The following is a 43,381-nucleotide window of genomic DNA, read 5'->3' as shown; positions in this document are numbered from 1 at the left end:
CTTTAACTGATCGGCATTAGCCAATATTAGGCGGTTTTTTTGTATCTGACTTTTGTGCCTAAGAGGTGCTGCCTCAGGTTACGGAGTTGCTCTAAAGGCTTTAGAAATCAAATGTTGAGAATGAAAAAGCTAGGATATGGTCGGCAATGTATTTGTGTGTGGCGGTGGTTGGGTGCGTCACGCCCCAGAATACATAACTGTCTGAACCATAGGTCGCACAATCATTAGTTAAGCTGTGGCTTCTTAAATAGTCCGCGGCTGAGCTTCGATTGATATTAAGACAAGCATCACTCGCGTTTCGAAAGCCATGTTGTTCTGGGTTATCGGTAATGCTGGCGAACAACGCACTTGCATCGAACAACACCACGTTTTTCCCTATACCTTGGTAATACTCGGCTTGAGCTTTGATGAACTGGTTGAATTCTAAGATCTTGCCACGAACTTTTATTATCTCTTGTTCGGTAGAGTATTTGAATTGAGGGGCTTTGGTTGCATCGGGTAAGGTGAACAGCAGGATATTGTTCGCACCAGATTCTGTTAAGCGGATCAGCGCGCTGCTAAAGTCAGCCTTTACATCGGCGACTTCTCGGTTGTAATTCATGAAGTCATTGAGGCCAAACTCTAAAGTAAACAGTGAGTTTTCCGGACGATAGTTTTTGGCGACTTTCATGTAGGTCAGATAAGAGGTGACTTGATCATAAACACCAGTCAATGCCACGTATTGGTTGGTACCTGCGGCGCCACCCACAGCCCAGTTATACAGAGGGACATCTTTCGCTTTTGCTAAATACTCCGTCCAGACTAAACCATTCGAAAAGTGCCCTAAAAACCACGAATCTGCGTTCGGAAAAAACCATTGTGAGCCATTAAATAGATTACCAGTGTCGGACAGGCTATCACCAAAGGTGACAATACGATTGATGCTATTGGCCTGGAACGCGTTATCGTTGGTCCAGATGGAGTGGTTGTAAGAGAAGCGATTATCTGCGGCAAAGTAGGTGATGTCAGCGGCGTCATGTTGGATGTCGAGCGTCTGTTCGCAACGCTGTTTGATTTCAGATTGAGGCGCATCACTGTAGAACATGTTTTTGAAAGAAACAGAAGACCACCAATATCCGTTGATCGTGTAGTAATCACCACTCTCTTTCTTTGCCCACTTCCAGTCGGTGGCTGGGGAATCATGAGAGGCATCGGTTCGATACCAACATCTAACATATGAATAGGTCTCTGAGCCTTGTGCACTGAGTACTTGTGCAGATGTAATCGATTCAGGTGTTGGTATTGAGTCTTCAGCGGCATAAGCGCCAAAAGGCAGGGCTAACGTGAGTATTAAAGCCGTATTTTTCATCACTGTATTCTCTTTTATATTTAGATGAGCCAAACAGAAACGCTGTTGCTTGTTGCTTGTTTCTTGATAAGTGGATAAGTGGATAAGTAAATAACTGGTACGACCTATATCTAAAATCAATAATTAGCGTCAATATATTCATGGTTGTGGTGTGTCGTTAATGGAATAAACCTCAAGTTATCAACGAGTTTTTGGTTGAAAAATACCTGTTTCCAAACGGTTATTTGTCGAATAATTTTGGTTTATTGAGAATGTTGAATTGATATTTGAGTCGGGATATTGAAAGAACAATCTCATCAACCTTAGTTAAATGTTAATTTAATCAATTGCTTATGTTTTGTTCTCCTGATTCTGTTTGCTTGATGTTCATCGCACCTGTTTAATTCAAGTTCGCCATCACAAATATGAAGTCGTTACTTTCTGTTTTATAAAATCATCATCTACGGTTCTTTTACTCATCAGAGGTCTAATCTGTTTAAGGAAAGAGCATTGAAAAAGATATTAATTTGGACGATAGCCTGCCTATCCAGTTTTGGCGTATATGCCGGAACGAGCGCATCAGCATTAGAAGCCAGCGGATACACTGAAACGAAATACCCCATTATGTTGGTACATGGTCTGTTTGGTTTCGATACATTAGCGGGCGTTGACTATTTCTATGGCGTACCGGAATCTCTGACAAAAGATGGCGCGAACGTATATGTCGCTCAGGTCTCTGCAACCAACAGTTCAGAGGTCCGTGGTGAACAGTTACTCAGCCAAGTTGAAACGCTGTTAGCTGCAACAGGAGCAAGTAAGGTGAATCTGGTTGGTCATAGCCACGGTGGGCCTACGGCTCGTTATGTTGCGTCAGTTCGACCTGATCTTGTTGCTTCAGTGACCAGTATTGGCGGTGTGCATAAAGGTTCTAAGGTCGCTGATCTCGTTCGAGGGAACGTATCTGAAGGCTCTGTTACAGAAGGTATCGCGGTTAAATTAGCAGGTGGATTAACGACACTGATTAACCTTTTATCTGGTGGAACGGATCTCGACCAAGACGGCCTCGCTTCTCTTGAAGCATTGACCACAGAAGGCTCGCTAGCCTTCAACCAGTTTTACCCTGAGGGCGTTCCGACGTCTGAGTGTGGCGATGGTGAGTGGCAAGCAAGTAACGGCGTTTATTACTATTCATGGACAGGGTCTTCCACTTTTACCAACCTTCTTGATCCTACCGACGGAGCGATGACAATCCTAGGCTTAGCCTTCAACGAACCTAATGATGGCTTAGTAGGAGCATGCAGCGCGCATTTGGGCAAAGTGATTGGTGATGATTACAAAATGAACCACCTAGATGAGATTAATGGGTTATTGGGAATTCACCACTTGTTTGAGACAGATCCTGTAACTCTATATCGTCAGCATGCCAATCGATTGAAGTTGGCTGGCTTGTAGTCTGCAAAGCCGTTTAATAAGAAAACAAGGGAAGTATGATGAAAAAGACCGCCATTTTGTCGATAACCACGATAGCCCTGATGAGCACAGCGGCGGTCTTTTTATATCTAAATAATCAAGATACACATACTGACGACGAACAACGCGTCTCCTCATTGAAAGTCACCTCTCAGCAAGATACCGACATCGATAACGCATCAGCAAAAGACATGATGGAATATTTCGTGTCAGGTAATACAGAATTAACCCTTGAAGATATTCGAGACAACGTGGCGAAACACCACGAACAATCATCAACAACCGTGGTTGATGAAGCACTGTTTGCCAAATATCTTGAGTATAAGTCGGCACTGACATCGTTGGACGTGCAGTTCGATACCACATCCATTTCCGCTGATGATCTACGTGCACTCAATCAAGCGCTCCTTGACCTCCAAGCTCAGTTTTTCAGTGAGAGCGAGATAAGTATTCTGTTTACGCACGACAACAGAATGAGAGAAATCGCCTTAGAAAAGTTACTTCTGAAACAGGAGGGATTAGAGGATGAAGAATACCAACAAAGACTCGAATCCTATCTATCTGAGCAACCTGATTATGTTCAGTCGAGTCACCAGAATCAGGTGTTACTCCAACAGCTCTCTAGCTCTGAAGGTCTCGATGAACAGGGTAAATACTTAAAGAGAAGCGAACTTGTCGGTGAAGAAGCAACCCAGAGACTTGAAGCACTTGATAAACAAAGAGCGGCCTTTGAAGACTCGTTAGAGGTCTACTTCGCAGAACGAAATGATGTCTTGAAAGATTCATTCCTATCAAAAACCGAACAACAAGAGACAATTGCGCAACTTAGGACTGAACATTTCCTACCAGAACAGCTTAGAAGGGTAGAAGCGATTGAAAGAATTCGAGCTAATGAAACTAAACAGTAAAGTCATTTAGTTTCATTAAGTAAACGATTGCTTATTCTGTAATATGGTAAATCATTGCTTATAATCAAAACTATCAACTGGTTTTCTTCTTCTGAATAAACATAAATATTCCATAGTAATACAAGACCAATTCATAATTAATTGACGTATCTATCGTGATTAATATCACATATTTGTGTAAATGATAATTGATCTCATTATCGTTTAGGTGCAGTATACGCAAAATTTATTAAATTAGCGTATGGATTTGTTGGGTTTATGAAAGTGTTTGTGTTGTTAGCTTTTACTCTTTTACTGACGGGGACGGTTAGTGCTTCCGATCAGTTCTCTTGGCTTAGAGATGATTCCCGTAGCGCGAACAACGTACTCAACTATCTTAATCAACAAAATAATAAAACTCGGCAGTATCAAGAACGTATTCGGTTATTGAGTGAATCCTTGCAAGAGAATTGGCAGGGCAACCGCCCAGAGAGAGCTGACAAACCATGGCTTGAAATCGGTGGGTATGAGTATGCGATCCTCAATCACAATGGTGAAAGAGTTTTATTGTCCCGATTGGTTGGGAATGAAGAATCAACGCAGCTACATAACCTTGACGATCGATCTACCGATCTTGATTACTATCAGTTAGCTGGCTGGGCATTAAACTCAACAAGAACACAGCTTGCGATCGCCGAAGATGTCACAGGATCAGAACAGTTCCGAGTCAGTGTTGTTGATCTTAAAACTCGTCAAGTTACCCCAATCGCGCGGAATGTAGACAGTACGCTTACGTGGTCGAAAGACGATCAATCTCTGTATTTGGTTCAACTTGAGCAACAAACTTCGAGACCTTATGCGCTAACGCAATACTTCTTAGACCAGTCAGAACCAAATCAATTAATTGAAGAACCAGATTCTGCGTGGTTACTGTCGTTCTACCTTTCAAGTGATAAGCAATTTGCTGTTGTTCAGGCAAACAGTGAGGATTCAAGTGAGCAACGTCTCTTAAATCTTGATACCGGCGAAATCTCTAAACCTCTTTTACCTCGCAGAACTGGCGTGGAGTACTACGTTGATGTTGTTGGCTCTCGTTTATTCTCGAACAGTAACCATGCTCGTAAGGGATTTGCTTTTTACTCGGTAGCGCTTAATCAAGCATCAAAAATAGATAATTGGAATGCTGTTTTTGAACCGAGTGATGAATCTAGAATCAGTAACTTTCATCTGTTTGAGTCGGGGCCTGTGATCATCACCCAGACTGGTGCGTCTCAATTTTTACAATTCTTCGATAACGACGGACGTCATCGTTCAAGACAGCTGATAGCAGAACCTGGTCAAGTTGCTTGGGTAAGCCAAGTAGGTGACTACCAAAGTAACAAACTGCACATTCGAAGCATGTCTTTAACTCAGCCAGCGAAGTGGGAGCGGCTGAATACTGACACTCTAAAACGAGAGCTCTTCTCTCAAGATCACTACCCTGAATATCAAAAATCTAACTATTATTCCGAGCAAGTCATCGTCAACTCTGGCGGGGTAACGATCCCAGTAACTTTGGCGTATCGCAAGGATAAGCTCACGAAGGATACACCTCTGTTTTTGTACGGGTACGGGGCCTACGGAATGACGATGAAGCCTTACTTTATGCCCCAAATCATTAGCCTACTTGATGAGGGCGTGATTTATGCAATTGCACATGTTCGCGGTGGCGGCTTTTATGGTGACGCTTGGTACCAAGCAGGAAAAGGGGTCAAAAAAGAGAATGCTATCTCGGATTTCATTGCTGTAGCTCGATATTTGACGACATACGATCAAGGTAGACGCCCAATTTACGCTATGGGTGGAAGCGCTGGTGGCACTCTTGTTGCCGCAGCATTAAATCAGGCTCCTGACTTGTTTAATGGTGCAGTCCTTAAAGTCCCCTTTGTCGATGTCGTGAACAGCATGTCTGATTCTGTAATACCTCTAACGGCTCAGCAGTATGGTGAGTGGGGCAATCCAAATATTGCCGATGAATTGAAGGTAATGCAGCAATACGACCCTTATCTGAATCTTAGCGAACAAAACTACCCACCAATATTGATTCAGGTTGGCCTCAATGACCGCCGAGTTCCCTATTGGGAAGGAGCTAAGTATTACGCAAAACTTAGCGAACTAACGACCGGGAGCGGGCCTTATTTATTGTCGACAAACTTTACTCAAGGGCACTCGGCAGACAGGCGACGATCGCAATCGCAACAAGCGTTTGAGTACGCATTTCTTTTATCACTTATCCCAAAAGACATTAAAGCGGAGCAGTAAATGAAGCTTTCCCCCTTATCAGCGGCAGTCCTGAGTGTACTTGCTGCCAACCTCGTGCACGCCGAATCTGAGGTTTATCACTTTGAAGAAGTGATCGTAACAGCGAATAAAATAGAACAGCGACTATCCGAAGTCGCTGGGTCAGTGGCTGTGATCACTGGTGAAGAACTAGAGAAAAAGGGTGCAACAGAGCTTTATGATGCAATAAAGAGCGAGCCGGGAGTTAGTGTTTCTGGGGGAGCGGGGCGACCTCAAAACATCACTATCCGCGGAATGACAGGTAACCGTATCTTGATAGTGAAAGACGGAATCAAGTCTGCTGATGGCTTTGGTGCCAATGACATCAATGACAAGATTGGACGTAACTCGTTTGATATGTCTAACCTAGAAAGTATTGAGGTTATAAAAGGGGCTAGTTCGTCTGTATTTGGCTCAGGTGCTATTGGTGGTGTGGTGGTGGTTCGGACTAAAAAGCCGGGGGACTATCTCGAGGAAAAAGATTTCTATAGTGATGTCTCTGCAACCTATACCGGTATCAGTAATAAATACAAAGGCGCAACAAACCTCGCCTTCCGTTCGGGAAAATTCGAAAGCTTGGTTAATCTTTCTTATTGGGAAGGTGAAGAAACTCGAAATTTTGATGAAGACTTATATAACCGAGACATAGATGGTGTCGGTGGTGGTTACACCTTGAACTACTGGTCAAGTGATGCCTTGATGCTCAAAGGGAATGTTGAGTACTACAAAGAGAATCTAAGTCGAAAAGAAGGTACCTCTAAGATCCAAAAAGACGGTAAGTGGGACACTGAAGATTTTGACCAACAGTCTTATACGGAGACGTTTTCTGCGTATGCGGGTTTTGAGTATCTGCCCTTAAATTCTTGGTTTGAGGAATTAGATGCCAAGATATATTGGCGTGATATGACTAATGAGGATACCACGAATCGTTTGATGTCTCGAACCAACAACAACGTTTCCGAGCTTCGTAGAACGATTGATGTTCGTGGTTTCACGGATCAACTTCTTGGTACTAACGCCGATTTTATTAGCGCATTCCAACATCAAAACATGAGCCATACCTTGTCTTATGGCATGAGCATGGAAACCAACCTCCATGAGCGTCCAAGTCAATCTTCTGTTTTAGACTGGAACGGAGTGTCACTTAACGCGGATGTCCCTTTTGCTCCAGCTCGCTCGTACAACTTTGCTGCATTTGTTCGTGATGCGATTGAAATTGATCAGTGGACGGTGACGGGAGGTGCCCGTTTTGATTTACACCAGTTGAAGCCTGAGTCACAGAGAACGATCAATGGCTACGAAGTGAAGGAACAAAGCTCTAGCGAGTTCTCACCTAGCTTATCGGTGAGTTATCAGTTAACAGAATCACTCAACACATACCTTTCTTACAACCACGGCTTTAGAGCTCCGGGTTATGACAAAATTTATGGTTATCAAAACCATGACTTTGTCCCAATTACCCCATTTGTCATTGTGCCTAATATGGACCTAGAGGCCGAAACCAGTGATTCGTTTGAGCTAGGTAGTAAGTTTGATAATGGCCAAACTCAGTTATATGCCGCCGTTTTCTATCAGAAGTTCGATAATTTTATCGACGTTAAACAGATCACGTTTGTACCTGACTCAAATACAGGCAACTACTACAAGCAGTATCAAAACGTAAATGGAGTCGAGACGTACGGCATTGAAGCGTCAATTGCGCATCGTTTGAGTGACTTTTGGAGTGTGAGTACCAAAGTCGGTTTTGTTGATGGTGAAGATGAGGATGGAGAAAAAGTTCGCACATTAACCCCTTGGGAAGGCAATGCCGAGGTGACTTATGACGACAACATGTTCTCCGCTTACGCGATGGTTAATTGGGCTCAAGCTATGGATAGCGTACCTCAGTGTGAAGATGATTTAGGTATCGTTACTGACTGTGCGACCACCTCTGGCTGGGCAAGTGTCGACTTGGGAGTCAGTTACTCTTGGAACTTTGGTTTGGATGTTAGCGCCAATGTGATGAATCTATTCGACAAAGAATATATCCGATACCAAGACGTTGCGGGTATTGTGGACAGCAATAAAATTTACTCCACAGAACCTGGCCGCTACTTCACCGTTAACGCCAAGTATGCGTTTTAAGGAGGGTATATGAAAAAGAGTCTTCTATACCTCGCTTTGTTCTTGGTTTCAGCAGCCAGCAGCGCTGCCGAGTGGGATTACCCAATTGATAATACTGTTGTGACAACGCAACAGGAAGCCAAAGCCTATTTAGAACAAGCTTACCCTGAGGTTGGTACGTTTAGGTTTCGTTATCAAACTCAGTCTAAGTTGGGGCACCACTACAACTTCGATGTATTGATCGAAGGCGAGTACCAACAACAGAAGTCTGTGGTGTTATCAACCAACATAGACGAGCAGGTTTCGCGAGTCTTCAGGAGTCTGGAAAATACCGTATTACTCAATGGAATTCCGACAACGGCAGCTGAGCTTGAAGTTCCTCGTTTGCTAGAAGCTGAGCGAGCGCCAAGCTTAAGCAGCGGGCAAGTGGTTTCGACGCATGTAAATGTATTCAGTCCAGATTTGAGAACTATGGACAAAGCTGCACCACCAGAATCTTTACTTACCGATGTTAGCCAATACCCGAGTCTTCCACATTATGTACAAACTGATGTGGAGGTTTTGAACCACAGCGATGGTATCTACCTTACCAATGATCGTGTCTCTCAGGTTGATGCAGTTGCCTTATATTCGATTGATACTGACTCGGGTGCTGTAACGAATCGTGATGCTTCAAATTTCCTCGCAGCTGAAGGTGTCGCTAAGTTTACTGACCTAGCTGAACTACAAAATGTAGATTGGCAAGATACACGATTCCCGCAATTAATGGTTTTCGCTCACCTTGATCAATCTTTGCGTTATATCAGCAACTTGGGCTTCGATCTGTTTGAAGAGCCACTTGAGTTCGATGGCAGAGGTTTATCCGCAGATAACTCGACCTATTACTATGGCCCCAAAGCCGCTTTGTTTGGTATCGGTGGAGGATCTCCAGATGCATTAGATGGTGACGTAATTCTGCATGAGCTAGGGCATGGGATTCATTATCATATAGTAAAAGATTGGGCTTATGGTCATACCGGCGCAATCGGTGAAGGTTTTGGTGATTACTGGGCGGGTAGTTTTAGCTTTCGTACTCAATATGAAAATGCTCAAACTCGTGGACAAGAGTTCGAGATCGATACCGTCTTTAACTGGGATGGTTACTTCGGGGTCAGGAATACCACTCGTAGCCTATGGAACCAAAGAGCACGTTACTTTAGACAAGCGGAATATCGCCCTCATGAAAGCGTTGCGGGTGAGCTAGGTGATGAGCTTTGGTCAACGCCTTTATTCCAGGCTCTGAAAGCATCGGTTGAACAATATGGTGAGCACGCCTTTAAAGAGTTCGATTCAATCGTACTCGAATCTATGTACGGGGTTGGTCGCGGGTTGAAAATGCACGACCTAGCTGAGAGCACGCTGTTTGTGGCTCAAAAACTGTATCCAAATCGCGATTATGCCGAAATATTGAAGCAAAAATTTGATGTGCATGGGCTGGTAATAGAGCCGTTTAAGGTTGAAGTTGCTAGCCGCTATGTTGATCCAGAAAAAGCGCTAGCGATCGAGTTGTACCCCACGCTCAGACAGGCACAGGTCGACGGTCAGGTTAAAATATCGACATTAACACAGCCATTCGTTAGCGATCCGGTTAACCAACTGTTGATAGAGGCAAAACTTCCTACTGGTGAGGTTTGTGGTTCGTCAGTCACCATGAATACGAGCGTCGATTATCAATACAGCGACGCTTTGAAATCACAAAACTGGCAGCATGATTTGTCACTTGTTTATGGGCTACCTGTCCTCGAATCCGATATCAAAGAAGTGAACAGCTTCCTTCCTGACAGCAGATTGAGTTCAACAAATCAGCCGATCGTTGGGTTTAAAACATTTAATTTCACCCTAAATGGAGCGGTTCAAACAGCAGACGAAAATTTCGGAGTGTACCTAGAGATCGATCACCCTCGATTGAGTGATCTAGTGGTCACCTTGATTTCACCTAGAGGGACACGGATAGATTTACTGAACCATAAATCGACGCGATTTTCTGGCTTTGATGGTTACTTCACACTCAAGCATGACTCGGTTCTAGATTCGTATAAGGGGGAACCTATTAACGGATCTTGGCGCTTAGAAATTGCCGATTATGTGAATGGTGAAACTGGGCACTTAAAACGTTGGGGCCTTGGCACTATTTCAACATACGAATGTGGTGAAACAACCACTTCACCTCAAGAGCCAGCCGTTGCCAGTGGTTCCTCTGGTGGCTCAGCTTCACCCATATCAATTCTATTCATGTCCTTGCTCTCGTTCGGCAGGTCATTTGGTACGCGTAACTTGTCTCTAACGGCAAGGCTCTTTAAAAACAAAACAAGAAGATAACTCTATGAAACCTCAATTGACAATTTTGGCCATCTCTTTGGCTCTTGCTGGCTGCGGTGGTTCGGGCGGTTCCGATACCTCTGCTTCTGCAGCACCAACCTATACCGTGTCAGGTACAGTGACAGCACAGAATGTAGATTTGCAAAGTAAGGTCTGTGCAGACATAAATCAAAACTACATGTGTGATAGTGGAGAGCCAAGTTCGACGGCTAACGCGAATGGCGAATTTAGTATCACCAGCACTAAGAAGTCGATTTTATCGGTTCCTTTGTTAGCTCAGGTGGATACGGGGATTACAGCCAATAGCACGAGCAGCTCTGCATCTTCTTACGCTTATATTGCCGCTCCCGGTCTTCAAAAAAATACGGGAAACGAGATTAATGGTATCAGTTCACTATTGGCGGGTTATGTCGCAGACGGGTTAACGGTAGCTGAGGCAAACAACAAATTAAAAGCGCAGTTGGCGAAAAGTGGTATTACGATCTCTGGCGATATTCAAGACGATTTATCTGCGTCTGAACTCGCGAGTCTGGAACAAAATGTCGTATCAACAATTAAGGCGTTTAAGCACTCTAATCGTGCGTTCATGCTGGCTCAATTGAGTGCGAAATTTGATAAGAGTGCGGCCGATTATGTGGGTGGAGTACTAGATAATGACCAAGTTACTGCTTTTGCAAATTTCCTCGAAGGAGAGCTAAAAGCTGCGACAGCATTGAATGATACGGGTGTTTTACGCTATTTCTCAGATATTGATGACACACAAAATGTCGTTGAACCACAGAGTTCATTCCCAGGTCAAGATGCAGAATACGGCTTTGATAAAACAGAGCTGAATGCCAATACCGGTAATGGTTTCCAGTTCGCAAAGTTAGATTCAAATGGCCAGGTGCTTGCTGATGATGCAGCGGAGTGGTCTTGTGTTTTGGATCAACGCAGTGGCTTGATTTGGGAATCGAAAACGGATGATGAAAGCTCTATTCAACATAAAGATCGCATATTAGCGCTTGAGCTACCTGGACGAGTAACGCCTTACGATCAAGATGTTGATTTAGCGACGTGTAAAACGAAAGGTGATGCGGTATGTACCACTCAAGATTACGTTGAACATATCAATGCAATGAACTTATGCGGCAAGTCAGATTGGCGCTTGCCAACGTTCAATGAATTCTACAACGTGCTCGACTTCGGTGAGACCGAAACCAACTCGGATGGTGAAGTTTATGGTTTAACTTACAAGTACTTCCCACATCAAACCCTTGGTATTGACTATACGACTTACACTGGCTCGGTATGGACACAATCCATTACTTATAGTCAATATACAAACACTGCTGTTGAAGGTGGCTTCTATTATAACGAGATTGGAACCCAGGGCTCAGATAGAGGGGTTGTTGGTTCTATAGAGATCTATTCAGGTGATGTCGATTCTTCAGATAATTATGACTCGTACCAATTCCCAGTTCGCTTAGTTTCACTACAAGGTAAATAGATATGAAAAATTTACTCTCCATCACTTTAATGGCTCTGTTTTCTGCGGGTGCAATGGCACAAGAGTGCAGTTTAGATATGGAAAAATCGGCTCCGAGCACACGTTATGTTGCGAATGATAATGGGACGTTTAGTGATGAACTGACAGGGTTAACTTGGATGCGTTGCCAACTGGGTAAAACTTGGGATACGAAGACATTAGCTTGTAGTGGGCCTGCTGAAACGTATCACTGGCAGAGTGCTCTCTCTATGGTTGAATCAATCAATGATCAAAGTGGCAGTCATGCGTTGCATCAGTTCGGTGGTAAAAAAGAGTGGCGCATGCCAAACATCAAAGAGTTAGTGTCACTAAAAGAAGTGGCTTGCCACTCTCCAGCAATGAGTCACAAGGTGTTTGGTGATACATTTAACGTTGAAGCTGGAAACTTAGCCGTTTATATATGGAGTTCAACTCCTGCGAGTGATGGTCAGAGCGTAATGACGTTTGATTCGATTAATGGTGAGGTTTACCAGTACAACGCCGCACAATATAAATTTAGCGTCTTATTAGTTGCAGAATGATTTAGTTCTTAATGCGTAAATAGAAAGGCCGTGGTTTTCCACGGCCTTTTAGGTTTTGGTATATAGGTCTTAACTTAAGTCTTAGACCTAGACCTTAGACCTTGAAGCCTACACCTTAAACCCTATACCTTAAAGTAATCCAACTGCTGCTTCTGTTGTTCTGCTAGGTTAGAAAGCTCGTGGCTTGCTGCAGCGGCTTGAGTAATGCCGGTTACGTTTTGGCTTACTAAGCTGTAGATGTTTGAGATATTACGGTTGATGTCTGAGGTTACTTGGCTTTGCTCTTCAGCGGCAGAGGCAACCTGAGTGTTAATCTCAGTCATGTCCGTTACCGAGTTAGCAATGCCTGAAAGCGCCGCGCTTACTTCACCTGCAAGAGTTTGGTTGTGTTCCAGCATAGCCAGTGAGCTGCTCATGCTTTCATTCGCGTTACCGGATTGAACCTGCAAACCTTCAATGATGGTTTGGATCTCTTTGGTTGAATCTTGTGTACGTGCCGCTAGCATTCGAACTTCATCAGCAACCACTGCGAAACCACGACCGCTTTCACCCGCGCGAGCGGCTTCAATTGCTGCGTTAAGCGCCAACAGGTTAGTTTGTTCAGAGATACTTTGAATCACCTCAATCACTTTACCAATCTGTTCAGAGTGCTCTTTTAGCGTGCCCACAACATTTGCAGCTTCGCTTAGCTGAATCGCCATCTGTTCGTTAGCTTTGTTGCTTTCATTAAACAAGCTCATGCTGTGTGTCGCCATTTCGTCAGCTTGTTTAGACGCTGAATCGGCTTGTACTGCGTTCTCGTTAACGTGTGCTGCAGTACTTTCAAGTTGGTTTACAGCAGAAGCGACTTGTTCCACTTCTTGCTTCTCTTGGTCTGAGTTAACGCTGGACTGTGTCATTACAGCCGCTAGCTCTGTCGACGCAGAAGCCACTTCGATACTGATTCGAGACAGCGAGCTTACCGTGTCACGCAGCTGTTCAACAGACTGGTTTACGTCTTGCGCTAGGCGTGAGATTTCGTTGTCGCCATACTCTTCTGCTTTAACTAACAAGTTACCTTTTGCTACTTCCCGCATCGTTTCTTGAATGTTGCTGATCGGCTTAACAATGATACCAGCCAGCGTCCAACTGATAATTAGAGCTACAGACAGGATCACCAACAGTGCAATGGTCGCAGTAGTCAGCGTGCTAGCGTGTTGCTGGCCGTTGATGTCGACCTCTTGAGTGGCAAGCAAGTTCAGCTTTTTAGACAGAGTATTGATTGCTTGCACCATGTCATTACCCGCGTGACGGTATTGATCGATGGCTACTTGGTAGCGAGCCTCAAAATCAGAAGATAGCGCAGTATCGCCATGCTTTGCTTTTAGTAGAGGAAGCATAGTGGTTCGAGAAAAGTCGACATAGTGATTCATCGCTTTACTCATTGCGGCTACTTCATCTTGCATGCCTGGCACAGTGTCTAATGAATTCAGTAAGCGAGTATTTTGGTCACGCTTTTCATTGAGCGTTACAACCAGTGTCTTCACATCATCAGCATTGAATAGGCTGTAGATCGCTTTGATGCGCATGCCATAGCTGTTGTCGACGATTTCGCTGAGTTCTTCTTTATGTAGGATGAGTTGATCGGTTGCTGTTGATACATCTTTAAAAGCGTTTTCCAGTTTGTCACCACCGATGATGACACCCGTCAAAAGTAATACGACAGAAAAGAGTACTGGAATGAGAATTTGTATTTTTATCGATAAGCCACTGAGAAGTTGGCGCATGTATTGTCCCTCTTTGAATAAGTAAATGAGCAGAAGCAATTGTTATTATTGTAATTAGCAGGTGATTCTAACTTCTGAGAATGACAATTCAATCAGTAATAGATTCGATTTTGATATATGCGATAGGTATTTGATAAATATTGAATATTTATTGTACAAGCAAGGCTTTACCCCTAAATGAAGTGGGGTATTTAATACAGGTAAGAGGCTGGTAGTCAGTAATGACAAGGGGTGGTGAGATATTAAGCGTTTTGGTTTGAAGACGTTGCAATTAATATTTTTCGCCTATGAATTCACTCGTTCTATTAGCTGAATGCTATTTAGTAAGGGAAAACCAAGAAAATAAATTGCAGTTGTCATATAGGCTTCAATTTAGTGAAACACAACTGTCACATTCGGATTCTAAAGTAGGCCTCGTTCAAGCAAAACATTACGGCAATAACGCCACTAAAGGAAATTTGTGATGAAAAAGACAGTTATCGGTGCAATCGCACTACTAGGCGCTCTAACAGTGAATACAGCTTCAGCTAAAGAAACTATCTCTGTAGTTGGCTCTAACAGTGCTTCTCCACTGGTTGAAGTTTTTGCAGAAACCTACATGAATAAAGGCGAACCAGTGTTCATCGAAATTCAAGCACCAGGTTCTTCTGCAGGCATCAAAGCAGCAAAAAATGGAAGTGCTGACCTTGGTATCTCTTCTCGTGACCTAAAAGAAGAAGAGAAAACAGCTGACCTGAAAGAGCTAGTTATCGCTCGTGACGGTATCGCAGTTGTTGTTAACCCGAACAACGAAGTATCTGCTCTTACTGCTGAGCAAATCACTTCAATCTACAAAGGCGACATCACTAACTGGAAAGATGTTGGCGGTGCTGACAAGCCAATCGTAGCAATCACTCGTGATACTGCATCAGGTACACGTGGTGCATTCGAAGACATCATGAAGCTTAAGAAGAAGATTGGCGATAAGAAAGTATCGGCTATCTCTCAACGTGCACAAGTTGCAAACGGTAACGGCGCACTTAAAGTTTCTGTAGCAAGCAACCCATACGCTATCGGCTTTATCTCTCTAGGTACAGTTGACGAATCTGTTCAAGCTCTAACTATCGACGGCGCTGCTGCGACTGTAGACAACGTTAAGAACGGTTCTTACAAAGTTGCTCGTCCATTCCTAGTTCTTTACAAAGCAGGCGCTCCAACAGCTGAAACTCAACAATTCCTAGATTGGATGGTTGCAGATGAAGCTCAAGCTATCGCTGGTAAGAAAGGCTACATCACAGTTAACTAATCTTAACTGACTCAATCTTAATTATTGCTCAGCCTGCTTTAGGCTGAGCCTTTTCTTTCAACTTTGTTTATTTCGAGCTCTTATTGAGCCACAAAGTTTGAGATTTTATATATGACCATCGCAAATAGTGAAAAGCTTATGAATACTGAAGCGACTCAAATCAACAAGCCAAGTCTACGTGCTAAGAAGCGCATCGACTGGAGAGAAAGAATCTTCCACGGCTTGTTCTTATCGAGTGCTGTAATCGGCATCGTATCACTAGCCGTTATCGCTTACTTTATCGTTGCAGAGAGTATCCCTGCATTCCAAGAGGCCGGTGTTTCTGGCATCGTTCTGGGTGTTGACTGGTTACCTCCAGCTCTATTCGGTGTTGCAACCATGATTGTTGCATCGATTGTTTCGACACTTGGAGCTGTAGTTGTTGGTGTGCCAGTTGGTGTATTAACCGCTATTTTTATTGCTGAGATTGCTCCAAAGCGTCTTGCAGATATTATTCGACCAGCAGTTGAGCTTCTAGCGGGTATCCCGTCGGTAGTTTACGGCTTCTTCGGTCTAGTAATTATCGTTCCAATGATTCAAAACGTTTTCCAAGTACCAGCGGGTAACACTATCCTGGCGGGTATCATTGTTCTGGGTATCATGATTCTTCCTACCGTTATCACGGTTTCTGAAACTTCGATTCGTGCGGTACCTCGTACATACAAAGAAGGTTCACTTGCACTGGGTGCTTCGAAAATCTACACGATTTTTAAGCTACTCGTTCCTGCTGCACGTTCAGGCATTATGACTGGTGTGATTTTGGGTATCGGCCGCGCACTTGGCGAAACGATGGCAATCATCATGGTTATGGGTAACGCGCCAGCAATGCCAGAAGGCATTTTGGACTCTGCTCGTACGCTAACAGCAAACATTGCAATTGAAATGTCTTACGCAAGTGGCGTTCACGCTAACGCACTGTACGCAACAGGTGTTGTACTTCTAGTGTTCATCATGATGTTAAATGGTGCTCTACTTTATCTTAACCGTGAAAAAGCGAAGTAGGCGAGGATAAGTAATATGGATCGCGTAAAACTAAAACAAGCACGTCAAACCAAAGATAACATCCTAAAAGGTTTTATCTGGGCAGCTGCAGCTGTAACCGTTGGTTTCTTATTCTGGATTATTTGGTACATCCTATCGAACGGTCTGCAATACGTAGATTGGAACTTCATCACTGACGATTACACTCGTACTGGTGAAGAACGTGGTATTTTCCCAATGATCATTGCCACGATCTACATGGTAATCGCATCGATTGCGGTAGCCGCGCCACTGGGCATCATGACGGCGATATACTTAACTGAATATGCGAAAGTAGGTAGCCGATTGGTGAAAGTGATTCGATTCTGTACTGAGTCGTTAGCTGGTATCCCATCGATCATCTTTGGTCTGTTCGGTATGACCTTCTTTGTTTCGATTCTTGGTCTTGGCTTCTCGATTCTGTCGGGTGCACTAACGCTAAGTATCCTGATTCTTCCTGTAATCATTCGTACTACAGAAGAAGCATTGATGGCAGTGCCACAAACTTACCGCGAAGGCTCATACGGCCTTGGCGCTTCAAAAATCTACACTATCTGGCGTTTGATCTTACCAAGCGCAATGCCAGGTATCTTAACTTCGGTCATTCTTAGTATTGGTCGTGTAATTGGCGAATCAGCACCTGTATTTTTAACAGCAGGTATGGTGGCACGTGTTCCTGAGTCGGTATTCGATTCTGGCCGTACACTAACGGTTCACCTATATAAGCTGACAACAGAGCTATTTACTATCGATGAGTGGAACCAAGCCTACGGCACGGCGACAGTCCTAATCGTACTGGTTCTCTTGATCAACATGGTTACAAAACTGATTGCGAGACGCTTCAACACGGCAACTTACTAAGCTCATTAGCTGGCTCATAAATAAAGCGAGCCCCCGTGATAAAGAAAGCATCAAGTTAGACACGAATTTAAGAATTTAGAGATTACGAACATGAATAAATTTGATATTGAGAACCTAGATCTGTTTTACGGCGACAACCAAGCGCTTAAATCTATCAACCTGCCAATTCCAACTCGCCAGGTTACTGCTCTGATTGGCCCGTCTGGCTGTGGTAAATCAACACTATTGCGTTGTTTGAACCGCATGAATGACCTAATTGAAGGCGTTACGATTAAGGGTAAGCTGGATATGGATGGCACTGACATCTACGGTAATATCGATGTCGCTGACCTACGTATCCGCGTAGGCATGGTATTCCAAAAGCCAAACCCGTTCCCAATGAGCATCTACGAGAACGTGGCATACGGCCTACGTGCTCAAGGTATCAAAGACAAAAAACACATCGATGAAGTGGTTGAGCGCTCGCTACGCAGTGCTGCACTGTGGGATGAAGTAAAAGACCGTCTTAAAGCGCATGCATTTGGTCTGTCTGGTGGTCAACAACAGCGTCTATGTATAGCACGTACCATTGCAATGGAACCAGATGTAATCCTGATGGATGAACCAACATCGGCTCTAGACCCAATCGCGACACACAAGATTGAAGAATTGATGGAAGATCTGAAGAAAGACTTCACTATCGTTATCGTAACGCACTCAATGCAGCAAGCGCGTCGTATCTCAGACCGCACGGCTTTCTTCCTAATGGGAGAGCTTGTAGAGCATAACGAAACCAGCGTTATCTTCAGTGAACCAAAAGATGATCGTACTAAAGGTTACGTAAACGGTGACTTCGGTTAATCGACGATTTACGTGTGGTATTTAAGCGATTAGATACCTTTACACACTAACTGAAACGCAGGTTAGATAATCGAATAGAACAACAGAATTATCACTATAACTATAAGCGATGGAAGTTTTGCCCCACTATAGGTGGGGCTTTTTTATGTGTCTAAAAAATCCCCAATGTCGATGTGATTTTGGGCAGAGAATCCCATTTTTGTCGTCCTTCTCATGCTTGTGATAATGTTAAAGGTGAAACTGCGACCCGCTTAACATCTCATTTTTACTTACATTGATTGCATATCAAGCCTTCTGTATTTTTGCTTTATTCTTAATTGCCAATGGAAGGAAGCTGTGCCTGTTAAAGCCTTTGCAAAACAAATATCTGCGACACGCGACCATCGTCTGTTGGCTGAGTCTCTTTTTGACTATCTGGTTAAGGTACTTACTCCAAAAGGGATAGGAATATTTGCTGAACCGACGCCGGAGAGCGACGCATTACCGCTTTTTTCTTATGGCGACCTAACCTCATTGGCGAGCTACCCCTCTACATTTTGGCCGTGGGTCTCACAGTTTGATACCGCAGACGGGGTTTTGCCAATGGCTATCAACACCTGCAAGTGGGAACACATGAAAGTGCTTGGTGGGGAGTCGTTTATCATGATGCTCGACAACGCACCTGCCTCCAGAACTTATTTAATTGTTCAAAATTGCAATGCTGAGAAGGTTAATCAAACCTTTGACCAAGATCTTGATGTGTTACAGCTCGCGGCTGCCCGTTGGCAATGTATTCGTGCCGAAAAGAACGCGGCGCTAGAAATCAAACACAGAGACACACGTGAAGCTCAATACTTAGATGAGATAAAGTTACGTGAGCTGTTTGTAGAGAACATGAAGCTGGTTCATCAGGTCGCGCTTGAGCTTTCTAACCCTGAGTCACTCGATGCTTTGTATAAAGCATCGGTTGAGGCTGTGCGAGACAGGTTAGGGTTTGATCGTGCGATCTTCATGTTGCTTGATATGAAAAAGCGTTGTTTCAGCGGAACTTATGGCACTGACGAAGCGGGTAAAACCAACAGTGAACACCACACTCAATACGATTTGCACCAACTTGAAGCGGAATACATTGAAGCGCTGTCTGATAACCATACTAATCTAGTCATCATCGATAATGCGCCCCTGTATACAGAAGGTAAGGTGGTCGGGCAGGGGTGGAATGGCATGCTTATCTTGCGTGAAGGCGACAAACCTGTCGGCTGGATCGCCATGGATAACTACATTCATCGCTCACCGATTACTAACTATCAAAAGCAGATGCTTGAGTCTTTTGGCTCTTTGCTTTCTCAAATCTATATTCGCAAGCGCCAAGAGCAGAACATACGTATGTTGCACTCGAGTATGGTTGAGCTGTCTCGATGCGATAGCGTCAGTGAAGTCTGTAAGTCCGCGGTTAGTTTTGCGATTCAACATCTAGGTATCGATCGACTGGCTGTTTTCCTAACAGACAAAAAGTGCAGTTACATGCAAGGTACTTGGGGCACTGACATCAAAGGCGATATTGTCGATGAGTCCTATTATCGCTCTGAGCTGGTGGAACGTGACATTGTAGCCGCAGCTCGTGCTTGCCCTAATCAAGTTGCCTTTGAAGAATCAGTTCCTATCTATCACGATTTCAATATTGTGGGAGTCGGTTGGACGGCAATGACCATGCTCACCACCAATACGGGTGAGCCGATTGCGTTTATCGCTGCTGATAACCTATTAACTCGCAGTCCTTTAACCTCACAGCTTCGTGAGGTAATACGTATCTTTGCTTCGAGCCTTGCTGAGGTGCTGCAAAGAACCATGGCTCAAGAAGAACTGAAAAAGCTCAATGAAACATTGGAGCAAGAAGTCAGTAAGCGTACCCAAGAGCTAGAGTTGGCGAATGAGCAATTGGATATCATTTCTAAGCTAGACCCACTGACGCGCCTTGGAAACCGCCGTATGTTGTCGCAGGTTCTAGAAGACTTGAACGGTGACGATCAAGGTGCCTTTGCCTTACAGAACGAAATTACATTTGGCTTGATTCTTGTCGACCTCGACCACTTTGGTTTGTACAACAGTGTCTATGGTCATACTGAAGGGGATGCGGCTCTGAGGACGGTAGGTGAGATACTGAATGCCCATGTTCACAATGATAAAGAAACCTTCTGCCGGATTGGTGGTGAGGAGTTTATGTTGTTGATGATTGGCACGAATCACTCAGAGACAAAGCAACGTGCAGAGTCGATTAGAAAATGCATTGAAGAGGCAAAAATCCTCCATTGTGAAAGTAGTACCAGCCCATATTTAACGGCATCCGTTGGCTATGCCTCGATAACTTCTGATCAGCACCAGTTTGACTTCGACCTACTTTATGGCAAGGCAGATAAAGCCTTGTATCAAGCCAAAGACTCTGGGAGAAATCGAATCGTTTCTGCCTTAAAACGTAAAAAAGTCACAGCCTCTCTTTCTTAAAATAAAGGCCGTTGATCTCAAGATGATCAACGGCCTTTGTGTTTTACTGTTGTTGATGAACAGCGTCGACTAAAGATTTTCTAGCGAACTATTATGCTTTTTACTCGCAACTCTCTTGGGCTTCTTCAACGTTTTGATTGCCAGCTCAGGGCTCCATGTTTGGGCTGGTGAACCGGCTTCACCATAAAGGCTTTGGTTTAGCTTGGTGAGTTCGGCTTCAACGGTTTGTAACGTTTCATCACTTAGATCTGTATTTTCAGATTTCCATTGCTCAAATAAGGTTCTGGTCATCACGCCATCTTTCGTTCTTAGAGCTTCAATAAGCGCTTCTGCGGTATCTGATTGACGTTCAACAGTGTGTGTTGGTTTTGTCGTTACACCGCGGCGTGACCAGAAGTAGAATGCCAATGCTGAGCTGATTAGCCACAAAGCTGCAAATAGGGCGGTGAGATAAGGCCAGATCCCAGGGCTATCCACAGTAACAACCGTCGGGCTTACTTGTTGGGCGGGCGTAGCAGTTACTGGTGGAGTGCTTGACGTTGCGCGATCACTTGCTTTTACCGCTAACTCTAGCCCCTGCGCTTTGCTTGTTTGTTCTGATTGCAAATCGGTGTTAAACCAAGCTTGAGATACATCAGGAAGCGAGATGTTTCCTGCCTCTTTCGGAATCAAGACTTGCTTGTAAACAACGACAGAATCACCTGACTGAGTTGTGCCAAATTGCGGCTTCTCTTCATAAACACGTACCGAATTAGGGTAGGTGATATTCAGTTTTGGCAGCTGGTGTTGCGTTAAGTTGCTAGCCGTCATCGTGATGGTACGAGTTAACGAATCACCCGCTTCCATTTCAATGGTTTGGTTGTCGCCTTCTAAACCATTACTATTTCCCAGTTGATTGCCTTGGCTATCTGACCATTGTTGAATCAGTTTGAAGTTTGATGTTGGTAACCACTCACCTTGGTAGCCTTTTGGTACGTCCTTCACAGTTACATCTAAGATTTCAACGGGTGTGTCGAGTTGGAACAAACGTGTTGTACTAGAGTTATTGGTTGAGTAGACAACAGCTCCTGTTAGCTTCGGCCCGTTCAGCTTAAATTGACCTGCTTTTTGTGAAGAGATACGGAAAGACTGTTGAACTACCGTCACCTCTTGTCCATTGAGAACGTCTTGAAATTGCTTCGATTCCCCAATAGGTTCCACATCTAAGCCCGGCGAGCTCGGTGGCGCTATTTTAGGATCTTGCAGCCTTCTTGGGTCAGCTTTGATGATGAGTTTTACATCAAGCTCAGCCACTTCTTCTGGGTACAGCGAGTTCTTGCTGAGATTAAGCTGGAACTCTGCCATATCATGTTGAGTTGGAGCGGCTTTGTTAATTGCAACATTGATGGTGATAGGCTTGGTTTTTGCCCCTTCAATATCAAAACTCGGGATTTGCAACTTACCCAAACGCAGTGGAGCAAGGGTGATGTTCCACTCGCTTGACACCGAACGGCTGCCATTGACGATTCGCATCGACGAGCCAAAGCTTGGTGTACCGACATAGAAGTCCTGCTGGAGCGCTGTTAGATCTAGAGCATCAGAGGAGACCTTTTCATCGGTTGCAACTCTAAGAAGGAACACTTCATCTTTGGTGACACTGTTATGTGAAACGCTCGCCACGGCGTTTGCAGCCAATACTGAGAAGGACGAGAAAGCTCCCAACAACAATGTTAGGAGTACGGATAAAAATGGCTTGTTTAAAAATCGCATGGTTACCACTTTTTGTTCTGGTTGTTAGGAGCACTTTTTTGTCGTGCTTGTAAAATCATTTGCGCTTTAAGCAGTTGGCTCGGGTCACGGGCGCTTTCTACTTGCTCAAGTTTTCGCATGTCAGGGTCGCTCGACAGAGGTTGATCTGAGGTTTGTGCTACAGCTTGCTGACTACTTTGCTCACCATCTTCTTTTGAAGCTTGTTGTGCGCTAGCACTTTGAGGTGTAGCGCCTTCTTGGTCACTCTGTTTCGGCTGATCACTGTTACTTTGTTGCGTGGCTTGCTTGTCGTCTTGTTTAGACTTTTCAGAGTCAGAGTGATTTTCAGGTTGGCCTTGAGATGAGTTTTGGTCTTGGCTACCGCGTTGATCTTGGTTACTGCTTTGATCTTGCGACTTGCCATTGTCAGCGGAGCTTTGTTGTTGATCCTGAGAGCTTTGCGAAGAATCATTTTGCTGACCTTGCTGACCTTGCTGACCTTGCTGATTTTGGTCTTTCTGGTCTTTGGAGTCAGAATCGCCTTGCTGTTGCTGTTGCTGTTGCTGTTGCTGTTGCTGTTGCTTCTGAGCCTGTTCGACAATCTCTAGGTTCTTCTTGGCATAAGCATGTTCAGGGTTGCTTTCAAGAATACGTTGATACTCTTGGATCGCTTGGTCGTACTTACCTTGTTGGGCTTGAGCGTTAGCAAGGTTGTAGCGAGCATCTTCACTAGAAAGCTCTTGCAGCGTCTGCTCTGCGGCTTCGAAATCACCGGCTTTGTATTGAGCAATGCCTTTCCACTCTTGTTGGGTGAACTGTTCAGCAGCTTGTTGGAAGTCCTCGTCCTGATACAGCTGATAGCCTACTTGATCATTGGTTTTCCACGGGTTCGCAAACGCAGTATTTGGTTGGCTAAAAGAGATAACTCCAGCTAAGGCACACCAAATAACCCCTTTCCTGAATAATCCAAGTGCCGGAAGTAATAGCAAAGGCAGTAACCAGAAACCGTTGTTCACTCTGGTGTTGAGTGAGTTCTTGGTCTTGGTTACTTCCGATGTTGTTGCAACGCGGTCGAGGTAGCTCGCGATGTGTTCAACATCTGAGTTATCAAATTGAACTTCAGTGAACGTGCCACCATAGCTGCGTGTAAGCTCGCGCATGTTCTTCAAGTTGGTTCTTGCCACCACGGTTTGTCCTGAGTCGCTTTGCAGCATCGACCCCGTAGGTAACGAGATTGGCGCACCGTTTTCACTCCCTACAGCTAGAATCGACAATGTCCAATCGTTGCCAGAGAGTAGGGAGTCGATCTGCTTCTTCTCTTGGTCATCGATGTCATCAGCAATCAATACCAAATCACCTTGGTAGATCTTCGCGCGAGTCATCATATCAATCGCAAGCTTAACGGCTGATGCGGCATCACCACCTTGATAAGGCATGATATCTGGCGATAGGTTAGGCACTAGGTTTTTGATGGTGTTGATGTCTGACGTTAGCGGGCTAATGGTGTAAGCATCCCCAGCATACGCCACCATGCCTGTTAGCCCTTCTTTCCACAATGAAAGCAGATCCAGAGCCTTGTATCGCGCTTGAGTTAAGCGATTCGGCTTAATGTCGGTGGCATACATAGACATCGACATATCCATGATCACAACTCGTGCCTGCGTTTTTTCAAAGCTTGGTTGTTCGTTTTTCTCGAAGCTTGGCCCAGCTAACGCAATAACGCCGACCAGCCACCAAATACCGAAGTAAGTACTGCGATTTTTCGATGGCTTGCTTGATTCTGGCGCCAAGTAACGGGCGATGTGTGACGCGAGTAATCCTTGTTTGGACTGTGTCTTGCTCAGCCACCAAATAGCGGGCAGCACGGCAAGCGCCAAGAACCAATATGGGTAGATAAAAGTAAAGTTAGACATTGTTTCTCCTAATGGCTAACAGCATAAATGCGAAGAACATTGCCGCCGACAGTGGCCATACAAACCACTCTTGTTGCGGTCGCCAGATCTTAGTGGCGTTCGTCACGGGCTCTAACTGGTTAATGGTGTCGTAAATCGTCGCTAACTCTTTGCTGTCACGCGCTCGGAAGTACTGACCGCCGGTGCGTTTGGCAATTTCTATTAGTGTACGTTCATCCAAGTCTTGAGCAGTATTGACTTTGCGCGTCATGAAGAACTCTTTGACCATCATCTCGCCTGCACCGACACCCACGGTGTAAATCGTTGCGTCGTATTTCTTTGCAATATCCGCCGCTTCTAATGGGTCTAATACCCCGGCGGTATTACTGCCGTCGCTGAGTAGAATCATTACACGTTGGGGCGCATCGCTATCGACAAAGGTTTTGGTGGCAAGACCAATACCATCACCAATCGCGGTTTGAGTACCAATCAGCTTTAACACCGCTTGATTGAGCTGTTGTGAAAGCGTATCTCTATCTAGCGTAAGCGGGGTCTGCAAGTAGGCGTGATCAGCAAATAACACCAGTCCAACTCGGTCGCCTTTTCGTCGCTCAATAAAGTCACTCAATACGCGTTTCACCGCCGACAAGCGGTCGATGTATTCGCCATTGAACTGCATGTCTTCTTGGCTCATCGAGTAGGAGAGGTCGACAACCAACATCAAATCACGATGTTTCGGTTGAAACTCTACCGGTTCGCCATACCATACAGGGCGCGCGCTCGCCGTAACCAGCAGAAGCCAGATAATCACGGACAACGCCTTTGGTAAGCGACTGCTCGGTGTTTTGGTATTACTGTCTTCTGGCAGAAATGGAAGTCTTAGGACATGGCTTGATTCTGACTTTGGTGAGAACAAGTAAACGAGCAACGGCAGTGGCGCGATGAAGAACATCCACCACCAAACGAACTCGATGTTTAGCAAGTCCCCGCTTAGAAACATAGGGCTTAGAAAATCACTCATAACGACCTCGCTTAGGAGGAAGGGCTTTAAGAAGCCAAGTTTCGCAATCATTAACCAATTGCTGTTGAGCCTTTTTCTGTTCGTCGTTCATTAGGGCTACATCTTGATAGAGCGCTTGTTGCCACTGGGATTGTTTTGCTACAAATAACGGCTTCGCCAATTGCGCATCTAAGAACTTCAACCAATCATCACCAGACAAACCTGCAATTTTTTCACGAGGGAAATAGCTCAGTGCTGCTTGACGAAGGATGCGTTGTGCTTTGCTCGGAGACAAGCCATCTTGGGACTGACTATTGCTAAAGTAAGACAGTGCTTCTTGCTTCGCCTGTTGATTGTTTTTTCTACGTTTTACAATGAAAAACACCAAAGCAATCAGGGCAATGGCTGTGATAACCACTGCCCACCAACCCCACGCCAAAGGCCACCAAGTCGGTGCATCTGGCGCAATAACCGGACTTAAATCTAAGGGCTGTTTCATGACTGAGCTCCTGATATCTGGCTCATGAGTGACTGCGCACTCGACAGCGAGCTATAAGGTATCGCGAGAGACAACCCCATCTGTTGCAGCTGCTGTTTCTTAAGCGAAAAAGCATGGTTAAGCTTTTGCTTTTCTTTATTGGAAGAGAAATTAAACCATTGAGTTTTGCTACCATCGGTGACCTGTTTAGAACCTTTATAGGTGGTTTCACCCTGCTCTAGCGGGTCGTAGAAATGCACAAGACGTACTCTGTTGTGTCGGCGAATTTGACTGATAAGTGAGTAGTCACTTTCTTGGTAACGCACAAAGTCACTGAGCATAATAATATCGCTTCCTTTAGGGCAAAGCTGGTGCAGAGATTTCAGTCCATGCTCTAAGGTCGTGTCATTATGATTGTCGTGATTAGTCAGTGCCGTATTATTGATTTCTATGACTTTTTGCAAAATACGCAGTGGAGCATGGTTGCTTGCACTTGGCTTAATCTCAATGACCTCTTTGCCAGTATCGATCACCGCGCCAATTCGATCTTTTTGAGCCACAGTAAGCCAGCACAGTTGGCTAGCAAAGTGTGCAAGTTGAACCGATTTCAGCAACAAGGTTGAGCCGAAAATCATACTGCTTGATAGATCCAAGAATAAAATGACAGGCTGTTCTCGTTCTTCAGAGAAAAGTTTGGTATGCGCTTTGCCCGTTCTGGCTGTTACACGCCAATCAATGCTGCGAATGTCATCTCCCGCTTGATATTGACGAACTTCAGAGAAATTCATCCCGCGACCTTTACGGTTGCTCTCGTGTTGGCCGTTAAGCTGTGACCAAAGGCTCTTGGCGGGAGGCAACCAGCGAACAGACTGCGCTTTGTATTGCAGAAGTTCGTCCAGGTTTAACGTGACACCGTCACTATGGTTGGGTAGTTGATTATTCATGCGCGTATCCCTATGCGCTGCCAACCAATGAAATAAGGTGTGCGATCACTTGGTTTGCGGTGACACCTTCAGCTTGTGCGTGGTAGCTGCGCAGTAGACGGTGGCGTAACACAGGGAATGCCATCGCTTGAACGTCTTGTGGCGTGACGTAATCTCGTCCTGCAAGCCAAGCGTGAGCGCGGGCACAACGGTCTAACGCAATGGTTGCACGCGGGCTGACACCCATGTCTAACCATTGATCAAGTTGGTCACTGTATTGCTTAGGTTGGCGAGTCGCCATAACCAGTCTGATGATGTACTGCTCAATGGTGTCTGCCATGTGAGTGTTGAGCACTTCTTGGCGCGCTTCAAAGATCGTTTGCTGAGATATCTGTTGTGGCTGAGCTGATTCGTTACCTTGAGCCTCACCACGGTTGAGTCGTAAGATCTCAAGCTCGCTTTCCATATCTGGGTATTCAACCTCTAGGTGAAGCAAGAATCGGTCTAACTGAGCTTCCGGTAGCGGGTAAGTCCCTTCTTGTTCAATTGGGTTCTGTGTTGCCATCACTAAAAACAAGTCTGGCAGGGCGTAGGTTTTTCGGCCTGCAGTGACTTGCTTTTCCGCCATCGCTTCTAACATCGCCGCTTGCACTTTTGCAGGAGCACGGTTGATCTCATCCGCCAGGATAAGCGAGTTAAAGATCGGCCCTGATTGGAACGTAAATTCCCCTGTCTCTGGTCGGAAGATATCAGTACCCGTCAGGTCGGCAGGCAGTAAGTCAGGGGTAAATTGAATGCGGTGGAAATCCCCTTCAACACAATCAGCCAGTGATTTGACTGCACGGGTTTTCGCTAACCCCGGAGGACCTTCAACCAGAATATGACCATCAGCAAGTAGTGCGATCATCAGTTGTTTGACGAGCTCTTGCTGACCAATGATTTGAGACTCTAAATAGTTTTGAAGGACTTCGAAATTCGTTTTGTGCATTTTGGACTCTCTGGGTATCCATTTGATTTTTATTGTAAGTATTGGTCACTGATTTCGAGGAAAAAGTTCCAGTACATTTGCGTAATTTATTTTTTCAAAATTGGAAATATTTACAAGTGGTTAGCTAAAAAAATCGTTAGGTTGTGATTATTACTATATCAATTGGTTTTTATATACAAAAGCTCGGCGGTGGGGAGTGGTTTGAGTTCGGTTGGGTCTAAGGGCTGAAAGCTAAAATCGACTCTCGACAATGCGGTATTTGCTTAGTTAATTCATATTTAGGGTGAATACTTTTGATCGTTACATCGTGTTTGCAAATTTTTGAGAGAAAAGTCTCTAGTTTTATTGGTTGTGGCCGATACATCACTCAGATTGTGCATTGCTTGTTGGAGTGCACTAAAAAAGTCCTGTTCAGGGTATACCAATAACGAGCGATTCTTTTTAAAGGTCCAAATATGTTTAAAACTAACTCTCTGAGTATCAAGCAAAAAGTTGTACTTGGAATTACCTTTGCGGTTCTTGCATCGACAGTGATTGTCGGCGCAATGGCACAACAACAAGCAAGAGATGTATTAAGTCATCGATTGATCGATATTGAACTTCCAGGAATGCTAGAGCGAATCAATGGTGAAATTGACCGAGAAGTCTCTCAGCTATTACTAGCGGCGGAGCAAATTGCTTCAAATGAATTTATTTCTGATGCTATCGAATCGACCGATCGCGATCCGGCACTAGAAAATAAACTGGTTAAACAGCTGAACAATGTTCGTAACCAGTATCAGTTGAACGATGCCTCAGTGGCGAACCGTCAAACGGCTTACTACTGGAACCAAAATGGTTTCCTGCGTCAGTTAAACCAACAGCAAGATGGTTGGTTCTTTGGCTTTACGCAATCTGGACAGCCGACCATGGTGAGCATGTTCCAAGAAGCCAATGGCGAAGTGAAGATGTTTGCTAACTATCAACAACCTTCTGGTTTGGCGATGTCTGGTCTATCAAAGTCGATGGATGACATGGTTAACCTGCTGAACGGCTTTAAGATTGAAAATACCGGCTTCGTATTCTTAACCGATAGCCAAGGTGATGTTCAAATTCACCGTGAGCGTTCTCGCAGTGACTCTTCACTTCAACAACTTTACGGTCCTCAAGCAAGCCAACTACTGAACAAGTCGGGTTTTAACCTGATTACCACTGAAAGCCAAGGCCAAGAGCTGTTCGTGGCGAGCTTGTATGTGTCTTCAATGGACTGGTTTGTTATTGGTGTCGTTCCGACTGGTGAAGTGTTTGCAGAGTTAGATGCGACAGCGCAGAAGATGCTGATCATGACTGCGGTTGTGGCATTAGTGTTTATCCTAATGGGCGTAGTTCTGGCGAACAGCATTACTCAACCGATCAAGCTTTTGGCTAAGCGTTTCGGCGACTTAGGTGAAGGCGACGGTGACCTTGCACAGCGTATCGAAGTGAAAGGCAACGATGAAATTGCACAGCTTTCAAAAGGCTTCAACGGATTCATTGAAAAGATTCACGAGTCGATGAAAGAGGTGTGTTCGACAAGTCAAGCGCTTCAAGTGGCTGCAGAGAGTGTTTCGAATAAAGCTCACATCACCCACGACAACAGCCAAGAACAGCGCGACCAAACCCTTCAAGTCGTAGCTGCCATTAACCAAATGGGTATGACCATCAGTGAGATTGCATCGAACGCGGCAACCGCAGCAGAAACGGCAACTCAAGCTTCAGGCAATACGGAAGTAGGTCGCTCTGTGGTGAACAAAGCAAAAGACGCGATCAGTCGTTTGGCGCAAGATATTGAAAGCACGGGTCAGGTAGTAGAGCAACTGGCTTCTACAACTCAAGACATCGGTTCTATTCTGGGTGTTATTCGTGATATTTCAGAGCAAACTAACTTACTCGCATTAAACGCTGCAATTGAAGCCGCCCGTGCTGGTGAGCAAGGTCGTGGTTTTGCGGTTGTAGCGGATGAAGTACGTAACCTAGCAAGCCGTACCGCAGATTCAACGGAAGAGATTCAAAAGATGATCAACCAACTGCAAAGCGATGCTAAAGATGCGGTAACGGCAATGAGTGCGGGTAAGGTGATTACCCTTGAAGGTGTATCGGCTTCGGATGAAGCGGTAGACGTGCTGAGTGGCATTTCAGACCGTATCGTTGATATCACAGACCGTAACACTCAAGTGGCAACGGCAACGGAAGAGCAATCAACCGTAGTTCACACCATCAACCAGAACATTGAAGAGATTAACGCAATCAACGAAGTGACAACGGGCACGGCTGAGCAACTTGCTGAAGCGAGCCAAGAGCTTCGTGATCTATCGTCTCGTCTAGATAAGATGGTTGGTTCATTTAAGCTTTAATCCCTTTAAGCTGTAGCATGGCTTACAAAGATACATAAACTAAGAGCTGGATTCATTTAATCGTGAATTCAGCTCTTTTTATTTACGTGCTTGTTTTCTTCTAACTGACGTTCGCTTGATCTGGTTTCGGGCTTTGCACTCAATCGCCCTAGCATCATAGGGCGTAAATGAGTAAAATCTCGTTAGGTTTAATATTTAGGTAAGTATCATGAGCGATTTTGAAAAAGAACTAGAGCAGATGACTCAAGAGATGGGCGATGAGCCTGAGGTGAAACTGCCATCACTTGAAGAGCAAAAAGCAATTGTTGCTGAGTTCAAGCGACTAGAGGCGGAAGGCAAACTGACTCCTGAAGTGTTAGAGAAGCATTTTGGCCAGTTCAACAAACAGAATGATACGCCAATTCACTAAGTTGATTTAGACAGGTTTCATGTCTGAAAGAAGTGATATTAGCGGTTGGGTTCATAGCCTAACTAACAGATAAAGGTCTAGCGCTTGCTAGACCTTTTTTATTGCCGCTAGCGAAAGACCGAGTGGCTGACTCATGAACTATTCAATGTAAGTGAAACTCGTATCCAACACATAAAAATATCCAGCACATAAAAAAATCCCCCTTACTGAGTAAGAGGGATTCGATATGGGTAAGTTATATCCTAAAAGGCTAAGCGATTAGTCTGTGCCGTATTCTTTGTACAAACGACGACATGCGCGGCCATCGCTGTGGAACAGGTGACAACGGTGCGCTGGAATACCAATCGCCAACTTGTCACCTGATTCGATTTTCAACGTGTCTGGCTGGCGATAGATAACATCAGCATCGGCACTTTCAAGGTTTAGGTAAACCTGAGTTTCGTTACCTAGTTTCTCTACCATCATCACGTCAGCTTCAATCGTCGCGTCACCTGATTCAGCAGACATCAAGTGTTCAGGGCGAATACCCAGAGACATACGATCGCCAGCATTGACAGTCGTACCATCAACAGGGATCCAGAAAGTCATGCCATTAGAAAGTTGTACCAATACGCGTTCTGCTTCAGCTTGTTCAATGTGTACCGACATGAAGTTCATCTTCGGTGAGCCAATAAAGCCAGCAACGAAACGGTTTTGAGGGTAGTGGTAAAGGTCAAGCGGCTTACCGACTTGAGATACATAACCACCATCCAGAACAACGATCTTATCCGCCATTGTCATCGCTTCCACTTGGTCGTGGGTAACGTAGATCATGGTACAACCCAGTTGACGCTGTAGCTTGGTGATTTGCGAACGCATTTGAACACGTAGCGCGGCATCTAGGTTTGATAAAGGCTCATCAAGTAGGAATACGTTTGGTTGAGAAACCAGAGTACGACCAATCGCAACACGTTGACGTTGACCACCAGAAAGCGCTTTAGGTTGGCGCTCAAGAAGGTGACCAAGCTGAAGGATTTCTGCAGCATGTTCAACGCGTTTGTCGATCTCAGCTTTATTTGCGTTTGCTAGCTTAAGACCGAAAGACATGTTGTCGTATAGGTTAAGGTGAGGGTAAAGCGCATAAGACTGGAATACCATACCTACGCCACGCTTTGACGGTTCAACGTCATTCATGCGTTGGTCGCCAATGTACAAATCACCAGACGTAATGTCTTCTAGACCTGCGATACAACGTAATAGCGTCGATTTACCACAACCTGATGGTCCAACGAATACTACGAATTCACCTTCGTTGATGTCTAAGGTTACGTCCTTAGAAATCTGTACATCACCATATGATTTATAAACGTTTTTTAACGTGACACTCGCCATCTAGCTTGTCCTCGATCGATCAAATTTTAAGTTTTACTGCTTATCATTATAAGAAATTTTTGGGTCAGCAGTAACTGTAGGAATTGGTAAGTATTGAGTGAGTAAGAAAAAAGTGGGTGAGACTTGGCTTCTTTAACCAAGCCCACCCGTCATAGCCAAACTGATGCCCATTTCCCCCACATCCAGCTAAACCTCCCCCGTGATTCAATCACAGATTTAGCTCGATGCTAATATAAGACACCAGCGGGCAGTGAAGCCAACTAAATGAATAATGCGTCAACGCATAACACTTGCCGGTAAAGGGTTCTTACTATCCACTCTTGGATGAATGCAGTTTCGGTGAAATGGCGTAAGGGTACATCCTCCCAATGGGAAATTAACTAGGGGGAGTAGGAGGGGAGGAGTAGATAAATGGGGTTATTAATAATTGGCGATCCAGTTCAAATAAATCCACCACGTAACGGTGATGTTGATCACGATGAGTATACGTTTTGTGATTGCAGTCTCTAATCTGACCGGATGGCGATCACGAATTTAAGCCATAATAGCTAGGGCGTAGTGGCTAGGATGATGAGCTAGGGTCTGTTTTCTCAGATCATAACCTCCGAAAACTGGCTCATCTTGGTAGATGTGCCCTACGTATAAATATAAAAAGGATATTCACATGAAAAACGCTCTAAGCGCTGTAGCTCTAGGTACAATAGTTGCTCTGGGTTCTTTTGGTGCAAATGCTGCTATCGAAGAAGGACAACTAACAATCTGGGTAGGTGGTGACAAAGCTTATGAAGGCATGGCTGAAGTAGGTAAACGCTTCGAAGAAGATACTGGTGTTAAAGTAACCGTCGCTTTCCCTGACAAGCTAGAAGAAAAATTCCCTCAAGTAGCAGCAGCTGGCGATGGCCCAGACATGATCTTCTACGCACATGACCGTTTTGGCGGCTATGCAGAAGCGGGACTTCTTGTTGATATCAAACCTTCTAAAGAAACTAAAGAAGGTATCGTAGACTTCGCATGGGACGCTGTTTCATACGAGGGTAAAACAATCGCATACCCTGTTGCTGTTGAGTCAGTTTCCCTAATTTACAACAAAGCACTTGTTCCTAACCCACCTAAGTCTTGGGAAGAAATCCCAGCACTTAACGCTGAACTTCAGAAAGACGGCAAGAAAGCGATCATGTGGCCTTTACGTGGCGGCGCTTACTTCACATGGCCTCTACTTGCAGCTGACGGCGGCTACGCATTCAAACAGACTGCAGAAGGTTACGACATTAAAGATGCGGGCGTAGCGACTGAAGGTGTTCAGAAGTCTCTAGGTTTCATCGAGAAGATGGTACAAGACAAAGTTATCTCTGCAGACATGGATTACTCAGTAGCTGAGTCTGAATTCGTTGCAGGTAACGTTGCAATGACAATCAACGGCCCTTGGGGTTGGGAAAACATCAAGAAAGCTGGCGTAGACTACGGCGTAACAACACTACCTAAGTTCAACGGTAAAGCGTCTAAACCTTTCGTTGGTGTATGGGCGGGTGGTATCAGCACTGCGTCTCCAAACCGCGACCTAGCTGTTGAGTTCATGGAAAACTACCTACTAACAGATGAAGGTATGAAGAGCCTGAACGACGACAAGCCACTAGGCGCTGTTGCTCTTAACTCTTTCCAACGTCAACTAGACAGCGATACTCGTATTGCAGCAACAATGGACAACGCGATGAACGGTGAAATCATGCCTAACATCCCTCAGTTCACAACATTCTGGTACAGCATGGAAGAAGCGATCGGCAACGTAGTTGACGGCCGTCAATCAGTAGACCAAGCACTAAAAGCTGCTGAAGGTCGTATGGTTAAGTAACACCCAGGCACTACCTTTTAAGGAGAGGGTAACCTCTCCTTACTTTTCTATTTTTTATCTATATCGCTAGCAGGTTCCTCTATGCAGTCAGTTCAAGGTACAGATGCTATCCCAGCACCATCAAGCCTTCCAGGCAGTAAAAGCGTCTTCATTAAATGGGGGTTGCTTGGTAGCGTTGGCTTAATAAACGGCTACGCTACAATTCTAATGTATTCTCGCGGTGAGCTCGCTTTTGCGCTGCTTACAGTGATCTTAACGGCTTTGGCACTTTACATTTTTGGTAGTAAAAAAACTTACGCCCACCGTTATATTTACCCAGGCATTGCCGGAATGATCTTGTTCATTCTTTTCCCATTGGCATACACCGTAGGGCTTGCGTTTACTAACTACAGCGCGAAAAACCAACTTTCTCTAGAGCGTACTCAAACCGTTCTTTTAGACCGTTCTTTCCAAAGCGGTGAGAGCTACCCATTTACATTGTACAAGACAGATGACGGTCACCAGATCGTTGTAAAAGATGGCGATCAACTGTTAGCGACTGACGTATTTTCTCTAGACAATATGACAGAAACAGAGATGGACCTATCTGTTATTGAGTCTGCGCAAGGTGAAAAAGAGAAGATCAAAGCGATCATTCAAAACCGAGCAGCAATCAGTGGTGTTGATTTCAATCTACCTGACGGTGGTGACATCCGCATGAGTGGCTTACGTAAGTTTGCTTCTGTTGCTCCGCTTTACACGCTACAAGACGATGAAGAAACGTTAATCAACAATGAAACGGGTGAAGTTCTCAAGCCAAATATGGATGTGGGTTTCTACCAGCCTGTTGATGCAAATGGTGAGTTTACGGGTAATACCATCTCTCCAGGTTTCGTGGTTAGCATTGGTACGCATAACTTTGAGCGTGTATGGAAAGATGACGGCATTAAAGAACCGTTTATCAGCATCTTTATTTGGACGGTTATCTTCTCGGTATGTACCGTAGCGTTCACGCTAGTTATCGGCCTTGTATTGGCTAACATCGTGCAATGGGAAGAGTTGAAAGGTCGTTCTATTTATCGTGTTCTACTGATTCTGCCTTACGCCGTACCCGCGTTTATCTCGATTCTTATCTTTAAGGGTCTATTCAACCAAAGCTTTGGTGAGATCAACATGGTGCTCGAGAATATCTTCGGCTTAAGCCCGAACTGGTTCTCAGACCCTATCTTAGCGAAAACCATGGTGTTGATGGTTAACACATGGCTAGGTTTCCCTTACATGATGATTCTATGTATGGGTCTGCTTAAAGCGATTCCTGATGATTTATACGAAGCGTCAGCAATCGATGGTGCGAACTTCCTTGATAACTTCAAGCGCATTACGTTCCCATTGATGATTAAACCGCTTACACCGCTATTGATTGCAGCGTTTGCCTTTAACTTCAACAACTTCGTAATGATTCAACTATTGACGAACGGTGGCCCGAACATGATTGGTACTTCTGAGCCAGCGGGTTACACAGACTTGCTTGTAAGCTACACGTACCGAATTGCATTCGAAGGCGGCGGCGGTCAAGACTTCGGTCTAGCAAGTGCTATCGCAACGCTTATCTTCCTATTGGTTGGTGCACTAGCGTTACTAAACCTTCGTTTCACTAAACTGTCTCAAGATTAAGGAGCACGACAATGGCTATGGTACAAGGTAAAGGCCTTAAATACCGAGTGTGGGCAACGCATGCAGTGTTGTGGTGCTTCTTGGCAATGATTATCTTCCCACTACTGATGATCATCGCGATCTCGTTCCGTGAAGGTAACTTCGCAACCGGTAGTTTGATTCCAGATAACCCATCATTGGAACACTGGAAGTTAGCATTGGGTATGTCAGTAACGAACGCAGATGGCTCGGTAACGTCACCTCCGTTCCCTGTGCTAACTTGGTTATGGAACTCAGTGAAGGTTGCAGGTATCACATCGATTCTGATTGTGACACTGTCTACGACATCGGCTTACGCGTTCGCTCGTATGCGCTTTAAAGGTAAGAACACAATCCTGAAAGCGATGATGATTTTCCAAATGTTCCCAGCAGTATTGGCTCTAGTAGCAATCTACGCGCTGTTTGACAAACTTGGTCAATACATTCCGTTCTTAGGCTTGAACACACACGGTGGTCTAATCTTCTCTTACCTAGGTGGTATTGCACTGCACGTATGGACGATTAAGGGTTACTTTGAGACGATTGATAACTCTCTGGAAGAGGCAGCAGCCCTTGATGGTGCAACGCCTTGGCAAGCATTCAGACTGGTTCTACTACCGCTGTCTGTGCCAATCCTAGCGGTTGTGTTTATCCTATCTTTCATCGCGACAGTGGGTGAGGTGCCAGTAGCGTCTATCCTACTTACAGATGTGAACTCTTACACGCTAGCAGTAGGTATGCAGCAGTACCTATACCCTCAGAACTACCTATGGGGTGACTTTGCGGCAGCGGCTGTACTATCAGCACTTCCGATTACTATCGTGTTCTTACTTGCTCAACGTTGGTTAGTTGGTGGTTTGACGGCAGGTGGTGTAAAAGGATAAGCTGTACTCTATAAGAAAGAAAAAGAGCGACCGTTAGGTCGCTCTATATTGGCATTTTTATTACATCATTTGGTTTGGCCGCCGATCAGTAATAAAAATAACCCTCAGGTTACGCATAGCTGGCTACTAATCAGGTTCCTTACGCTATTAATGATTAGTGGTTTTTGTAACTCTAACCCAGGTATTTACTTGGGTTTTTTTATGCCTGCTACTTTTTGTTTTTTGTGTCAGCGTTACTCGTTAACTATCGCGCTCATATCTACTTTAAAACCCAAAGTTTCGAGTTACTTCTCTCCTAAATACCGACCACTTCATTTTGGTTACTTGTAGAAATGAACTAGTCTCACAAATCAGACACTGAGTATAAGTGGCTGTTGTACTATTGATATGTTGTGAATATTCCAATGCGTGATACTTCAATGATTTGTATGCAACAAAACCTGAAATTGCACTGAAAATGTATGGGTAAGCGAGAGGTAGTTACAGAATATTCAAGTGACATTCACGAGGGTTATGGATGTAGGTTTATTTATGCTTCTGGTTTTTGGTGGGACTTAGAAGTTAGAACTCTTTACTAGAAGGAGCACAACCTAAGTGTTGCAATAGCACATAGATGCTTTCTTGATCGAGTGCCACGCGACGAAATAGATCGGCAAATGTCGGATCTCCACCGAAACACGTTTGGATATAGTGGTTGATTTCATTGCTGTCGTAGCCTTCGACGTACAAAGTTCTAACCCATTGGTACTCAACAGCCTTTAAATTGTTCAGTGTAGACTCGCTAAGAGTGGGGCGTATGACGCTCAAGAGTGGCTCCAAGAAATTCAAATGCATCTATTATGATTGGCGGTATTTAATCAGAGCAAAATGACGACTTTATTACAGTCAAAATAAATCAGCGAACAAGTGCCGATTCATTTCAACCTTTGGCTGGGTATCACGCTCTTATCGTCTGTATTGGGTGTGCAGCGGATTTGGCTGTGTAGAGCACGAAGGTATCAAATAGATCAATGCCAAGCAGGCGCTTGGCATTGTAATAAGGTTTTGTAGGGGGAGGGCAGCTGGTGGACCTTACTTAAGGTACTTCACGTGAGCTTCCATCTCTTCACCAATCTGTTTTCGCATGTTCATTAGGCGAATAGCCGAATCTCGTAATTCGATGTCTTCTGGCGTCTCTGGTATCCACTCTGGCACTTTAGTCGGATTACCATTCTCATCGACAGCGACCATAATAACGATACAGTGAGTTGTTAGGCGGTTATTGAGCTGTTTAGGGTCGCTTGCTTGCACGTCGATAGCGATATGCATTGAAGATGAACCTGTGTAAATGACCTTTGCACTTACTTCCACAAGGTTGCCTACATGAATTGGGGCAACGAATCGAATTCCGCCTGCATAGGCTGTTATACAGTATTTACCGCTCCAACCTGCGGAACAAGCGTAGGCTGCTAAATCGATCCACTTCATTGCTGCACCACCATGAACTTTACCACCAAAGTTCACATCCCCGGGTTCAGCTAAAAAACGCAGAGTAACGTCTCGTTTACCATCTTGTCGGCTATTGCTACTGCTCATCTATCTTCCTTCATTATTATTTTGCTGCGTAACATGCTTGTTACTTGCTAGTAACAATATACTTAAGATGACATAAGTTAAAGCGGATAATCTCATGGTTAAGACTATTTTTTTCAAACAGATGATCAGTTGATGAATATTGGTGCTTAAAGGCGTATCAGGCGAATGGCAAACATGGATGAAGTGATATCAAGCAAGAGAATAGAAATACTGATTAAGTCACTAGATAGGTCGATTGCAAAAAAAAAACACCTAGCGTAATGCTAGGTGTTTCTAAGCCTTTAGGTACTCATGTCGGTACCTTTTATTGTTTGCCAACTAACCGTTGCTTGTTTGGTTTAGTTAAAGTGACTTTATCGTAATTACCACTAAAGTGGTAGTTAAAACTATTTATTCTTCAGCTCACTTTTACTCTTTTATGAAGTATAGATCCTTCGCGTAGATATTTCCTTTCGGATTATTGTTTGGGAAGCCTTTTAGTGTATTTCGCACTAATCGTGCGTGATTGTAATGATATAAAGGTATAACTGCTGAAGAATAGTTGATTAACGACTCATCGTGCTGATATAAAGTAAAGCGTTTAGACTAATCTTCCGTTTTACTCGCTTGCTGTAAGAGCTCATCATAGTATGGATTACAGTAGCTACTCTCATTTGCTGTGTGAAACGTGAGTTTGAATTTTCACCCTAATGTGAGCGTGGGTAATGCGTTTAGCTTTGTTGAGGGAGAGGAGCCTCAAGCCTTGGTTTTCTTTTAATTTGAGCAAGAATGACACCTGAAATCACCATCACACCGCCAATGATGTGGAACTGGTTAATTTCTTCGCCAAGCCATGTCGCAGCTAATACGATCGCAACAACCGGAAGCAAGTTCATGAACATCGCGCTTGAGTCAGCACCAATGGTGTCAATCGCTTTCACCCACATCCAAGGTGCTAAAATCGAAGCGGCAACTGCGGCGTAAGCAATCAATGGGAGCGCTTGTTGTGGTGGTAAAAGCTGTTCGCTGGTAAGCCAAAGTGGCGTAAGCATCGCGACAGCAAACAGACCCTGAATGTAAATCACCACCCAGCTACTGATTGGCATTTTCCAGCGTTTCAGTAGTACACAGTACGAAGCATAAACAAAGGCTGCAATTAGCATATAGCCATCGCCTTGAGTCAATTCTTGATGCATGAAGAATAACGGATCGCCTTTACCTAACATCAGGGCTAAGCCTGACAGCGACAATACACCACCCACAATACTCAAACTAGAAATCGACTTGTGCAGCAAAGGGACGCTTAAAAATACACTGACCAATGGAACCAAAGAAGTGATTAATGCCATGTTAGAGGCGGTTGTGGTTAAGCCGGCGTAGTAACCTAGAGATTGGTTCAACACCATGCCCAAAAAGCCGAGGAACGCTAATTTAGATAAGTTTGGCTTAATGACAGCCCACTGCTTCATCACTGGGCGAATACAGAAAGGCGTGAGAATTAACATCGCAAAAAACCAGCGGTAAAAACTCATTGCGCTAGGTTCTATGGTGCTTGCAGCAAGCTTGTTGACGATTGCATTGGCGCCCCAGATACAGACTGTAAAAAATGGTAATAGGTAATGCATGTGAATTCCGTGGCGAATGAGTTGATGCGGCTAGTTTGACAGGTCGTTATACTTACAAGTATCTTTATAAAGACATTAAGCGCGATAGGAAGACAAGTTTGAAAAAACACTCCAGAAACCTTCATCCATCCTTATTAATTGATAAGGCACCATCCAACGTATTTATGAATTTTGAAGCGTTTCTTTCGAACACTGAAACCCGAGTTCATAGCCACTCATGGGGACAGGTTCAATTGATCAGTGGTGGTATATTAGAGATGGAAGCGGAAAGCACTCGATTTCTAGCGCCACCACATCTAGCGATTTGGGTACCGGCCGGGGTGATGCATTGCAGTTATAACCGTAAGCCTTTGGACTACTGTTCACTAAATATCGCCCCAGAACTCACGCAACACCTGCCAGATAAAACCAGCCTTATAAAGATCACGCCGATTGTGTCTTCTATTATCGATGATTTTCGCGATCGTGGGATCAATGTTGCGGAAACCGAGCAAGACCAAAGGCTCGTTCAGGTACTGCTTGACCAACTTGCGCAGCGTGAGGTTGAACACCACTTCTTGCCTTCAACCGATAATAAGTATCTAGCGCCTATATTGGCTTCTGTTGAAGAGAACCCAACCGATGAAGTGACGCTGAAAGATTGGGCTGAACGTGTCCACACCACGGAAAGAACCCTTTCTCGCCACTGCCAGACCGAGCTTGGAATGAGCTTTACCGAGTGGCGACTGCGAGTGCGCTACCTATACTCAATGGACTTGTTGAGAAACGGCCAATCGGTTAAAGAGGTCGCTCTTACATTGGGTTATAACCAAGCAAGCCCATTTATCACCATGTTCAAACGTTACGCGAACCAAACGCCAGAGCAGTATAAGAACCGTTTGTTGTAGTTCGTTGTTGTTCCTAACAGAACGGATGTATTTGTTGTCAGATTTCACCTTTATTAATACAGGACTTAATACCCAGTCAATTCCATATAGCCAGCTCCGGAATGAGAACCTTTAATCACGATTGGCCCCTCCCAATAAGGAACCGACAGCGGCATTTTGGCATTTGGATTGAGTGCCGAGACGGTCAGTTCTATTTGCTGGCTTGGAATCGAAACTTGCCACTCTGATGGGTAGTCACGCCCGTCGATTTTAGTTTGCTTGATGGCGGTTAAGCTGATGTCTTGCTGCTTAATCGCGATGCCGGAGCCATCTTGATTCATCAGCCTTGCATGGGAATAACTGGCTTTGCCTGTTGTTGAGTTTCGGAGTTGAAACACCACCAAGCTGGTTTCATCACTCAGCCTTAGCGCAAACCAATCCCAGCCTTGTTGCGAGTCGAGTAAAAACTGAGAGCTCCATTCTCTGTCTATCCAACCTTTACCAGAAACCTGATGCGTCACGCCATCAATAGTTACCTCACCCGATACATTAATGAATGGTTGGCTGTAGTAATAGGAAGCCACTTTGCCATCGCTACTTTTAGTGCTGTAGCCTTGTTCGCCTTGCTTTTGATAAGGCGCGTTGTTGGTTAACTTAAGCGAGTAGCCAAACTGATCTGAATTAGCGTTCAAGGTTGCGGGGAATAGATCATCGCTTGAAGAGTTCCATTGCCAGTCATCAAGATAAACACGAAACGGCGAAGCGCTTACACCCGCAAGGTCGGCTTGGTCGCGTGACCATTTTTCATCGGCATAGTGTTTGTCTTTAGTGGTGACAGCGCTGTGTGCCATGTAGATCTGCTGACTTTGCCACGTAGTTTCCTTAGTGCTATTGCCACTTTCCTGTGGTGCAGCCGCAAAGCGGAATTGTGTCCATTGCACGCCTAACGTATTGTCTTCTTCATCAATTAAGTTTGCGGTTAAATACCACCATTCATGACGAAAATCTGGATGTGCTTGATGGTCGGCAGGGAAAGTGATGTCGATACCTTTTACTACCGGAGAAAATTGCGCTTGATCGATTGCCGTTTCATCGTCGGTTTGTTTTCCAGTGCCAAGTATTGAGCCCATATTTTGAGCTGATGGTTGAGTGGATTCATCGCACCCTAAAAGGAGCAAGATGCCAAGTGTGAGAACGAAAACTCTCATTGTTCGATTCATCACAACACCTCACTCTGTAAACTGGATACCACGGGTTTGCTGACCAAACGCCACAGTGGAATCAAGGTCGCAATCACTGCCACTAAAATGGTGATGGTTGCGATGCTGAGTGCATCACTCCAATTCCATACGTAATTTAAGCTCCAACCAAAGGCGCGCAGGGTAACGATGTCCGTCAACACATAACCGACCATAGCGCCGAGTGGTAAAGCGATAACCAGAGTAAAGGCGACCAGAACAACGATTTGCCCGACCACCATTGCCATCAATTTTTTCTGCCTAACACCGAGTGCATACAGCCTTGCAATGGCGGCTTTACGTGCATCGAGCAACATGAAACAGGCGCAGAACAACCCAATCACCGCCACCATTAATGTGACGCCATTAAGCGCCCGCGTGATGGCAAAAGTTTGTGAGAATATATCCAACGCGATCGATTTGATCTGTGCTTGATTGTAAAGCTGACCTGGGTGCAGATTGAGTTGTTGGCGTAACTGTTCGTACACCACTTGTGGGTCGCCAGAGACTTTGATTCCCAAGCTGGTGGGTAAGTCAGTAAATCCGCTTTCGATCCACAAATTAGGTGCAAGTAACACTTCGCCATTCGGTGAGCCGTAATCGTGGAAAATCGCCCCGACGATGAGCGCTTTGTCTTGGATCGCGTCGAGCTTGAGTCGGCTTCCAAGCGGCAAGCCGAGCTTCACTGCCGTAGGTTCGCTGATCGCCACGAATTCACCTTGGTAAAAGCGCGTCCAGAAATCATCAAGGTGGGATTGAAATACCATGGTTTGCTCAAGTGTGTCTTTGTCTTTGGTGCCGAGCAAAGTAGGTAAGCCCTGCAAGTTATCATCGACATAATATTGCTTATAAACGGTTTCAACATTTTCAAACTGCTCTAACGCACGTTCCACATTCGCGATTTCACCTTGGGCAGGGCTAACGTAAATATCGGCATGTAAGCGCTGTTCAAGCCATTGCTTTAACGTGGATTCAAAGCTGCCGACTAAGGTATTCATTCCGATATTGGCGGTGACAGCGAGAAGCAACGCCATCATGGCAAGGGAGAGAGGGGAAATAAGTTCACGTAGCTCAGCAAACAGATATTGTATTAACCCCGATTGGGTGCGTTTTTCGCTCCAGTTCGCTAGCACGCTTAGCGTTTTGGGCAAATACAAAGGAATCGATACCACTAACACACCGAGCCATGCCATGGTGAAGCGATGATGTTCGCTCATCCATAAACCTGCTAACGCGAGAATAGTTAATACTGACCCGATAACAAACAGCTGATTTTCGTTAGACGTTTCCGGCGCTTGATAGAAACCGCCATGGGAAGAGAGGGGTTGTCGCACACGCTGTTTAAAGTGTTGCCAACAAGCGACAAGCGTTGCGGCCAGCGTGAGTAGCAGTGCCTGCACTAACCATTGCCACTGCCATGTACCGGGAAGCAGTGTTGCACCATAAAGTTGCTCAAGTGTTATCGCGACGGTTGGATGCAGCCAATGGCTGAGTTGGATGCCGAGAATGAAACCAAGCGACGCGCCTAGTGTGACTAAAAGAGTCAGCTCGACTAACAGAGCTGAAAACACGATGCTTGGCGCAATGCCGGCTTGTTGAATTTGCACCAATAGCCGATTGCGCTTCAGTAAACTGTACTTCACACCATTGTAAGCGATGAATAGGCCAACCAAAAACGCCAACAGACTCATGGCGGTGAGATTGAGGTGAAAGCTATCGGTAATTGAA

General features: G+C 44.8%; 32 protein-coding genes and 1 pseudogene (1 of these 33 running past the window's edge). 18 read left to right on the top strand and 15 right to left on the bottom strand.

Going from position 1 to position 43,381, the window contains the following annotated elements:
- Positions 1 to 100: 100 nt before the first annotated feature.
- Positions 101 to 1,348 (bottom strand): SGNH/GDSL hydrolase family protein, encoded by a 1,248-nt coding sequence (locus AB4583_RS03495; protein ID WP_372116444.1) that lies wholly within the window; start codon positions 1,346 to 1,348, stop codon positions 101 to 103.
- Between the two features lie 489 nt (positions 1,349 to 1,837).
- On the opposite strand from AB4583_RS03495, the gene AB4583_RS03490 reads away from it, so the two are divergent.
- The 7 genes from AB4583_RS03490 to AB4583_RS03460 all read left to right on the top strand — a co-directional run bounded on the left by AB4583_RS03490 (position 1,838) and on the right by AB4583_RS03460 (position 12,513).
- On the top strand, positions 1,838 to 2,779 hold the full coding sequence (locus AB4583_RS03490) for a triacylglycerol lipase (protein WP_050547032.1): 942 nt from the start codon (positions 1,838 to 1,840) through the stop codon (positions 2,777 to 2,779).
- A 38-nt stretch (positions 2,780 to 2,817) separates the two neighbouring features.
- A complete protein-coding gene (locus AB4583_RS03485; protein WP_372116442.1) occupies positions 2,818 to 3,705 on the top strand; it encodes a lipase secretion chaperone in 888 nt (295 codons plus the stop codon).
- Between the two features lie 258 nt (positions 3,706 to 3,963).
- Positions 3,964 to 5,985, top strand: coding sequence for a prolyl oligopeptidase family serine peptidase (locus AB4583_RS03480; RefSeq protein ID WP_017070048.1), 2,022 nt, complete (start codon positions 3,964 to 3,966; stop codon positions 5,983 to 5,985).
- Positions 5,986 to 8,127, top strand: coding sequence for a TonB-dependent hemoglobin/transferrin/lactoferrin family receptor (locus tag AB4583_RS03475; RefSeq protein WP_017070047.1), 2,142 nt, complete (start codon positions 5,986 to 5,988; stop codon positions 8,125 to 8,127).
- A 9-nt stretch (positions 8,128 to 8,136) separates the two neighbouring features.
- Entirely contained in the window at positions 8,137 to 10,464 is a 2,328-nt protein-coding gene (locus tag AB4583_RS03470) for a proprotein convertase P-domain-containing protein (RefSeq protein WP_017070046.1), read from the top strand.
- A 4-nt stretch (positions 10,465 to 10,468) separates the two neighbouring features.
- A complete protein-coding gene (locus AB4583_RS03465) occupies positions 10,469 to 11,953 on the top strand; it encodes a DUF1566 domain-containing protein (protein ID WP_017070045.1) in 1,485 nt (494 codons plus the stop codon).
- Positions 11,954 to 11,955: 2 nt separating this feature from the next.
- Entirely contained in the window at positions 11,956 to 12,513 is a 558-nt protein-coding gene (locus tag AB4583_RS03460) for a DUF1566 domain-containing protein (RefSeq protein WP_004732048.1), read from the top strand.
- 122 nt (positions 12,514 to 12,635) lie between these two features.
- On the opposite strand, the gene AB4583_RS03455 is transcribed toward AB4583_RS03460, so the two are convergent.
- Positions 12,636 to 14,279 (bottom strand): methyl-accepting chemotaxis protein, encoded by a 1,644-nt coding sequence (locus AB4583_RS03455; RefSeq protein ID WP_017070044.1) that lies wholly within the window; start codon positions 14,277 to 14,279, stop codon positions 12,636 to 12,638.
- 463 nt (positions 14,280 to 14,742) lie between these two features.
- Here AB4583_RS03455 and AB4583_RS03450 point away from each other — a divergent pair, with 463 nt between their 5' ends.
- The 5 genes from AB4583_RS03450 (at position 14,743) to AB4583_RS03430 (ending at position 20,805) form a co-directional block, all read left to right on the top strand.
- Complete coding sequence (locus AB4583_RS03450; RefSeq protein WP_017064254.1) at positions 14,743 to 15,564, top strand: phosphate ABC transporter substrate-binding protein; 822 nt, start codon at positions 14,743 to 14,745, stop codon at positions 15,562 to 15,564.
- Between the two features lie 111 nt (positions 15,565 to 15,675).
- Positions 15,676 to 16,605, top strand: coding sequence for a phosphate ABC transporter permease subunit PstC (gene pstC, locus AB4583_RS03445; protein WP_017064255.1), 930 nt, complete (start codon positions 15,676 to 15,678; stop codon positions 16,603 to 16,605).
- A gap of 15 nt (positions 16,606 to 16,620) precedes the next feature.
- Positions 16,621 to 17,484 (top strand): phosphate ABC transporter permease PstA, encoded by an 864-nt coding sequence (gene pstA / locus AB4583_RS03440; protein ID WP_017064256.1) that lies wholly within the window; start codon positions 16,621 to 16,623, stop codon positions 17,482 to 17,484.
- Positions 17,485 to 17,574: 90 nt separating this feature from the next.
- Positions 17,575 to 18,324 (top strand): phosphate ABC transporter ATP-binding protein PstB, encoded by a 750-nt coding sequence (gene pstB / locus AB4583_RS03435; RefSeq protein WP_004737715.1) that lies wholly within the window; start codon positions 17,575 to 17,577, stop codon positions 18,322 to 18,324.
- 336 nt (positions 18,325 to 18,660) lie between these two features.
- Positions 18,661 to 20,805, top strand: a complete 2,145-nt coding sequence (locus AB4583_RS03430; RefSeq protein WP_017064257.1) for a GGDEF domain-containing protein — start codon at positions 18,661 to 18,663, stop codon at positions 20,803 to 20,805.
- A 69-nt stretch (positions 20,806 to 20,874) separates the two neighbouring features.
- Here AB4583_RS03430 and AB4583_RS03425 read toward each other — a convergent pair whose 3' ends face one another.
- The 6 genes from AB4583_RS03425 to AB4583_RS03400 are packed head-to-tail and all read right to left on the bottom strand — an operon-like array spanning position 20,875 to position 27,814.
- The gene (locus tag AB4583_RS03425) at positions 20,875 to 22,554 is read right to left on the bottom strand and encodes a BatD family protein (protein WP_372116433.1); all 1,680 of its coding nucleotides are present in this window, start codon (positions 22,552 to 22,554) and stop codon (positions 20,875 to 20,877) included.
- Positions 22,555 to 22,556: 2 nt separating this feature from the next.
- Positions 22,557 to 24,446 carry a VWA domain-containing protein gene (locus tag AB4583_RS03420; RefSeq protein ID WP_372116431.1) on the bottom strand — a complete coding sequence of 630 codons (1,890 nt, stop codon included), beginning with the start codon at positions 24,444 to 24,446 and terminating at the stop codon, positions 22,557 to 22,559.
- Positions 24,439 to 25,446: a VWA domain-containing protein gene (locus AB4583_RS03415; protein WP_017060042.1), complete on the bottom strand. Its 1,008-nt coding sequence runs from the start codon at positions 25,444 to 25,446 to the stop codon at positions 24,439 to 24,441. The genes AB4583_RS03420 and AB4583_RS03415 overlap by 8 nt, the downstream gene beginning before the upstream one ends.
- Positions 25,439 to 25,924 carry a DUF4381 domain-containing protein gene (locus AB4583_RS03410; protein WP_372116429.1) on the bottom strand — a complete coding sequence of 162 codons (486 nt, stop codon included), beginning with the start codon at positions 25,922 to 25,924 and terminating at the stop codon, positions 25,439 to 25,441. Before AB4583_RS03410 ends, AB4583_RS03415 begins: the two co-directional genes overlap by 8 nt.
- The gene (locus AB4583_RS03405) at positions 25,921 to 26,847 is read right to left on the bottom strand and encodes a DUF58 domain-containing protein (RefSeq protein WP_017060044.1); all 927 of its coding nucleotides are present in this window, start codon (positions 26,845 to 26,847) and stop codon (positions 25,921 to 25,923) included. The genes AB4583_RS03410 and AB4583_RS03405 overlap by 4 nt, the downstream gene beginning before the upstream one ends.
- 10 nt (positions 26,848 to 26,857) lie before the next feature.
- Positions 26,858 to 27,814: a MoxR family ATPase gene (locus AB4583_RS03400; RefSeq protein ID WP_017067913.1), complete on the bottom strand. Its 957-nt coding sequence runs from the start codon at positions 27,812 to 27,814 to the stop codon at positions 26,858 to 26,860.
- Between the two features lie 455 nt (positions 27,815 to 28,269).
- Between AB4583_RS03400 and AB4583_RS03395 the strand changes: the two genes are divergently transcribed.
- A complete protein-coding gene (locus tag AB4583_RS03395) occupies positions 28,270 to 30,186 on the top strand; it encodes a methyl-accepting chemotaxis protein (protein WP_017067914.1) in 1,917 nt (638 codons plus the stop codon).
- Positions 30,187 to 30,394: 208 nt separating this feature from the next.
- Entirely contained in the window at positions 30,395 to 30,595 is a 201-nt protein-coding gene (locus tag AB4583_RS03390; protein ID WP_010431457.1) for a hypothetical protein, read from the top strand.
- A gap of 258 nt (positions 30,596 to 30,853) precedes the next feature.
- Here AB4583_RS03390 and malK read toward each other — a convergent pair whose 3' ends face one another.
- Complete coding sequence (gene malK / locus AB4583_RS03385; RefSeq protein ID WP_017060047.1) at positions 30,854 to 31,966, bottom strand: maltose/maltodextrin ABC transporter ATP-binding protein MalK; 1,113 nt, start codon at positions 31,964 to 31,966, stop codon at positions 30,854 to 30,856.
- Positions 31,967 to 32,630: 664 nt separating this feature from the next.
- Here malK and malE point away from each other — a divergent pair.
- The 3 genes from malE to malG all read left to right on the top strand — a co-directional run bounded on the left by malE (position 32,631) and on the right by malG (position 36,370).
- Positions 32,631 to 33,815: a maltose/maltodextrin ABC transporter substrate-binding protein MalE gene (gene malE, locus AB4583_RS03380; RefSeq protein ID WP_017067915.1), complete on the top strand. Its 1,185-nt coding sequence runs from the start codon at positions 32,631 to 32,633 to the stop codon at positions 33,813 to 33,815.
- Between the two features lie 81 nt (positions 33,816 to 33,896).
- The gene (malF, locus tag AB4583_RS03375; RefSeq protein WP_017060049.1) at positions 33,897 to 35,468 is read left to right on the top strand and encodes a maltose ABC transporter permease MalF; all 1,572 of its coding nucleotides are present in this window, start codon (positions 33,897 to 33,899) and stop codon (positions 35,466 to 35,468) included.
- A gap of 11 nt (positions 35,469 to 35,479) precedes the next feature.
- The gene (gene malG, locus AB4583_RS03370; RefSeq protein WP_017060050.1) at positions 35,480 to 36,370 is read left to right on the top strand and encodes a maltose ABC transporter permease MalG; all 891 of its coding nucleotides are present in this window, start codon (positions 35,480 to 35,482) and stop codon (positions 36,368 to 36,370) included.
- Positions 36,371 to 36,931: 561 nt separating this feature from the next.
- On the opposite strand, the gene AB4583_RS03365 is transcribed toward malG, so the two are convergent.
- From AB4583_RS03365 to AB4583_RS03350, 4 genes and pseudogenes are all read right to left on the bottom strand, one after another.
- Positions 36,932 to 37,204, bottom strand: coding sequence for a hypothetical protein (locus AB4583_RS03365; RefSeq protein ID WP_019822928.1), 273 nt, complete (start codon positions 37,202 to 37,204; stop codon positions 36,932 to 36,934).
- A gap of 237 nt (positions 37,205 to 37,441) precedes the next feature.
- The gene (locus AB4583_RS03360; protein ID WP_372116426.1) at positions 37,442 to 37,945 is read right to left on the bottom strand and encodes an acyl-CoA thioesterase; all 504 of its coding nucleotides are present in this window, start codon (positions 37,943 to 37,945) and stop codon (positions 37,442 to 37,444) included.
- Between the two features lie 408 nt (positions 37,946 to 38,353).
- Positions 38,354 to 38,608, bottom strand: a pseudogene (locus AB4583_RS03355) (peptide ABC transporter substrate-binding protein); the annotation flags it as partial.
- A 47-nt stretch (positions 38,609 to 38,655) separates the two neighbouring features.
- Positions 38,656 to 39,549 (bottom strand): DMT family transporter, encoded by an 894-nt coding sequence (locus AB4583_RS03350; RefSeq protein ID WP_372116424.1) that lies wholly within the window; start codon positions 39,547 to 39,549, stop codon positions 38,656 to 38,658.
- Between the two features lie 98 nt (positions 39,550 to 39,647).
- Between AB4583_RS03350 and AB4583_RS03345 the strand changes: the two genes are divergently transcribed.
- On the top strand, positions 39,648 to 40,436 hold the full coding sequence (locus AB4583_RS03345) for a helix-turn-helix domain-containing protein (protein ID WP_029235520.1): 789 nt from the start codon (positions 39,648 to 39,650) through the stop codon (positions 40,434 to 40,436).
- Positions 40,437 to 40,501: 65 nt separating this feature from the next.
- Here AB4583_RS03345 and AB4583_RS03340 read toward each other — a convergent pair whose 3' ends face one another.
- Positions 40,502 to 41,623: a lipocalin-like domain-containing protein gene (locus tag AB4583_RS03340; protein WP_372116440.1), complete on the bottom strand. Its 1,122-nt coding sequence runs from the start codon at positions 41,621 to 41,623 to the stop codon at positions 40,502 to 40,504.
- 11 nt (positions 41,624 to 41,634) lie between these two features.
- Positions 41,635 to 43,381, bottom strand: the 3' portion of a protein-coding gene (locus AB4583_RS03335) for an ABC transporter permease (RefSeq protein WP_372116438.1). 788 nt of this gene lie beyond the right edge of the window; only the last 1,747 of its 2,535 coding nucleotides appear in the window; its start codon lies off the right edge, out of view; its stop codon occupies positions 41,635 to 41,637.

The sequence above is a fragment of the Vibrio sp. 10N.222.49.C12 genome (genome assembly GCF_041475025.1).
Lineage (GTDB): Bacteria > Pseudomonadota > Gammaproteobacteria > Enterobacterales > Vibrionaceae > Vibrio > Vibrio crassostreae_C.
Note: the sequence above shows the minus strand (reverse complement) of the source record. Positions and strands in the feature narration are given on the sequence as shown.

Excerpts from the sequence above, each read along its gene's own strand:
- AB4583_RS03495 (WP_372116444.1), bottom strand. The coding sequence starts at position 1,348 with ATGAAAAATACGGCTTTAATACTCACGTTAGCCCTGCCTTTTGGCGCT.
- AB4583_RS03485 (WP_372116442.1), top strand. The coding sequence starts at position 2,818 with ATGAAAAAGACCGCCATTTTGTCGATAACCACGATAGCCCTGATGAGC.
- AB4583_RS03480 (WP_017070048.1), top strand. The coding sequence starts at position 3,964 with ATGAAAGTGTTTGTGTTGTTAGCTTTTACTCTTTTACTGACGGGGACG.
- AB4583_RS03475 (WP_017070047.1), top strand. The coding sequence starts at position 5,986 with ATGAAGCTTTCCCCCTTATCAGCGGCAGTCCTGAGTGTACTTGCTGCC.
- AB4583_RS03470 (WP_017070046.1), top strand. The coding sequence starts at position 8,137 with ATGAAAAAGAGTCTTCTATACCTCGCTTTGTTCTTGGTTTCAGCAGCC.
- AB4583_RS03465 (WP_017070045.1), top strand. The coding sequence starts at position 10,469 with ATGAAACCTCAATTGACAATTTTGGCCATCTCTTTGGCTCTTGCTGGC.
- AB4583_RS03460 (WP_004732048.1), top strand. The coding sequence starts at position 11,956 with ATGAAAAATTTACTCTCCATCACTTTAATGGCTCTGTTTTCTGCGGGT.
- AB4583_RS03455 (WP_017070044.1), bottom strand. The coding sequence starts at position 14,279 with ATGCGCCAACTTCTCAGTGGCTTATCGATAAAAATACAAATTCTCATT.
- AB4583_RS03450 (WP_017064254.1), top strand. The coding sequence starts at position 14,743 with ATGAAAAAGACAGTTATCGGTGCAATCGCACTACTAGGCGCTCTAACA.
- pstC (WP_017064255.1), top strand. The coding sequence starts at position 15,676 with ATGACCATCGCAAATAGTGAAAAGCTTATGAATACTGAAGCGACTCAA.
- pstA (WP_017064256.1), top strand. The coding sequence starts at position 16,621 with ATGGATCGCGTAAAACTAAAACAAGCACGTCAAACCAAAGATAACATC.
- pstB (WP_004737715.1), top strand. The coding sequence starts at position 17,575 with ATGAATAAATTTGATATTGAGAACCTAGATCTGTTTTACGGCGACAAC.
- AB4583_RS03425 (WP_372116433.1), bottom strand. The coding sequence starts at position 22,554 with ATGCGATTTTTAAACAAGCCATTTTTATCCGTACTCCTAACATTGTTG.
- AB4583_RS03420 (WP_372116431.1), bottom strand. The coding sequence starts at position 24,446 with ATGTCTAACTTTACTTTTATCTACCCATATTGGTTCTTGGCGCTTGCC.
- AB4583_RS03415 (WP_017060042.1), bottom strand. The coding sequence starts at position 25,446 with ATGAGTGATTTTCTAAGCCCTATGTTTCTAAGCGGGGACTTGCTAAAC.
- AB4583_RS03410 (WP_372116429.1), bottom strand. The coding sequence starts at position 25,924 with ATGAAACAGCCCTTAGATTTAAGTCCGGTTATTGCGCCAGATGCACCG.
- AB4583_RS03405 (WP_017060044.1), bottom strand. The coding sequence starts at position 26,847 with ATGAATAATCAACTACCCAACCATAGTGACGGTGTCACGTTAAACCTG.
- AB4583_RS03400 (WP_017067913.1), bottom strand. The coding sequence starts at position 27,814 with ATGCACAAAACGAATTTCGAAGTCCTTCAAAACTATTTAGAGTCTCAA.
- AB4583_RS03395 (WP_017067914.1), top strand. The coding sequence starts at position 28,270 with ATGTTTAAAACTAACTCTCTGAGTATCAAGCAAAAAGTTGTACTTGGA.
- AB4583_RS03390 (WP_010431457.1), top strand. The coding sequence starts at position 30,395 with ATGAGCGATTTTGAAAAAGAACTAGAGCAGATGACTCAAGAGATGGGC.
- malK (WP_017060047.1), bottom strand. The coding sequence starts at position 31,966 with ATGGCGAGTGTCACGTTAAAAAACGTTTATAAATCATATGGTGATGTA.
- malE (WP_017067915.1), top strand. The coding sequence starts at position 32,631 with ATGAAAAACGCTCTAAGCGCTGTAGCTCTAGGTACAATAGTTGCTCTG.
- malF (WP_017060049.1), top strand. The coding sequence starts at position 33,897 with ATGCAGTCAGTTCAAGGTACAGATGCTATCCCAGCACCATCAAGCCTT.
- malG (WP_017060050.1), top strand. The coding sequence starts at position 35,480 with ATGGCTATGGTACAAGGTAAAGGCCTTAAATACCGAGTGTGGGCAACG.
- AB4583_RS03365 (WP_019822928.1), bottom strand. The coding sequence starts at position 37,204 with ATGCATTTGAATTTCTTGGAGCCACTCTTGAGCGTCATACGCCCCACT.
- AB4583_RS03360 (WP_372116426.1), bottom strand. The coding sequence starts at position 37,945 with ATGAGCAGTAGCAATAGCCGACAAGATGGTAAACGAGACGTTACTCTG.
- AB4583_RS03350 (WP_372116424.1), bottom strand. The coding sequence starts at position 39,549 with ATGCATTACCTATTACCATTTTTTACAGTCTGTATCTGGGGCGCCAAT.
- AB4583_RS03340 (WP_372116440.1), bottom strand. The coding sequence starts at position 41,623 with ATGAGAGTTTTCGTTCTCACACTTGGCATCTTGCTCCTTTTAGGGTGC.